This window comes from Chitinophaga sp. GbtcB8 (assembly GCF_019091455.1).
Taxonomy (GTDB): domain Bacteria; phylum Bacteroidota; class Bacteroidia; order Chitinophagales; family Chitinophagaceae; genus Chitinophaga.
Genome location: NZ_JAGXJN010000013.1, coordinates 115344 through 160481, shown reverse-complemented (window position 1 = coordinate 160481; position 45138 = coordinate 115344). Strand labels below are relative to the sequence as shown.

At 46.7% G+C, this 45138-nt stretch carries 39 protein-coding genes and 1 pseudogene (1 of these 40 cut by a window edge); 11 read left to right on the top strand and 29 right to left on the bottom strand.

What is annotated here, in order from left to right:
- Positions 1–765: pseudogene (locus KVT36_RS14170) on the top strand (glycine dehydrogenase (aminomethyl-transferring)); the annotation flags it as partial.
- 210 nt (positions 766–975) lie between these two features.
- Positions 976–1491 (top strand): hypothetical protein, encoded by a 516-nt coding sequence (locus KVT36_RS14165; RefSeq protein ID WP_217604154.1) that lies wholly within the window; start codon positions 976–978, stop codon positions 1489–1491.
- 72 nt (positions 1492–1563) lie between these two features.
- Here the strand turns inward: KVT36_RS14165 and wecB are convergent, their stop codons facing one another.
- The 3 genes from wecB to KVT36_RS14150 are packed head-to-tail and all read right to left on the bottom strand — an operon-like array spanning position 1564 to position 4358.
- Positions 1564–2679: a non-hydrolyzing UDP-N-acetylglucosamine 2-epimerase gene (gene wecB / locus KVT36_RS14160; RefSeq protein ID WP_217604153.1), complete on the bottom strand. Its 1116-nt coding sequence runs from the start codon at positions 2677–2679 to the stop codon at positions 1564–1566.
- Between the two features lie 18 nt (positions 2680–2697).
- Complete coding sequence (locus KVT36_RS14155) at positions 2698–3585, bottom strand: glycosyltransferase (RefSeq protein WP_217604152.1); 888 nt, start codon at positions 3583–3585, stop codon at positions 2698–2700.
- Positions 3586–3614: 29 nt separating this feature from the next.
- Positions 3615–4358, bottom strand: a complete 744-nt coding sequence (locus tag KVT36_RS14150) for a galactosyltransferase-related protein (protein WP_217604151.1) — start codon at positions 4356–4358, stop codon at positions 3615–3617.
- A gap of 787 nt (positions 4359–5145) precedes the next feature.
- Between KVT36_RS14150 and KVT36_RS14145 the strand changes: the two genes are divergently transcribed.
- The 3 genes from KVT36_RS14145 (at position 5146) to KVT36_RS14135 (ending at position 8537) form a co-directional block, all read left to right on the top strand.
- Entirely contained in the window at positions 5146–5817 is a 672-nt protein-coding gene (locus KVT36_RS14145; protein WP_217604150.1) for a response regulator transcription factor, read from the top strand.
- A gap of 164 nt (positions 5818–5981) precedes the next feature.
- The gene (locus KVT36_RS14140; protein ID WP_217604149.1) at positions 5982–7763 is read left to right on the top strand and encodes an HAD-IIIC family phosphatase; all 1782 of its coding nucleotides are present in this window, start codon (positions 5982–5984) and stop codon (positions 7761–7763) included.
- 48 nt (positions 7764–7811) lie between these two features.
- Positions 7812–8537, top strand: coding sequence for a polysaccharide deacetylase family protein (locus KVT36_RS14135; protein ID WP_217604148.1), 726 nt, complete (start codon positions 7812–7814; stop codon positions 8535–8537).
- Here the strand turns inward: KVT36_RS14135 and KVT36_RS14130 are convergent.
- Complete coding sequence (locus KVT36_RS14130; RefSeq protein ID WP_217604147.1) at positions 8471–8833, bottom strand: MmcQ/YjbR family DNA-binding protein; 363 nt, start codon at positions 8831–8833, stop codon at positions 8471–8473. The two genes, KVT36_RS14135 and KVT36_RS14130, sit on opposite strands and share 67 nt — an antisense overlap.
- Before the next feature lie 121 nt (positions 8834–8954).
- On the opposite strand from KVT36_RS14130, the gene KVT36_RS14125 reads away from it, so the two are divergent.
- Positions 8955–10847 carry a CocE/NonD family hydrolase gene (locus KVT36_RS14125; protein ID WP_217604146.1) on the top strand — a complete coding sequence of 631 codons (1893 nt, stop codon included), beginning with the start codon at positions 8955–8957 and terminating at the stop codon, positions 10845–10847.
- A 73-nt stretch (positions 10848–10920) separates the two neighbouring features.
- On the opposite strand, the gene KVT36_RS14120 is transcribed toward KVT36_RS14125, so the two are convergent.
- Entirely contained in the window at positions 10921–11718 is a 798-nt protein-coding gene (locus KVT36_RS14120) for a DUF4239 domain-containing protein (RefSeq protein ID WP_217604145.1), read from the bottom strand.
- A 215-nt stretch (positions 11719–11933) separates the two neighbouring features.
- Here KVT36_RS14120 and KVT36_RS14115 point away from each other — a divergent pair, with 215 nt between their 5' ends.
- Positions 11934–12653, top strand: a complete 720-nt coding sequence (locus KVT36_RS14115; RefSeq protein ID WP_217604144.1) for an FKBP-type peptidyl-prolyl cis-trans isomerase — start codon at positions 11934–11936, stop codon at positions 12651–12653.
- 82 nt (positions 12654–12735) lie between these two features.
- Here KVT36_RS14115 and KVT36_RS14110 read toward each other — a convergent pair whose 3' ends face one another.
- The 8 genes from KVT36_RS14110 to KVT36_RS14075 form a co-directional block, all read right to left on the bottom strand.
- Positions 12736–13728 (bottom strand): chorismate synthase, encoded by a 993-nt coding sequence (locus tag KVT36_RS14110; RefSeq protein ID WP_217604143.1) that lies wholly within the window; start codon positions 13726–13728, stop codon positions 12736–12738.
- 79 nt (positions 13729–13807) lie between these two features.
- Complete coding sequence (gene aroA / locus KVT36_RS14105; protein ID WP_217604142.1) at positions 13808–15085, bottom strand: 3-phosphoshikimate 1-carboxyvinyltransferase; 1278 nt, start codon at positions 15083–15085, stop codon at positions 13808–13810.
- Positions 15086–15129: 44 nt separating this feature from the next.
- Positions 15130–16155 carry a 3-dehydroquinate synthase gene (aroB, locus tag KVT36_RS14100; RefSeq protein WP_217604141.1) on the bottom strand — a complete coding sequence of 342 codons (1026 nt, stop codon included), beginning with the start codon at positions 16153–16155 and terminating at the stop codon, positions 15130–15132.
- 85 nt (positions 16156–16240) lie between these two features.
- The gene (locus tag KVT36_RS14095; protein ID WP_089913743.1) at positions 16241–17338 is read right to left on the bottom strand and encodes a chorismate mutase; all 1098 of its coding nucleotides are present in this window, start codon (positions 17336–17338) and stop codon (positions 16241–16243) included.
- Between the two features lie 147 nt (positions 17339–17485).
- Positions 17486–18328, bottom strand: a complete 843-nt coding sequence (locus tag KVT36_RS14090) for a prephenate dehydrogenase (RefSeq protein WP_217604140.1) — start codon at positions 18326–18328, stop codon at positions 17486–17488.
- Between the two features lie 3 nt (positions 18329–18331).
- Entirely contained in the window at positions 18332–19498 is a 1167-nt protein-coding gene (locus KVT36_RS14085; protein WP_217604139.1) for a pyridoxal phosphate-dependent aminotransferase, read from the bottom strand.
- 3 nt (positions 19499–19501) lie between these two features.
- Complete coding sequence (locus KVT36_RS14080) at positions 19502–20326, bottom strand: prephenate dehydratase (RefSeq protein WP_217604138.1); 825 nt, start codon at positions 20324–20326, stop codon at positions 19502–19504.
- A gap of 972 nt (positions 20327–21298) precedes the next feature.
- Positions 21299–21523: a hypothetical protein gene (locus KVT36_RS14075; RefSeq protein ID WP_217604137.1), complete on the bottom strand. Its 225-nt coding sequence runs from the start codon at positions 21521–21523 to the stop codon at positions 21299–21301.
- A gap of 129 nt (positions 21524–21652) precedes the next feature.
- Between KVT36_RS14075 and KVT36_RS14070 the strand changes: the two genes are divergently transcribed.
- Positions 21653–22225 (top strand): sigma-70 family RNA polymerase sigma factor, encoded by a 573-nt coding sequence (locus tag KVT36_RS14070; protein WP_217604136.1) that lies wholly within the window; start codon positions 21653–21655, stop codon positions 22223–22225.
- 38 nt (positions 22226–22263) lie between these two features.
- Positions 22264–23355, top strand: coding sequence for a serine protease (locus KVT36_RS14065; protein ID WP_217604135.1), 1092 nt, complete (start codon positions 22264–22266; stop codon positions 23353–23355).
- A gap of 177 nt (positions 23356–23532) precedes the next feature.
- Here the strand turns inward: KVT36_RS14065 and KVT36_RS14060 are convergent, their stop codons facing one another.
- The 3 genes from KVT36_RS14060 to KVT36_RS14050 all read right to left on the bottom strand — a co-directional run bounded on the left by KVT36_RS14060 (position 23533) and on the right by KVT36_RS14050 (position 25598).
- Complete coding sequence (locus KVT36_RS14060; protein WP_217604134.1) at positions 23533–24261, bottom strand: carboxypeptidase-like regulatory domain-containing protein; 729 nt, start codon at positions 24259–24261, stop codon at positions 23533–23535.
- 149 nt (positions 24262–24410) lie between these two features.
- Positions 24411–24590: a CsbD family protein gene (locus KVT36_RS14055; RefSeq protein ID WP_089913767.1), complete on the bottom strand. Its 180-nt coding sequence runs from the start codon at positions 24588–24590 to the stop codon at positions 24411–24413.
- 54 nt (positions 24591–24644) lie between these two features.
- A complete protein-coding gene (locus tag KVT36_RS14050) occupies positions 24645–25598 on the bottom strand; it encodes an aldose 1-epimerase (protein ID WP_217604133.1) in 954 nt (317 codons plus the stop codon).
- Positions 25599–25671: 73 nt separating this feature from the next.
- Here KVT36_RS14050 and KVT36_RS14045 point away from each other — a divergent pair, with 73 nt between their 5' ends.
- A complete protein-coding gene (locus KVT36_RS14045; protein WP_217604132.1) occupies positions 25672–26178 on the top strand; it encodes a DinB family protein in 507 nt (168 codons plus the stop codon).
- Here the strand turns inward: KVT36_RS14045 and KVT36_RS14040 are convergent.
- From KVT36_RS14040 to KVT36_RS13980, 13 genes are all read right to left on the bottom strand, one after another.
- Positions 26173–27165, bottom strand: coding sequence for an MBL fold metallo-hydrolase (locus KVT36_RS14040; RefSeq protein WP_217604131.1), 993 nt, complete (start codon positions 27163–27165; stop codon positions 26173–26175). The genes KVT36_RS14045 and KVT36_RS14040 overlap by 6 nt on opposite strands.
- 10 nt (positions 27166–27175) lie before the next feature.
- Positions 27176–28639: a xylulokinase gene (locus tag KVT36_RS14035; protein WP_217604130.1), complete on the bottom strand. Its 1464-nt coding sequence runs from the start codon at positions 28637–28639 to the stop codon at positions 27176–27178.
- A 100-nt stretch (positions 28640–28739) separates the two neighbouring features.
- Positions 28740–30350 carry a sodium/sugar symporter gene (locus KVT36_RS14030; protein ID WP_217604129.1) on the bottom strand — a complete coding sequence of 537 codons (1611 nt, stop codon included), beginning with the start codon at positions 30348–30350 and terminating at the stop codon, positions 28740–28742.
- A 186-nt stretch (positions 30351–30536) separates the two neighbouring features.
- A complete protein-coding gene (locus KVT36_RS14025; protein ID WP_217604128.1) occupies positions 30537–31682 on the bottom strand; it encodes an FAD-binding oxidoreductase in 1146 nt (381 codons plus the stop codon).
- A 21-nt stretch (positions 31683–31703) separates the two neighbouring features.
- On the bottom strand, positions 31704–32645 hold the full coding sequence (locus tag KVT36_RS14020; RefSeq protein WP_217604127.1) for an NADP-dependent oxidoreductase: 942 nt from the start codon (positions 32643–32645) through the stop codon (positions 31704–31706).
- A gap of 224 nt (positions 32646–32869) precedes the next feature.
- Positions 32870–34126, bottom strand: coding sequence for a threonine ammonia-lyase (gene ilvA / locus KVT36_RS14015; RefSeq protein ID WP_217604126.1), 1257 nt, complete (start codon positions 34124–34126; stop codon positions 32870–32872).
- 97 nt (positions 34127–34223) lie between these two features.
- Complete coding sequence (gene ilvC / locus KVT36_RS14010; protein WP_217604125.1) at positions 34224–35270, bottom strand: ketol-acid reductoisomerase; 1047 nt, start codon at positions 35268–35270, stop codon at positions 34224–34226.
- 52 nt (positions 35271–35322) lie between these two features.
- Positions 35323–35874 carry an acetolactate synthase small subunit gene (gene ilvN / locus KVT36_RS14005; RefSeq protein WP_217604124.1) on the bottom strand — a complete coding sequence of 184 codons (552 nt, stop codon included), beginning with the start codon at positions 35872–35874 and terminating at the stop codon, positions 35323–35325.
- Between the two features lie 44 nt (positions 35875–35918).
- Positions 35919–37679 carry a biosynthetic-type acetolactate synthase large subunit gene (gene ilvB / locus KVT36_RS14000; protein WP_368670025.1) on the bottom strand — a complete coding sequence of 587 codons (1761 nt, stop codon included), beginning with the start codon at positions 37677–37679 and terminating at the stop codon, positions 35919–35921.
- Complete coding sequence (gene ilvD / locus KVT36_RS13995) at positions 37645–39324, bottom strand: dihydroxy-acid dehydratase (RefSeq protein WP_217604123.1); 1680 nt, start codon at positions 39322–39324, stop codon at positions 37645–37647. Before ilvD ends, ilvB begins: the two co-directional genes overlap by 35 nt.
- Before the next feature lie 261 nt (positions 39325–39585).
- The gene (locus KVT36_RS13990) at positions 39586–40488 is read right to left on the bottom strand and encodes a branched-chain amino acid transaminase (RefSeq protein WP_217604122.1); all 903 of its coding nucleotides are present in this window, start codon (positions 40486–40488) and stop codon (positions 39586–39588) included.
- 403 nt (positions 40489–40891) lie between these two features.
- Positions 40892–41983, bottom strand: coding sequence for a phosphotransferase enzyme family protein (locus tag KVT36_RS13985; RefSeq protein WP_217604121.1), 1092 nt, complete (start codon positions 41981–41983; stop codon positions 40892–40894).
- On the bottom strand, positions 41974–42876 hold the full coding sequence (locus tag KVT36_RS13980) for a sugar phosphate nucleotidyltransferase (protein ID WP_217604120.1): 903 nt from the start codon (positions 42874–42876) through the stop codon (positions 41974–41976). Before KVT36_RS13980 ends, KVT36_RS13985 begins: the two co-directional genes overlap by 10 nt.
- Before the next feature lie 435 nt (positions 42877–43311).
- Between KVT36_RS13980 and KVT36_RS13975 the strand changes: the two genes are divergently transcribed.
- On the top strand, positions 43312–45138 hold the 5' portion of the coding sequence (locus tag KVT36_RS13975) for a family 20 glycosylhydrolase (RefSeq protein ID WP_217604119.1). The gene runs 438 nt beyond the window's last position; the window shows 1827 of its 2265 coding nt (coding positions 1–1827); it begins with the start codon at positions 43312–43314; the stop codon falls past the right edge of the window.

Below are 45138 nucleotides of genomic sequence, written 5' to 3'. Positions count from 1 at the left end.
CACAAAACCTTCGCCAGTCCGCATGGCGGTGGTGGTCCCGGCATGGGCCCCATTTGCGTAGGCGAGCACCTGGCAGCTTTCCTGCCCGGCCACGTATCGCTGAATAAAGGCACCGCACAGGCAGTATCTGCAGCCCCTTATGGCTCTGCAAGTATTTTGCTTATCTCTTATGCCTACATCCGTTTGCTGGGCACAGCAGGCGTAAAACAGGCATCTGAATACGCCATCCTTAATGCCAACTACATGAAGGCAAGGCTGGAAAAAGCATATGACATCCTGTATAACGGTAAGAATGGCACCTGCGCGCACGAGTTTATTGTGGACCTGCGTCCCTTTAAAACCAGCGCCGGTATTGAAGCGGAAGATGTGGCCAAACGCCTTATGGACTATGGTTTCCACGCCCCTACCCTCAGCTTCCCTGTAGCCGGTACAATCATGATAGAGCCTACGGAAAGTGAAGATAAAGCTGAGCTGGACCGCTTCTGCGATGCCATGCTGGCCATCCGGGAAGAGATCCGTGCAGTAGAAGAAGGCAAGGCCGACAAACAGCATAACATACTTAAAAATGCACCGCATACGCAGTTTGTGATTACTGCTGATGAATGGACATTTGCATATAGCCGCCAGCAGGCCGCTTATCCGCTGGAATATGTGAAGGCCAATAAATTCTGGCCTTCCATTAGCCGGGTAAATAACACCTATGGCGACCGTAACCTCATTTGCACCTGCGAGCCGGTAAGCGCTTACGCAGAAGCAGAAGCCTAGCTCAATTACGGAATTACGAAAGATTGCCGCGGTCCCTGGATCGCGGCAATCTTTTTTTTAGCATACAAGTACCTCATAACTAATCAAAAGAGACACAATTAGCCCTAATCCCCACCGGATCAATATCCGGTAGTTATAGATTATATATATTAAATTCTAACAATTAATCGTTATTGATTATATTAGTAACAGAAAAACCTTATTTTATCTATGCAGGATTTCTCTTTTATGACCACAGAAGAGCATTTTCTACTACAGGATGCCCTCAAAAAGAACAAAAAACAGGTAACTAAGTTCGTACTGATTGGCCTTGGATTAATGATTGTAGCCGCTGTAGTACCGCAAGTTTATCTTTACACGCACAGCACAGCAGACGAGGCGGATCAATCACTGTTTTCCTATACCAATGGCTGGTTCTGGCTTTGGATGTTATCTTTTATTGTAGTATTAGTATTTGCACTGATCAAGGTAACAGAGGTGCGTTATTTCACTATTAAACGCGATCTGATGGCTTTACAGAAAGGTACCATGCAGGCGCCGCTGGAAGCCGTGTACCATGAGAACGACGACACACAAACCAACTTCATGGTAATGCTGCCCAATTCAAAAAGAAAAAGGCTGTTCTACTGGACCCGCGGCGCTTTGAGCGATTACCGCGCAGGCAATGAGGTGGAGATCAGCTATGCCCGGTATTCAAGGGTAATACTGGCCATCAATAAAGTTTAGAAAAAATAAAAGGGTGAGAAAAGAAGCATAACTGTGCTTCTCTTTTCACCCTTTATCAGTGTATTAAAGACCTTATACTATTCCCGATAATATTTCCATGATCTGCCGGGCGCTGGTTCCATTTCCATAAGGATTTATTGCGTTTACCATTTGCTGATATATAATATCATCTTCCAGCAGGGTGCTTACTGCCCGCTCTATTTTCTCACGGCTTGTACCTACTAAGGTGGCTGTACCAGCCGCAATGCCTTCTGTTCTTTCTGTTACGTCCCGCATTACCAGCACCGGTTTTTTTAAGGCAGGCCCCTCTTCCTGCAAGCCGCCGGAATCAGTAAGCACCAGGTAGCAATGTTGCATGAGCCATAACAGGTACGGATACTCCAGCGGTGCGATCAGGTGAATATTTTCATGGTTTTCCAGTATGCGCCTTACCGGCTCCTGCACCTGGGGATTTAAATGTACGGGGTAAACAATTTCAACACAGGATGCATATTTTTCCGCCACTGCTTTAACCGCCATACACATCTCCTCCAGAGGTTTTCCAAAACTTTCGCGCCGGTGGCCGGTAATAAGAATGATCTTTTTGCGCAGGTCCAGGAAATTAAAATATTCGGCATACTGATCTTTACCTTTCATTTGTTCCAGTGTCAGAAAAACAGCATCTATTACCGTATTGCCGGTTACATAAACATGCTCCGTGATATGCTCTTTCAGCAGATTATTGCGGGCGTTGGACGTAGGCGCAAAATGAAAATCTGCTATAATACCGGCCATTTTACGGTTCACTTCTTCCGGGAAAGTAGAATACTTATTGCCACTCCGCAATCCGGCCTCTATATGCGCTATCTTGATCTTTTTGTAAAATGCAGCTAATGCGCCCGTGAAAGCAGAGGTAGTATCCCCATGTATCATCACCAAGTCTGGCTGCTCCTTTTCAAGCAGGGCTGCCATTTTTATAAGCCCATCGGCAGTTATGTCAAATAATGTTTGATTGGGTTTCATTAAAGCCAGATTTTCATGTGGCTTTACTTCAAAGAAAGTAAGTACCTGGTCCAACATTTCTTTATGCTGCCCGGTAACGCATACCCTTAGCTCCCATAAATGTGGATGCTTTTCGCATTCTTTTATCAATGGGATCATTTTAATTGCTTCGGGCCGGGTTCCAAATAAAAAGAGTATTTTCTTCATGGCATTTGGTAAAACAGGTTAATAAATTGCCTGTGATTGTAAGATGAGTGCATTAATATCTACTGATTCATCAGTTATGAACTGCTTAAAATTTTCCAGGAAGAGCTTTGTTTCAGCAGTCTGAAATTTCTGATGGAAATAGGTACAGTTCATATATCCCTGTTCTATTTTCTGTTCCATATTCTTTTCATGCGGGAAATGAATAGATGCTGCTTTCCGGCAAAGATGTATGTTCACCCCTCTTTGCCAAAGTCGTATGGCTACATCATTATCCTCACATCCCCATCTTCCGTCATATTGCTCATCAAAGCAGCCTATACTAACCAGGTTTCTCCGGCTTACTGATACGTTACAGGTCCAGAATAAGATCCAGGGGGCCGGGAGTGTTTCTATCCTGTCGTTATAGCGCTTGTAATGCCGTTCCCTGATATCAAGTCCAATCCCGGCTGATCTTAACCGCTCAATTGTTTGCGCAGGATTTGCCGGGTTTATTGTATCCTGTACGGAGGTATCGCCGGATTGATCGAACCCATATACATAACCAATGGCTGCCACCTGCGATCCCAGCTCACTATGGATAGCTATATGCGCATTTACACAATCTTCACTGAGAATTACGCCTGCGTCCACAAAAAGGCAGATAGCTCCTTCTGCATTAATTATTCCCAGGTTCCTGGCTGAAGCCGGCCGGTAGCCTTTATCTTCCTGGTACACATATTTTATGTTCAGTTGTTCCTTATATCTTTCCACTACTTCTTTAGTATTATCAGACGATCCATCGTCAGCAACGATCACTTCAAAAATATTTTTGTGCGTATTTTGGATCAGGAGAGAATCAAGCGTATAGGTTAATAACTGGCTGCGGTTATACGTGGGTACGATAACAGAAATGGGGTATTTATCCATAACGTTCATGTGTTAATTGCTGATGATTATTATTTGCTTTCTTTCATCATTTTGCGCTGTGCTCTTTTTTCATAATACAGGGAATCATTTTTCCTGGTGAGCGCCAGATCATTCCATCCTGCTGTCTCTTCATGATTCAAATGAAGATAGATAAGGTCCGGGCATCTGACGAGATACCTGGTCCCTCCCAGGTATCTTTCAATAAGGTCTTTATCCTCTGCCCCCCAGCCTTCAAACCTTTCATCCCAGGCGCCTGCTTTTATCAGCCGCTCCCTGTTAAAAAGCGGAATAACCCCATACCGGTGCCCTTCTACCAGCTGCTCCCGTAAAAAACTTTCACAACATTCTTCCTTTACACAAATAGCCGCCTGCAGTCTCTCCTCTTCAATTTCCTCTACGTTTATATATTCCTTCTCACAGTTCAACCGGTACCCCGATACCAGTAGTACATCAGATTCTTCAGCCAGCAGCAAATGTTTTTTAAATGAGAGATCAATAGGTATCAGGTCAACATCATATGAACTTACCAGTTTTCCAACACTATAACCCAGGCCAATATTTAATAGCCTTGCTTTGTTAAAAATTCCATCCTCCTGTACATGAACATATTTTATATTTTTTCCAGGATCCTTTACTATTGAAGGTCTGGGACTGGATTCAATCAGTACCAGTTCAATACCAGGGTTTATATGAACAGTTTTTGTGAACCACTCCAGCAGGCATTTTAAATGCAAAGGGCGGTTGCGGTAAGCTACCAGTAATGATAATGTCATATGTGTAGGATTAGGTTTTAAATTGTCTATCATTTGGAGGAGATCTTGTGAGCCGCTGCCATTTTTCAGCAACGTATGCCTATTGCCGGATACCCGGTGATGAAGTCGTTTATCTTATTATTTTCTAAGGGAAAGATATCAGAGAAGACAAAACAGCATTTACAAACAGTACTTAAAGGGGATCTGTTTCCAGGAATAAGGACCGCCTACTAAGAAGCCCGGACAAAGCTTGCGCTTATGTGAGTAACAGGGCTGCTATCATCACACTATAAATTGCGGTAAATCATTTTCGTTCTGATCAAGGATCACACAAACAAAATAATTTAAAAAAACAGAAACTGGATATAGCAGTCTTTCGAAATTTTACTTCGGGTTTTACTAAAAGTATTCAGAATTAGCTAATCATCCGCCTGCCGCTTTTTCGGAAGAGCTGGTCACAAACGGTTGCGCGGCCCAGTAACATTATAAAATATCAAAATACCAACCTTCCATTCCGCGTGTATTTGCTCTTTTTTATTAGAGAAATATTTTGTATGTTTAAAAAGCTTTTTGGTTAACATGTTCTTTCTGTATTGGATGAAAACTGATATAAAACTTATGCTTACTCACATGAAATCTAAGATCATTTTGGCACCACCCTGGACACAACTATTCATTCACCCAATTTACATTTAGAAAAAATACCACCTCAAAATAATGCATTGACTTACGGTGTTAGACCCATTAGCCCTTCAAATTTGTCACTCCACCTTTTCCAACGTGTGAAAACCCATTCAATATTTATTTTATGATAGAAGAAGCAATCAAATTAGCTATCATTGATGAATTCACCTTATATAGAAAATTATTAAAAGGCTACCTTTCAGAACAAGAGAACATTAGTATCACTACGCATACCTCCGACCCTTTTGAACTATTAAACAGACTCAAACACTTTCCGACCGACATCCTGTTATCCGACATTCTCATTGCCAATGTTAACATCATTGATGTATTAAAAACAATACAGACCCGGTATCCGGAGATCAGGATCATAATATTATCCACCTGCACTGACCCCAAGGTGATCAGCAACCTTTTGGATCTTGGCATTCATGGTTATATCTCTAAATCAGATGAACCGGAAGAGCTGCATCAGGCCATCATGACAGTGGCCGGCAACAGGATCTACCGCAATAAGCTGTTTACAGAAGCATTATACTATAATAAGCAGTATAGTATAAAGCTTGGCATAAATGGCTTCCCTGCTTCCCTGAATGAACGGGAAAAAAAGATACTGCAGTTATTGTGGGAAGAAAAAAGCAATAAGGAAATAGCTGACCAGCTCTTTCTAAGTGTCCGGTCCATTGAAAAGATCCGGCAGGACATGAAAGACAAGCTGGGCCTTAAATCTACGGTAGGGCTATTAAAATATGGAATTACGAACAGAATAATAGAATCTGCAAATTTGACGGTATAACACAGCCGGTATATAAAGATTTTGCAACCGCTTTAGTAAAAACCGCAACAAGATTAGTACAACTACGATTCTTTTCCCACTTTTTAGAAATTAACTTGTTACTGGCAATATCCCATATTGCCTGCGTTAACCACACAGGCACATACTATTCTAAAACAAAAGCTATGTTCCAGCTAAAATGGGCCAATAAAGACTTATGGTCCTCCGACAGTATTTCAGCAATTGAGCCATCCAGGATTGATAAAAGAAATATTACCCGGGTGCTGAAAATGGATTGGGAAGAACATTGTGTGGAATGTGCAATTCCTGAATGTTATCAAAATTGCCCGCTTTATGAACAGCGCAAGGACGGAGCCTGTGCCAGGTTTGTATATGGTATAATACCCAACAGGAAATTCAGCGGGCATTATAATTTTGGAGCCGATGTTACTTTCAGAAGATGGGGTAAGATAGAAGCCTGTTTACAGGATGCCTATCCTGTAAGAACCATCTCCCTTTTTAATACAATGATCAATTACAGCCTGTCAGGAAAGATCAGGAAATGGTTAGGAAGAAAAGAGAAGACCGTTCATACGGATGTAGCCGGCCTTTTTGATGAATTTGTAATAGAATGTTACTCCGTTAATGAAGAACCTTATAAATTAATTTGTGAGTATTTTACAGAAAACAACCGGGTAAGGAATACCAAATACAGGAACGTTCTTAATATACATAAAGGGTTTAATCACTTTAACATTCCATTCCACCTTTTAAATGTAACCGCTATGGAAGGGTACATTTATTTGTATCCTGAAAACAGCGATATAGAAAAACGCCTGATCTTTACATGGCTTGATCTTGTGAAATACAGGCAGCCGTATGTACCGGTAAAAGAAACAGCTCCAAAAGTAAATACCACAAAAGTAAAATGTGTTGCATGGGACCTGGATAATACATTCTGGAACGGAACTTTTATAGAGCAGGAAACAGTAGCAGTAAAGGAGGAAGCAATTAACCTGGTAAAAAAGCTGGATGAAAGAGGAATAGTACAGACGATCCTAAGCAAGAACGATTTTGAACCCTGCTGGGAAAAGCTCAAAAACCTGGAGATGGACAAATACTTTTTGGTACCTGCCATAAACTGGGACCAGAAAAGCAAGAACCTTAGCAAAATTGTTGAAAAGCTGAATATTGGGCTCGATACCATTGCCGTTATAGATGACTCCCCATTTGAAAGATCAGAAATAGTGAATGCTTTACCCCAGGTAAGGGTTTATTCTGAAAAAGAGATCGGCAATATTCTCAGCTACGAAGAATTTAATGTTTTGATAAGTGAAGAGAGTAAAGACAGAAGGAATAAATACCAGAAAGAGGCTCAGCGCATTGAAACCAGGGAAAAATTTGCCGGTTCCTATGAAGACTTTCTCATTAGCTGCAATATGGTGGTAGAAGCTTTTGTGCCTGATACAGAACAGGAAATTGAAAGATGTTTTGAGCTGATCCAACGCAGTAACCAGTTAAACCTGTCCACGATCCGGTATTCCAGGCCCCAGTTTAGCTCATTGCTTGCAGATAAACAGGTGCTTCCAATTGGCATCCGTTGTGAGGATAAATTTGGCGATTATGGGTTAATAGGGTTTTCCAGCATCAATATTTCCAATAACATTCCTGTAATGGAAAATCTTGTGCTGTCCTGCAGAATAGCACAAAAAAGGGTTGAGCATACTTATATGAAATCTATTACAGCGCTTCTTCATAATAATGGATATAAAGAGCTTTGTGTTAAACTAACCCTCACTGCTAAAAACGGCCCTTTGTGCAAAGTTTTTTCCGAACTTCCTTTTACCGTTAAAGAAGCAGGGCAGGATAATAAGCTGCTAAGCATTCAAACAGACGCGTTAATGAACACCCATCCTATCATGAAATTTACGCTCAAAGATTCCGTTCACAATTTTAAATTCCGGTAAGCTACCGTACAGAAAGTACCTGGTGTTGTACATCATAAACTAAAAAGTATGTTTTCCGATCAGCAGTTCACAGGGCAGGCCCTGCCAGATAAAACAATATGCCTCACATTTGATGACGGACCCGGTGAAAGTAAGGATAACGGTCCCGGGCCTAAAACGGTTCAGCTGGCCCAATACCTATGGGAACAGGGCATTTGCGCTACTTTTTTCATGGTTGGGAAGTTTATAGATAAATACCCTTCCATTCCGCAGGAAGTATCCCGCTTGGGGCATATTATCGGAAACCACACCTACAGCCATCAGCAGCCTTTACCGGATCAGCTCACAAAAGGTGAAGATATTATCTCAGAAATAGAGACTACAGACCAATTAATAAAACAATACTGCACGGATAATACCATCTATTTCAGGGCACCCTGGGGAATATGGTCAGCAGCAGTTGCAGCCCATCTGAATGAAAAAATAAACAACGGCTTATTGCATATAGGCCCGGTTAACTGGGATATTGACAGCAATGACTGGGCCTACTGGAGAGATGGCGGAAGTGCGGAGGATTGTGCGCAGGAATGCCTGGATAAGATCGAGGAACTAAAGGGAGGTATCCTGTTAATGCATGACTCTACTGCAGATATAGACCACATAAGAGAAAATAACCACACATTAGAAACCATAAAGATCCTGGTCCCTCAGCTCAAAGCCCTGGGTTATCAATTTGCAGGGCTCGACAAGTTTTCTCTTACCTTCTTAGGCAGGCTGGCCACTACCAGGTTATAAGAATCCCTGATCCACTCATACAGCAGCTTGTCTGAAATACCCGCGCCATGGGTAACTACGGTATTCCAGTGTTTTTTGTTCATATGGTAGCCAGGTGTTACGCCATCATAACGCTCCCGCAGCTCTACGGCATTTTCAGGATCGCACTTCAGGTTCACACTTTCAAATGCATTAATATCCGTTAAAGCAAACAGCTTTCCCATTACCTTATACACCAGGGTATCCGGGCCAAACGGAAATTCTTCTGTTACACCTTTCAGGCTAAGACAATATTCGCGGAACTGTTCAATATGCATGCTACTAATTTACGATTTTAGAGCTGATGGAAAAATATATCCACCCATCAATTAATAGGAAAACCAAAGGTCAAAAATTGTAAATTCAGCGCTTCGATCAAAATCTAAACCTATTACACTTATGAGCAGACAGTTGTGGCTGGCCTTTGCCATCCTCCTTTTATTTCCGGCTTTTGCAAAAGCTATCAATGAAGACTCCCTGTGGGTGTATGAACATTATACCAAGAAAGAAGTGTACATCCCCATGCGGGACGGTAAACGCCTGTTCGCTTCCGTTTATCTTCCGAAAGATAACAGTGAAAAACACCCGGTGCTTATGACCCGCACGCCTTACAGCTGCGCTCCTTATGGAGAGGATAAGTTCAAGCCCTTTTGGCGCAGTTATGTGCTGCAGTATATGAAAGAGGGTTATATTTTCGTAATAGAAGATGTAAGAGGCCGCTGGATGAGTGAAGGCACGTTTATGGATGTACGCCCTTTTAATCCCAACAAAAAAGGTAAAAATGATATTGATGAAGCCAGCGATACCTATGACACCATAGACTGGCTGGTAAAGAACCTTGCAAATAATAACGGTAAGGTAGGTGTGTTCGGCATCTCTTACCCCGGCTTTTATAGTACCATGGCAGCTTTGAGCGGCCACCCCGCCTTAAAGGCGGTGAGCCCGCAGGCGCCGGTAACCGACTGGTTCCAGGGCGATGACTTTCATCATAACGGCGCCTTTTTTGTAATGGACGGGTTCTCTTTTTACACTTCCTTTGGTAAACCGCGCCCCCAGCCCACTACCGTAGGGCCCACCGATTTTGATTATTACACGCATGACAACTATAAATTCTATTTAGAGAGCGGCTCCCTTAAGAACCTGGCCCGCCTGATGGGCGATAGCATTGCTTTCTGGAAAGACCTGTACACACATCCTAACCTGGATGAATGGTGGAAAGCCCGTAATATACGCACCCATCTCAAAAACGTACAGCCGGCCATGTTAGAAGTAGGTGGTGTATTTGATGCAGAAGATTGTTTTGGCGCCTGGAACACTTATAAAACCATTGAAAAACAAAGCGCCGGCACTAACAACCGTATTGTAATGGGGCCCTGGTACCACGGGCAATGGGCATCTAAAGACGGCACGCATTTAGGTAATGTGCGGTTTGACAGCAATACCGCCGAATGGTACCAGCAGCACGTGGAGATCCCCTTCTTTGATTATTACCTGAAAGACAAAGGCGCTGAGCCAAAGATTGCAGAAGCCACCATTTTTTTCACCGGTGAAAATCAATGGAAGCAATTACCGCAATGGCCGCCGGCCGGTATGCAGGCCCAACCCATTTTCCTGCAGGCCAATGGGAAGCTGGCTTTCACCAAACCCGCCGGCGCCAATAGTTTTAGTGAATACGTAAGCGATCCTGCTAAACCAGTGCCTTATACAGCGGATGTACATTTTTCCCGCACCATTAATTACATGACGGACGATCAGCGTTTTGCCGCACGCCGCCCGGATGTGCTGGTATTTAAAACAGATCCTTTAACAGCAGATGTAACCCTGGCCGGCCCGCTGCTGGCAGACCTGGTAATAAGCACCACTGGTACAGATGCGGACCTTGTAGTAAAGCTGATCGATGTATTTCCGGATGATTTTAAATACGAAGAATCAGCAGCAAGCGAACATCGCCGGGTGCCCTCTTCCACCTATCCCATGGGCGGTTACCAGATGCTGGTACGTGGAGAAGTTATGCGGGGCAAGTTCCGCAACAGCTTTGAAAAACCGGAACCTTTTGAACCGGGTAAACCTACTCCGGTAAAATTCAGCATGCCGGATGTAGCGCATACTTTTAAGAAAGGACATAAGATCATGGTGCAGGTGCAAAGCAGCTGGTTCCCGCTGGTAGACCGTAACCCGCAAAAGTTTACAAACATTTACACCTGTGATGATAAAGATTTTCAGAAGGCTACCATCCGTATTTACCATGATGCGGAACATGCCTCCAGCGTGCAGCTGCCGGTGGTGAAATGAATAATTAAGAATGAATAATTAATAGAAAAGCGCTGGTGTAGCCAATAACACCAGCGCTTTTTTCATGTTATGATCACAAGCCGTGTTTTGCCCAATTAAGTATTTCCATATACCCGGTAGGCTGCACATTCAGGTAGCCGGAAAAAGGATAATCCAGGATAATGATCAGGTATATCACAATGCCAATAAAAGCCCCCAGCAGGGCACTCATAAAAATATGCAGCCTGAGGTTCTCTATGTTCAGCATCATAGCAAACACCATTACAATAAAACCGCCGATCAGTAACGGGATCCACATTTCCAGCGGTATGCCGGTACCTGCATCCAGCTGGCGTAAGCTGCGGTGGGTAGCCAGCTCATTTAAGTGACGGAAGATCTCTGCAGAACGGGTGGTTAATGCCGGTGTTTGCGGGTTCATTTGCTCAACAACCCGGAACAGTTCATCAAAGGCTTTTTTACTGCTGGCCGGCGGCGGCTCCAGGCGGGCCATGGCAGGATATTCATCCTGTACTACAGCTTCCATAAATTGCAGGTACACCTGTTTTACCTGGCTGGATTCCAGCGTATCCGGGTAATATTCAATATCGCGGTACAGGCCTTTAGCTACGCTGAACTCCATGTTGGCATGCTGGGCGGCATCATTAAAGCCATCCCACACCAAAAAGACCACAAAGGCCAGTAAAAGGCTGTATAAACCGCCGGCACAGGAAAATATATTGCCGGTAACTTCATTGTGCGATTGCAATATGCGCATACGTACATATTTGCGGAAAAGATAAGTGCTGCCGCCGCCGGTAACAGCAAAGAAAACGATCATGAGTACCAGCAATAAAAGCGGTGGAACGCTTAGCAGGGTATAGGACAATTGCATACGATGGTTAGATTAAGAGGGATAAAATAATTAATGATCAATTTGGCTATTTCGAGACCCGCAATTTACAAAAAAAGGAATACCTGCACTTTTTTTTACCGCCGCACGTTATAGGTACGGAAGCGGTACCGCATGTAGCTATACGGCCACTACCGCAGGCTTATTCATTATTAATTATGCATTATTCATTATCTTACTGCCTATATTTTAAAATTATGATCAGAAAATTCCTATTCCTGGGGGCGCTGGGCCTGGTAAGCTTCCAGGGCTTTGCGCAAACAACCGCAAAGGCAAAACCCAAACCTAAAATGGCAACAGCCGCACCTGCTGCCTTAAAAACCAAACTGGATTCTGTGAGTTATGCTATTGGACAGGATATTGGCAACAGCCTGAAAGCACAGGGCCTGGATAACCTGAATACGGCTATGCTGATAAAGGCTATACAGGATGCCACCAGGAATCAAAAGCCATTATTAACAAAAGAACAATGTGATATGAGTATCAGTGATTATTTACAGAAACTGAAAGGCGAGAAATCAGCCAAGAATAAAGAAGCCGGCGAGCAATTCCTGGCTGCTAATAAAACCAAACCCGGCGTAGTAACCCTGCCCGATGGTTTGCAATACCAGATCTTAAAAGAAGGTACCGGCCCTAAGCCTACGGCTGCTGATAAGGTAAAAACACATTACCACGGCACCCTGATAGACGGTACTGTATTTGACAGCTCTGTGGAAAGAGGACAGCCGGTGAGCTTCCCCGTAGGCGGTGTAATTAAAGGCTGGACAGAAGCCCTCCAGCTGATGCCCGTAGGCTCTAAATGGCGCTTATTCATTCCCGCCGATCTGGCCTATGGCGACCGCCAGGCAGGCCCTAAAATTGGCCCCGGCAGCACGTTGATATTTGATGTAGAGCTGCTGGAGATAGAACAGAATTAATGTGCAGATATGCTAAATGCAAATGTGCAGATGAGTTGAATAACTTATCTGCACATTTTATTTAAGGGTAATGCATTGCATATTAAAAGATCCGCTTCACCCGCTGTTCCAGCAGCATCAGATCTGCCAGTACCATAGCGGTTACGGATTCCAGCACTACGGGTACGCGCAAGGCAATACACAGGTCATGACGGCCTTTTACGCTAAAGGTTTCTACTTCCCCGCTTTTAATATTTAAGGTATGCTGCTCTTTAGGTGTGCTGCTGGTAGGTTTTACCGCTACGCGGAATACCAGGGGATTACCATTGGTAATACCGCCTACTATGCCCCCGGCATGATTGGTGGCCGTTTTGCCGGTAGCATCTAAAATGGGATCATTATGTTCCAGGCCTTTCATGCGGGCAGCGGCAAAGCCGGCGCCAAACTCAATACCTTTAATAGCCGGTATAGAAAAAGCTGCATGTGCAATGCAGGATTCTACAGAGTCAAAAAAGGGCTCACCCAGGCCAATAGGCAGGCCATCCACCACACACTCCACAATACCGCCCACTGAATCTTTGGCGGCAATGGCAGCTTCCAGACCTTCTTCCGGATCAGCATACCCGCCTACTTCTTTTAAAGCAGCTGTTACCGTAATGTTGCTGCCTAAGATCTTTTTAGCAATAACACCGGCCGCTACCAGGTTCAGGGTTAAACGGCCACTGAAATGCCCGCCACCGCGGTAATCTTCAAAACCACCGAATTTCTGCGTAGCTACAAAATCGGCATGGCCCGGGCGGGGAAACTCGCGCAGCTTTTCATAATCTGCGCTGCGGGTATTATTGTTCTCAAATAAAATGGTAATGGGTGCGCCGGTAGTGCGGTCATTGAACACACCGGATTTAATGAATGGCAGGTCTTCCTCTTTCCGTGGTGTAGTGCCCCGGGCGCCGCCTTTGCGCCGCTCCAGGTCCGGCAAAAAATCTTCCTGTTGTAAGGGAATACCTGCCGGTACTCCATCAATATTTACGCCCACACTGGCGCCATGTGATTCGCCAAAAACATTTACCCGGAATATTCGTCCAAAACCATTCATTACAATCTGATTTATAAGCGTAGAAAATAAAGACAATCCAATTCACCAGCTATATGCCCCAGTCAACGCCCCTTAATTATTAATTTTTAATTTTTAATTCTTCATTCCTCACAGAGGCGCCGATCTTCTGCAAATGTTCAAAAAATTCAGGATAGGATTTGTTAATCGCTTCTGCATTTTCAATGCTTACCGGTTTATCGGCTGTTAAAGCAGCTACCGCACAGGCCATAGCAATACGGTGATCGTTATGGGAATGTACGTGCGCACCTTTAATACCGGTACCGCCATACACCAGCATATCATCGCCCTGCAGGTCAATACGGATGCCCATTTTGCCAAACTCCTGCTGCAGGGTTATACCACGGTCGCTTTCTTTATGCGCTAAACGGCTTACGCCTTTTATTTTCGTAGTGCCCTTACAGTTAGCAGCCAAAGCTACCAGCGGCGGAAACAGGTCCGGGCAATCTGTGGCATCAAATTCAAATGCTTCCAGCTTACCTTTTTCTACTATGATGGTAAAAACACCTGGCAGCATGTGTGCGCCTGCTTTTTCCAGCGCTTCCAGGATGGCTTTATCTGATTGTGCAGACTGTGTGTTCAGGTGGTGTACTTCTGCCTTACCGGCTACTGCTGCGGCTACCAGCAAAAAGGCGGCGCCGCTCCAATCCCCCTCTACGGTATATTCACCGGCGCGGTAAGCTTGTTTCTTTCCAAAATGAAAAGTTTCAAAGTTGTGCTGCTCCACCTTTACACCAAACTGCTCCATCAGCTGCAGCGTAAGTGCAATGTAAGGTTTGCTTTTCAGGTCTGTTACAGTAATGGTGGCATCTTCTGCTACTGCGCCAAAGGCCATTAACAGGCCGGTGAGGAACTGTGAGCTGAGTGAGCCATCGATCGTAATATCCTTGGGCTGTAAGGGGCCTTTGATGTGTAAAGGCAGCTTACCCTGGCGGGTGCTGCATTCCACGCCCAGCTGTGGCAGCACGGCTTCAAAGAAGTCCATAGGCCGCGTGGTGAGGCTGCCATGCCCTTCAATGGTAATGGCAATATCTGCCAGCGCTGCAATGGGTGTGAACATGCGGATGCCTAAACCGGATTCCCCGCAGTTAATGCTATCATAAAAAGGTTTTACGCCATTGCTGGTGATCTCTATATCTTCTGCTTCGCGCTTTATTTTGGCGCCCAGGTTTTCGGCTACTTCCAGTGCTGCCAGGCAATCATTGCTTAAGCCGGGGTTATGGATAACCGTTTTCCCCTTGCTTAGCAAAGCCGCTGCCACAGCGCGCTGCATAGCGCTTTTTGACGGGTTGGCAGTAACGGTGCCTTTTATTTCACCTGGTGATACGATGACTTGCATATTTTTCCTTTTTGATGGCGGAAGCAACAGCGGCTGCTTCCTGTTTACAGTTCTTGCAACAATTGTTTCAGCTGCTCAATAGGTACCGGTTTTGTTACGGCTTTGCCAAGGGATTCCAGCAGCACAAAGTGGATCACATCTTTCTCGCGTTTTTTATCCAGCTTAAAAATGTCAAATACTTTATCCTTGTCGGAGGTAAGCGTTACCGGCAGCTGGTAGTCGTTCACTAAGCGCATCAGGCGGTTGGTTTCCTCTGCCGGCAGGCCGCTCAGCTTTTCCGATATTTTGGCAGCAGCTATCATTCCAATAGCTACTGCTTTTCCATGAGCTATGTTCTCAATCTTTTCCACGGCATGCCCCAGCGTATGGCCGAAGTTAAGGAAGCGGCGTATCCCTGTTTCAAACTCATCTTCCTGCACCACTTTGGTTTTCAGCTCCACAGAACGTTCTACCAGGTGTTCAAGAATATCCACATTACGCTCTAAGGCTTTATCACGGTTCTCTTCCAGGAAGTTGAACAGGTCTGCATCCAGTATGCAGGCATACTTAATGATCTCTGCAAAACCGTTATGCCACTCCTCATCCGGCATGGTGGCCGGCAAAGTGTAATCAAACAAAATGAATTGCGGCTGGTTAATAGTGCCCAGCAGGTTCTTGTGATGGCCATGGCTAATGCCATTCTTACCACCCAAAGAAGCATCTACCTGCGCTAACAGCGTAGAGGGCACAAAACCAAACGGAATACCCCGCATGTAAATGCTGGCGGCAAAACCGGTAAGGTCAGTGAGCATTCCCCCGCCAATACCTACCAGCATAGTTTTGCGATCGGCTTCCAGCTCTATAAGCCCGTTCACGATCTGCTGCACTACCTCCATGCTTTTGTTCTCTTCCCCATCGGGTATCACCAGCTTTTTCCAGCCGGGTAACCGTTGTCCATGAAATTGATCTACGTTTTCGTCCATCACCAAAATGGTCCTGGACATATCCACATAATTACCCAGTTGTGTAAGTTGCTCACCCAGGTAATAGGTGGTAGTGCTTTGCTGGAATTGGTATTTGAGTGTTTTCATATGTTTGGTTGAGTGGAAAGCAGAAAGCCAAAAGCAGAAAGCTGATCGCATTATGCTTTAAGCTTTATGCTTTAAGCTTTGCGCTTTACGCCTTGTGATCGTCATTCATTACACGGTTCTGACGGTTAATGGATTCCAGGTGCACGGCATCAAAGTATTTCAGGATGAAATCTTTGGTAAGGCCCAGCTTATCTCCCTTTTTGATGCTGCGGTCCAGGATCTCATTCCAGCGGTTGGTTTGCAGGATGGTGATGTTGTTCTCTTTCTTGTACATCCCTATTTTCTCTGCTACCTTCATACGGTTGCCTAACAGCAGCATGATCTCATCATCTATCTGGTTGATCTGCGCACGCAGTTTTTCCAGGGCGGTATTGAAATCCTTCTGGTCAGTACGCTCATGACGCCATACAATACCATCCAGTATTTCAGCCAGTCTTTCCGGTGTTACCTGCTGTTTGGCATCGCTCCATGCATTATCAGGATCCACGTGTGTTTCCAGCATCAGGCCATCGTAATCCAGGTCCACTGCTTCCTGCGCAATTTCCTGCAGAATATCGCGGCGGCCGCCAATGTGGCTGGGATCACAGATCATGGGCAAACCGGGCATACGGCGTTTCAGCTCAATAGGCAGGTGCCACATGGGTGCATTACGGTATTCAGTATTGCCATAGCTGGAGAATCCACGGTGTATTAAACCCACTTTGGTAATACCTGCTTTCTGGATACGTTCTACTGCACCAATCCACAGCTCCAGGTCAGGGTTAATGGGATTTTTGATCAACACTGTAGTATCCACGCCTTTCAGGGCATCCGCTACTTCCTGCACAGAGAAAGGATTTACAGTAGTACGGGCGCCTACCCACAGAATGTCTACCCCGAAATGCAGCGCATCTTCCACCTGTTTACCGGTAGCTACTTCTATAGCAACCGGCATGCCGGTTAGTTCCTTGGCTTTTTGTAACCAGGGCAAACCCTTGGTGCCAATACCTTCAAAAGAACCGGGACGGGTACGCGGTTTCCAGATACCGGCGCGTAATACATCTACTTTACCGGTTTTAGCCAGCGCCAACGCAGTGGCCAGCGTTTGTTCTTCTGTTTCTGCGCTGCAGGGCCCTGAAATGATCAACGGCTTTTTGTCAGATGACGGGTCAGCGAATTTCGTTTTTGCTAAGATCTGTTCCATGTGTGTGTTTTTGGCTAAACGCTGAAGGCTTAATGCTGAACGCTGTTTGTGTTATTTGCCAAGCCTTTGCGCTTACGGATTTTTTAATTTTTGTTTATGTTAGTGCCACTTGCTTTTGCGTGAAGCGTTCAGCATGCAGCGTTTTGCTTATTTTAAAATCTTCCTGATCTTATTTGATTTCTGGATCAGCTTATAAAAGGCATCGTAATCTTCTTCTTCCAGCAGCTGTTTCATTTGCTGCAGCTGGTGAATATGTTCATCCAGCACATCCAGCACATTATTACGGTTATGTTTGAAGATGGGCACCCACATATCCGGTGAGCTTTTTGCCAAACGTACGGTTGATTCAAAACCACCGCTGGCCAGCTCAAATATGCGCCCCTGCTCTTTTTCCTTCTTTAACACCGTAAGCGCCAAAGCAAAGGATGTGATGTGAGAGATATGGGATACATAGGCCGTATGCAGGTCATGCTCCTCAGCATTCATATACACCAGGCGCATTTGTAAAGCATCTACCAGCGCTTCTATTATTTCCAGCGCATCTTCATCGCTGTTCTTTACATCACATAACACCATAGTGCGGTTAGTGAACAAATTAGGTATAGCTGCTTCCGGCCCTGAATACTCCGTGCCGGCCATGGGATGGGCCGCTACAAAACGACCTCTGTTGGGATGACCGGCAACGAGCTCTAAGATTTTTTTCTTGGTAGATCCCACATCCATGATCACATGTTGTGGCTTTACTTTATCCAGCATGGCGGGCAGCAGCTGCATTAATGCATCTACCGGTATGGCCAGTATAATTAACTGCGCCTGCTCCATAGCTTCTTCCAGGGTGGCCGCTGCATCAATAAGCTTTAAGTCCAGCGCTTTTTTTATGTTCTGCTCCTGCTGGTCCACGCCAATTACCCGGCTGGCCATACCTTTCTCCTTCAGGCTAATTGCCAGTGACCCTCCGATTAATCCTACACCTATTATAGCTACGACCATGTTTTACTTTTTTACTTTTTCTTTGATCCGGTCAATGGCTTCCTGGAACACGGCTTCGTCTTTGCAAAGGCTTACGCGGATGTAATTGTTGCCGTTACTGCCAAAGATGCCGCCGGGAGTGATGAATACGTGTGCCTTTTGCAGTATTTCATCTGTAATGGTATAACCGTCTTTTACACCAGCCGGTATCTTAGCCCATACAAACAGGCCTACCTGTTTGGTATCAAAAGTGCAGCCCAGCAGCTCCAGCAGCTCAAATACTTTTTTGCGGCGGCCCCGGTAAATAGTGTTCAGCTCATTATACCAGTCCTGCCCCAGCTCCAGCGCCTTCACAGCAGCCATTTGCACGGGCTGGAACATACCGGAATCCATATTACTTTTAAAACGCAGCACTTCATTGATCCAGGCGGCTTTACCTACCAGCATGCCTACACGCCAGCCGGCCATGTTGGATGATTTGCTGAGTGAGTTCAGCTCCAGCACCACATCCCTGGCACCTTCTACCTGCAGCAGGCTTTCCGGTTTATCGTTCAGGATAAAGCTGTACGGGTTATCATGGCAAATGAGGATGTTATGCTTTTTCGCAAACGCTATTAATGCTTTTGCAAAGTTCGTATTAGTAACTGCGCCGGTAGGCATATGCGGGTAGTTCACCCACATCAGCTTTACCTTGCTCAGGTCTTTTTTGGATAAGGCATCCAGGTCAGGCAGCCAGTTATTTTTTTCTTCAAGGTCATAATCCACCACGGTAGCGCCACTCAGCTGCACAGCAGAACGGTAGGTGGGGTAGCCGGGGTTAGGCACCAGGGCTTCGTCCCCTTCCTGCAGGTAGGTCATGCAAATGTGCATGATACCTTCTTTGGAACCTATCAGCGGCAGCACCTCGGTATCTGCATCCAGGCTTACGCCGTAAAACCGGTTATACCAGTCAGCCATAGCTGCGCGCAGGGCAGGTATGCCTTTGTAACCCTGGTAAGCATGGGTATTGGGCTTTTGCGCATACTCATTCAGCGCAGCAATTACAGAAGCATGCGGCGGCAGATCCGGGCTGCCAATGCCCAGGTTAATAACGCTGGCGCCGGCCTTGTTCATCTCGTCTATTTCGCGCAGCTTTTTTGAAAAGTAATACTCTTCTGTATGCTGTAATCTTTTGGCTACCTGTATGTTCATAAATTAATGCGTTATTCCTTTTTTATAAACACCTAATACCTTCAGGTGTTCGGTTAATGGCGTAATGTGTTCCAGGCCTTCGTTAAAGAGCTCCAGGCTTTCAAATTCCATATCCGCGTGAAAGTAGTAGGTCCACTCTTTGGCCGGTATAGGAAAAGACTGCAACTTGGACAGGTTAATGCCGGCATCTGCAATTTTAGTAAGCACCCTGGCCAGGCTTCCCCTGTCATGGGAGGTTTGGAAGTATACCGATGCTTTATTGGCATCCGGCGCCGGCGCGGTGCCATTGCGGGAAATAGCCAGGAAACGGGTATAGTTATTTTTAGCAGTATGAATGTTGGGAGCAATAATGTCCAGCCCAAACAGGTCGGCAGCCAGCTTACCTGCAATGGCAGCGGTGCTTTTCAGCTTTTTCTGTGCTACATGTTTGGCGCTGAGGGCTGTATCTTCTGTTTCTACCAGCTTAATGTGCGGGTACTTTTCCAGGAAATCCATGCATTGCAGCAATGCCATAGGGTGGGAATGTACTTCGCGTATATCCTCCAGCGTTTGGCCAGGCAATACCATCAGCTGTTGTTTGATCTGCAGGTATACTTCACCGTTAATGTGCAGGCCGGAGTTCTTCAGCAGGCTGTAATTGGGTAAAATACTGCCTGCAATAGAGTTCTCAATGGCCATTACACCGGCATCAACCCCGGGTTGTTGTTTTACTTTTCTTACCAGCTCCGCAAAGGAAGCGCAGCACTCCACCGTTGTTTGTTTACCGTAATAACTCTGTGCCGCTATCTGGTGAAAAGATCCTTCAAAACCCTGTATTGCTATATTCATCGCTGTATAATTGCTGTTGTTATGTTGTTTTATATATGGCCATAAAAAAGGGCCCCGGAGGAGCCGGGACCCTTTTTTTGTAACTGGTTTATATTTTTTTAGTTATTACAAAAGAGTCCCGGCCTTCTCCACGTAAAAGAAGAAAAAGAAAAAGTAGTAAAAGTAAAAACCGGAACGACGCTGTAACATTGCTATTATTTTAAATAAGAAAGGCCTCCATTTTCAGGAGGCCCTTTTGCTAGTTTCTTTTATATTTTGATACTTACAAACGACCTCCTATTTCCGGAACCAGAAATAATAAAAACCATAAAAGTATCCAAAGGTCGCAGTGCGTATCATATTGTATGATTGTTTGCCCGACAAAAATACACCGTGCTTTTTATTATCCAAGCACCGGTACTAAAAATTACATTTTATTCAATAAAAGAGAGCAAAAGGCAGTTTTCATTCAAAAAAACAAGCAGAAAAGGTCATGGTTTAGGAGGAAATAGCTTTTATAAGTGCGTAGAAAACAGATAGTTGTATTAGCAATTATTTTTGAATAGTCCATAGTCGATGGTCCATAGTCCATTGCCTACTGCAAGTAGGTAGGTCGTAAATGGAAAGGCAGGTTTCCAGCTGCCTTATTCTGTAATACTTAAATTAAATTGTGCTACGGCTATGGACTATGAGCCATCGACCATTGCCTACTACATGGAGGCTGTTAGTAAATGGGAAGGCATGCTTTCCAGCTGCCGGCCCTATTACGTAGTAGTTACAATGCGCCAATGCTATCGACCCGGACCAGGGCGCCGTACCAAATAAAAAAGCAGGCCTCCATCCGCCTGCCATATCCGGTATAACCTATAAATGCGCTACAGTCCATGGACTATGGACCATCGACCATGGACTGTAGACCAATGGTCTACAAAAAAAAACCGTCCCGCGATTAGCGGAACGGCTTTTTTATAGAAACCTTTTTTGCTTACTTAATTATTTCATTTTGCTAGTGTCAGCAGCAACTGAATCAACAGCTTGTTTAGCTGAGTCAGCAACAGCGTTAACAGCAGAATCAGCAGAAGCAGCAGTAGAATCGATAGATTCAGTTGCAGCGTTTGCAGTAGAATCAGCAGTTTCAGAACCAGTACCGGAACCGCAAGCTGTTACAAATAAACCGAAAGCCAGTGCTAAGAAGCTAATTTTCAGAATGTTTTTCATCGTACAATGATTTTAAGGTTTTGGAAATATTTCTTCTTTATACCCGGTTTGGAAAAAGGTAACCCATCTTTTAAGAAAAATTTTTTTTGCTACTTTGGGTTACCAAAAGCACATAATAGTATTAAATAAGTGAGTGACCATCTAAACATAACAAGGGACAGAGAATTACTGCAAGGATTGGCCCGTAGTGACGATAAATCGCTGGAAATCATTTATTTGGAGAATTTTCCGGTGATCCTGAGAATGGTGCAGCAGAATAACGGGTCGGACGATGACGCCAAAGATCTTTTCCAGGAGGCAATGATCATATTATATGAAAAGGTGCAGCAGGGCGATTTTGACCTGTACAGCAAACTAAAAACCTTTTTATATGCCGTATGCCGGCGCCTGTGGCTGAAAAAATTACAGGGTAATACCTGGGTCGGGCTTTCCGACAACCTGGAGGAAACCCTGCCGCTGGAAGAGACCATGGAGGAACATGAAAAAAGGGACGAGCAGTTCCGCATCATGCAAAGATCCATGGGTAACCTGGGAGAGCCCTGCAAAACCTTGTTAGCTGATTACTACCTGCATAAACGATCCATGCAGGACATTGCAGAAAAATTTGGCTATACCAACGCGGAAAACGCCAAGAACCAGAAGTATAAATGCCTCATGCGGCTTAAAAAGCTGTTCTTTGATCAATATAACGATACCAAGTAACCAATTAATACTACCTCTAAAATTATAAAGGAGCGGTGATGAAAGATCAGATACAATTATTACAGGAAATAGAAAGCTACCTGGAAGGACAGCTCAGCGATGCCGAAAGGGCATCTTTTGAGGCACGCCGCCAGGCCGATCCTGTGCTGAACGCACAGGTAGAGGAACAGCAGCTATTCCTGCAAACTTTACAACAATACGGCCGCCGCACAGAGCTGCAGCAGCAAATGGACCGTATCCACAAACATATAGCCACCCCACAGCCTGCTAACGTAGTGCCTATACGTAAAAGCACCTCATACCCGCGCAGGCGTATGATCACCAACCTGGCCGCAGCAGCCTGTATAGCGCTGGTAACCTCCCTGAGCACCATTGCCATTATGCAAAGAGCCGCCAAACAAAAAACTACCGCCCAGTATGAGGATGTAAGAAGGGTGCTGAATAATATTCAACGCTCCCAGAATGCGCTGATCAATAATATGAACAGCACCAGCAAAAAGGCACCGGCTAACCCGGGCACTTACGGCGGTACCGGTTTTGCCATCTCTACCAACGGTTATATTATTACCAACTACCACGTAGTACAGGGCGCCGATTCATTATATGTACAGAACAACAAAGGCGAGGCTTATAAAGCCACCAGCATTTTTGAAGATATATCCAGCGACCTGGCCATTCTTAAAATAGCCGACAGCACTTTTAAGAGCCAGCCCCTGCCCTACCAGCTGAAACCGCAGCCGGTGAACCTGGGTGAAGAAGTATTTACCATGGGCTACCCACGGGATGAAATTGTATATGGTAAAGGTTACATCAGCGCACAAACAGGTTTTAACGGGGATACGGTAGCCTACCAGGTATCCATCCCGGTGAATCCCGGTAACAGCGGCGCCCCGCTGATGGATAGCGAAGGCAATATAGTAGGTATTATTACCGGCAAACAAACTACCTCAGACGGAATTGCCTTTGCAGTGAAATCAGCCCACCTGAAACGCCTGCTGGATGAAATGCCAAAGGAAAAGCTGCCCCGCCGGGAATGGACCCGCAAAAGCGCTCACCTGGAAAGCATGAGCCGTATAGACCAGATCAAGAAGCTGGAAGATTTTGTGTATATGGTGAAGGTGTATAATTGATGTGCAGATGTGCAAAAATGCAGATGTGCAGATGTGCAGATGAGTTAAATAAGTGATCAAATTAATAATTGGCCTTAGATTTAAATACAAAGGCTACACTCATAAAACAGTGTAGCCTTTTTCTATTAAAATATTTCTTCCATTATCTGCACATCTGCATATTTGCACATCTGCACATCATTTCTTCCATCCCCTATACTTATCCGTGATCCAGTAGATCAGGTCTTCCTGGCGCATCATACGCATGGCATCATAACCGGGGTAATTATCGTGCATGAAATGTTGCAGGGAATCGCCTTTAAGGCCGGTGACCTGGCTAACCAGCAGCGGTGTATAACGGGAATCTATATACTTTTCTTCCTCTGCTTTTGCATATATTTCCTTGAACTTTCTTTTTTGTTTTTCCTTACGGGAATAACGGGTAAAGGGACTAAAGGTAAGCCCAAAACCTTGCGGGGTATTACCGCCAGCCAGGGGTTTATTTGCTTTATCCAGTATAAACCCGTATTGCTCGCGGCGGGCTATGGAATCCGCCTGGTAAGGTGTGTATTTGGCGGTTACTTCTACGCTGCGCAACATCTTGTTCTCTACCTCCAGCTGTATATTCTGGGTAACCGTAGCGTTAGTAGATGCTTCTACCACCAAACTATCTGTTCTGTAACCAATAAAAGTAAAAAGGATCAGGTCATGGGGTTTAACGTTTATGCGGTAAAAGCCGCCCTGGTCTGTAGTAGCTCTTTTGCCCGTGGTTTTGTTGATAATGGAGGCATAAGGTAATACCAGGTTGTTATCCTTATCCGTTAACTGACCGGTAAGGGTGATCTGGGACTGGGCCTGTACCTGCTGCACCGCCAGCAGCATAACACTACAAAGTAATAATGCGCTGAGGTATTTGGTTGTATACATAATTTATTGGTTTCAGAAAGGTCATATTAAGAGGCAAGTATATGCTAAACAAAGTAAGTAACAAGTTGTTAAAAAAAATAAAAAATCCTCCCGGGTACAGGAGGATTTTTTATTGACCGGGAGAATAAATCCCTTAAATAAGGCCGGTACTAGCGTAACAGGTCTATCACTTCTTCACGGGTTTTACCCAGCTTCTTCTGCAGGTTGCCTATTAAGCGGTCTTCCTGGCCTTCTTCATATAACAGGTCATCGTCTGTAAGATCTGCATATTGCTGTTTTAAACGGCCTTTAATATCATTCCATGTTCCTTTGATCTGTAACGTATCCATAACATTCTGATTTATGTGAACAATTAGGTTATACAGGGAATGAAAATCCAAAGACTATGCCAGCCGTACCTGGATGCGGGTAGTAAAGGTTTGCTCCCCGCCCGGCGGCAGCTGCTGCAAATGCATGCCATTATTAAAGGTATTGGGTGGAGCACTGAGATTTTCTATGGCAATACTGCGGCGGTGCGGCGGTATGTATACCTGCAGAACAGGGTAATTAGGATCCGGGTAAAAGTCAATGGCTATGCGCCGCTGCGGATCAAATAAGGTACATAACGGGCCGGGTTGTGTGAAATGCAGCAGAAAGGAATTATCCAGCTGCACATCTTTCAGCAGTTGAGGCTGCAAATAATCTTTACAGGGCAATAATTGACCGGTGGGCACCAGCTGCTCATTAAATTCCACTATTTGTTGCGATGCAAACTGTAGCTCCAATGCATCTACCGGGGTGCCTGTAGTAAAATAAGGATGCCAGCCGTCCATAACAGGTATGGCCGTGCCTGCATGATTAATGAGTGTAGTGCCAATGGATAAAGTGTAGTTAGGCTGCAGGCTGTACCGCACCCGGCAGTCATATGCAAAGGGATAACCGGTATCCGTGCCTTTATAGCTATACTGCAGTACCAGCGCGGCTTCCCGCTCATTGGTAATAGTTTCCAATACGGTAAACGCCGCATCATATAACAAACCATGAATGGCGTGGCCGGAAGGCGCTAAGCGGCTGAGCTGGTAAGCCTGATCCTGCCATTTGTATTGCCCGTATGGAATGCGGCAGGCATAAGGGCTGAGCTTTACGCCTTTGAAACTTTTGGTAAGCTGTTGCTGCTGCTCTTCCAGGTTTTTATAATTATCTATTATGTTCAGGGGCTGCCCGTTATGCGGAATGGTAAAGGCATGCAGGGCGGCGCCCAGGGAAGGTATTATTTCTACCTGTGTATTATTCCCGGTATCCTGCAGGGCAAAAATGTCAAAACCATTTTGCTGAAAAGTGTGAATATGAAATGCCATGTAATTCAAAATGTAGCCGAATTTACCCAAACTGGTACATATCTTTATATATTGTTAAAAATTTGCTGAGTCTATGTCCGAAACAAAACCTGAAGTTTGGTTACGCGGCCCGGTAGAAGGGGTACCGGCGTTATTACAACCGGTAGCGCATGCTTTGTTACAGGCGCAGGAAGAGATACATGTGTTATTACAGGATTTCCCTGCTGATAAGCTGTGGGAGCGGCCTGCGGGTGTGGCATCTGCAGGTTTTCACCTGCAGCACCTTACCGGCGTGCTGGACCGCCTGTTTACCTACGCCAACGGGCAAACGCTTTCCAAACAACAGCTGCAATACTTAATAGTAGAAGGCGCTGCCAATGAAAATATAACAGCCGCACATTTACTGCATGCATTTGATATGCAGGTAACCCATGTGCTCAGCATCTTAAAAAATACAGATGAAAAAACTTTAACGGAAGCAAGAACGGTTGGGCGCAGCCAGCTGCCCTCTACCCTGCTGGGCTTAATGTTCCATGCGGCAGAGCATACTATGCGGCATACCGGTCAGCTGCTGGTAACGGTAAGGGTTATACTATCATAAATAAACAGGTTCGCCCAGCGCGGGTATTAACATGGCTGCTGCAAGCCCGTTGACCTGAGCCGCCTGCTGCAGGTGCTGCACCGGGTAATACAAGGGTTCATCAGACAGGTCAAAGGTGCCATAGTGCATGGGAATAAGCCGTGCAGCCTGCAGGTCTTTAAAAGCCTGTAAGGCATCTGTTGGGGATTGATGATTTACATGCATGAACCATTCCGGCTCATAAGCGCCAATGCCTAATAACGCATAACTGAATGGGCCAAAGGTTTGCGAAGCCAGCTTGTAATGCCCGTTATAACCACTATCCCCGCCAAAGTAAATACTGGCTTGCCCACTCCTGATCACAAAGCCACCCCATAAACGTTTGTTGGTATCAAATGCGCCCCGCTTAGCCCAGTGCCGGGTAGGTACAAAATATACAGCCGGGCAGCTTTCATTGGTCTGGTATTGCTGGTACCAGCCGGCGGTTTGCATACGTACATTTTGCCCCCATGCTTTTAGCAAGGTATCCATATGTAAACCGGTAAGCACCTGTATTTGCGGGTTATTGGCGAATACTGTTCCCAAACTTTGTTTATCACAATGGTCCCTGTGGTCATGGGACAAAAGCAGGTAATGAATACCTTTTAACAGCTGCGGATCAAGCGGGAAGAGAGACACCCGTTTGTTGAACAGAATGTTGCCAAAAACCGGATCTGTAAGAAAAACAGTTTTATGTAAACGGATGTAGAACGTGCAATGCCCTAGCCATACTATGCAATCCTGCTCATTATTGAGCCAGGAAAGATCCGTGCTGATATTGGGTTGGTAGCGGGTACGTTTCTCCTGCTTAAAAGGATTTTTTTGCAGCTGCCATTTAAGCACTTCCCACAGCGTTGTTATGTAGGGGTGCTCTATGTTACGGAACCTGCCGCGATCATCTACCGGCGTGCCCTGCCAGTCTGGCGAGGGCGGTATTGTATTTAAAAGCGGGTTGCTCAGGTAAGGCATGTTACTAAAATTACTGCATTCCCTGCAGCCATTCCGCATAAATTTCCTGGTACTGTGCCTGGCCTGCATCCGGCTCTACGGTTGCAATACATTCCATTCCTTTAAACGCATCTTTCAGGGAATAACAACCTGCGCCTACACCGGCTGCACGGGCAGCACCCTGCGCGCCATCTGTATTATACAGCTCTATTACTACGTTTAATGTGTTGGCAAATACCTGGCGGAACAAAGGGCTCAGGAACATATTGGCATGGCCGGCCCTTACCCGCTGAATGTTCATTTGCATCTGCGTCATAATATCAACTCCATAACGCAGCGCAAACACAATACCTTCCTGTGCGGCACGCAGCAGGTGCTCTTTATGGTGAATATTAAACTGCAGGTTCTTAACAGACGCACCGCTATCAGCATTGGCCAGGATACGTTCTGCACCATTACCAAAAGGATAGATACGCAAGCCGTCTGCACCTACAGGGGCTTTGCCGGCCAGGATATTCATCTCGTTATACGGCAGGTTGCCGGTCATGCTTCTGAGCCAGCTGTTTAAAATGCCGGTACCGTTCAGGCACATGAGCACGCCATTACGTATATCCGTTTCCGTATTATTCACATGCACAAAAGTATTCACACGGCTTTGCTCATCATACGCGATCTGGTCATGCACCGCGTACACTACACCGGATGTACCGGCCGTGGTAGCGGCTTCCCCGGGTTGTAACACATTCAGGGAAAATGCATTGTTGGGCTGATCTCCGGCGCGGTAAGTAACGGGTATGCCGGGCGCCAGACCCAGTAATCTGGCTGCTGCTTCCGTAAGCTTGCCCTGCAAACCAAACGTGGGTACAATTTTGGACAACAGGGAGCGGTCTATTTTATAATAGTCCAGCAGTGACTGTGCTATACCATTCCCGGCAAAATCCCAGAAAATACCTTCTGAAAGTCCGGATACGGTGGTACAGGCTTCACCGGTGAGGCGCATAGCTATGAAATCACCGGGCAGCATGATCTTGTGAATACGCTCATACAGCTCAGGCTCGTTTTCCTGCACCCAGTGCAGCTTGGAGGCCGTGAAGTTACCGGGTGAGTTCAGCAGATGTTCCAGGCAATACTCCTGCCCCAGCTGTGCAAATGCTTTGTTACCAATATTCACAGCACGGCTGTCGCACCAGATAATGGAAGGGCGCAGTACCTGCTGTTCTTTATCCACACATACCAAACCATGCATCTGGTAAGCAATACCAATACCGGCTACGGTATGGCCATCAAACGGCTGCTGCTTTTGCAGCAAATGGGTAGCATGCTGCACCTCCTGCCACCAGCGTTCGGGGTCCTGCTCGGCCCAACCGGCCTGTGGCGCCTGCATAGGCATTTCCTGCGCCGGGCTGGTGGCGGTAGCTACACAAACACCGCTGTCAGCATCCAGCAAAGCGGCTTTTACAGAAGAGGAACCTATATCGTAACCAAGTAAATACATGCGTGAGAATTAAGAAGTATGAAGAAAGAAGTAGGATGTATGAAACAGCGCGGCGGCCAGATCTTACATCCTACTTGCTAATATCAGTTTATAATAACTATTACCAGAATACGGTGTATAAGGCGGCCAGGATACCACATACCAGGATAGCGCCTACAGCAAATGTACCGGATGTTTTGAACATGGAACCATCTACTTCCAACCCTTTCGGATTGTTCTTGCTCTTAGGATCCAGTAAGGTCATTACCACCATAATGGCCACGATCACTACAAAGATCCAGCCCATACGATCCAGGAAAGGCATTGCCGGCATGGTGAATTTAATAACGATAGATAAGGGAATGGACAACAACGCACCGGTTAATGCCGCGGCTGAAGTAGTCCGCTTCCAGAAGAAGCCCAGTATGAAGATGGCAAATACACCTGGTGAAATGAATCCGGTATACTCCTGGATATACTGGAAGCCCTGATCCAGGTTGCTGAGCTGCGGCGCTACCACCACGCCAATAATGCAGGCTACGATGATGGCTATACGCCCTACATTCACCAGCTGCTGCTCCGTTGCATCTTTTTTGAAATAATGACGATAAATATCCAGCGTAAAAATGGTGCTGATACTATTGGCCTTACCAGCCAGGGAAGCCACAATAGCAGCAGTTAAGGCGGCAAATGATAAACCTTTCAAACCTACGGGCAGCAAATTCAATAATACGGGATAGGCATGGTCCGGTTTAATAACGCCGGTTGCATCTGTCATTTCTGACTGGAACACACCGTTCTTATATAACACGTAAGCTGCAATACCGGGCAGCACTACGATCACGGGCATTAATAATTTCAGGAAAGCGGCAAACAGGATGCCTCCGCGGGCGGTTTTCAGATCCGCACCCAATGCGCGCTGTGTAATGTATTGGTTACAGCCCCAGTAGTTCAGGTTCACGATCCACATACCACCGATCAATACGGCAATACCGGGCAATTCATTATAGTGCGGGTTAGATTTGTCGAAGATCATGTGAAAATGTTCGGGCGCCAGCTTACGCAGCATGCCTACACCAGCCATCACCCCACTGCCGCCAAAATGGTCAGCTACCAGGTTCAGCGCCAGGTAAGTAGTGGCCAGGCCTCCCAGGATCAGGAAAAATACCTGGATCACATCCGTATCCCCGATCACCTTCATACCGCCCAGTGTAATGAACACGGCAAAAATGGCGAGGCCCCAAACGCAGGTGGTGAAGCTGAAACCGGAAATGGTTTGCACTGCCAGCGCGCCCAGGTACAGGATGGATGTAAGGTTCACGAAGATGTACAGCAAGAGCCAGAACACCGCCATTACGGTAGCCACCCGGTTATCATACCGCTGGGAAAGGAATTGCGGCATGGTGTAGATCTTATTTTTAAGATACACCGGTATAAAAAAGATGGCAACGATCACCAGTGTGGCGGCGGCCATCCATTCATAGGTAGATATTGCGAGGCCCATGGCAAAACCGGAGCCGGACATACCAATAAATTGTTCTGCGGAAATATTAGACGCGATCAATGATGCACCAATGGCCCACCAGGTCAGTGATCCCTCTGCCAGGAAGAAATCTTTTGTATCAGCGGTGCTCTTCTTTTTCTTTCTATAGATATAAAATCCATAACCGGCTACGATAAAAAAGTACACCAGGAACACGGCGTAATCGAGGAACTGTAAACTCTTTTGCATAAATGGTTTAACGTGGTAATTGAATAATTCTTATCCATATACCGGGTTGGTGATCGATAAAAAAGCGGATGAATATAGGAAAGAAAGCTGAAAGCGCAAAGCATAAAGCTGAAAGCTTGGAAATTGATACGTATTGCCTGAATGCTGAGATGATTTGAGTACCCCTTTGCTTTGCGCTTTCTGCTTTCAGCTTTCTGCTCCCTCTATCATCATTTGCGCCAGCTGCTGTGCTACCTCGCTGCCAATAGCTACTCCCATACCGCCCATGCGTACGCCCAGGAAAACGCGGCTGCTAAAGGGTTTAAGCAGGGGTTGCTTGCTGGCGCCAAAGGCCATGATACCGGTCCAGCGGCCGGCAATAGTAAAGGAGCGGCCCGGGAGGATAATGGTGCGCAGCTTTTCTTCCAGCACCTGTTGTATATGATCATTCAGCTCAAAGGCCGTGGTAGTTTCCCCGGTAAGGTCCAGGTTGCGGCCGCCGCCAAATAATACCCGGCCTTCCAGCTCGCGGAAATAAAAATATCCCTCATCCATATGAAAAATACCTTTAAAGGGCAGGCCGGGAACCGGGTCTGTAATAAGCACCTGCCCACGGCCGGGCTGCAGGTCCAACTGGGGCAGCAGGGCCTGGGTAAAGGCATTGGTGCAAATGGCGAGCTTGCCGGTATGGAACACAATTTCTTCCTGTGGGTTGGTCTGCTGCGTTATAACGTGAACGCCTGTGGGTGTTTCTTCCATACGCACTGCGGTGCAGCCGGTTTTTATCTCCACCCCTTTGGCAATAGCCAGGTCTATAAGGGTGCGCATCATATGGCCGGTATGCAGCTCCCCTTCATAATTGTTTTGTACCAATGCTTGTGTAAAGCTGCTATCAAATCCAAAAGAAGCCATCTTTTCATTCACCAGGGTAAAAGCATTACCGCCTAATACGGGCTGCAGCAGGTCATTTACCGCATCCAGTTGTTCCAGCGCCGGTAATTCCCGGGTGCTGATCAATTCGTAGCTGCCCTGTTCCCGGTAATGAATATGCTCATCGCCCAGGCGCTGGCGCAGCATGTGCAGGCCTTTGCGGCGCATGGCTACCAAAGCAGTAACCTCCGCAGGGGAAAGGGTTTGCAGATCGGCTAATATTTCCGTGAGGCTGCCAATGCATGCAAAACCGGCATTTTTAGTACTGGCGCCGGTTGGCAGCAATGCCCGTTCCAGCACCAGCACACTGGCCTGCGGCTGCTGCTCCTTAATGCTGATAGCAGCAGACAGGCCCACTATACCGCTGCCTAATACAATGTAGTGATAGTGGAGAAGGCTTTGTTTTTCCCAGTAGCTTAACATAAAAAAGTCGATGGTCCAAATTTAAGGTATCAACACCACCTTACCATTAATATGGTGGGTTTCCAGTGCCTGGTGGGCTTTGGCTACTTCGCGCAGGGGAAAACTGGCATCCACCTTTATCTGCAGCTTACCGCTGGCCATGAGGGCTGCTACCTGCTCCATACGCTGTCCGCTGGGCCGTACACTCATCCACACTACCCGCACGCCTTTTTCTTTGGCTTTGGCCAGCACTGCCGGATCATTTTTAAACATAGAGGGTAATGACACCATTATGCCGCCGGGTTTAAGCACCTCCAGGGAGCGCAGGGCGGTTTCCCCGCCCATTGCATCCAGCACCACATCTACGGGTGTTATGTTCTTTTCAAAGTGCTGGTCGTGGTAATCAATGCTTTCATTTACGCCCAGCTCTTTCAGGTAAGCATGATTTTGTACGGAGGCAGTGCCAATGACATATGTTTCCGTATTACGCGCCAGCTGCACGGCGATATGCCCTACCCCGCCTGCTGCAGCATGTATAAGAATGCGCTGGCCGGGTTGCAGCTGTGCATGATCATACAGGGCTTCCCAGGCAGTGAGGGTTGCCAGGGGTGCAGCACCGGCTATATCATCTGTAATATTATCAGGCACGCGGGCAAACTCCTGCTCCTCTACTATGGCAAATTGTGCATAGGCATTTGCAGGATTGGGGAAGTGGCTGAGGCCAAATACCCGGTCGCCGGGGCTGAACTTGTGGGCACCCTGACCGGTATCTACGATCTGGCCGGCAATGTCCCAGCCCAGTATGGCGGGTAGTGTAAAGTATTGTGCCTGTCCTTTGCCGGCGCGTGTTTTATAATCTACAGGGTTAATACCGGCGGCTTTTACTTTTACCAGCAGCTGGCCTGCAGCCGGCCGTGGTATGGGGATCTCTGTTATCTCAAAAGTGTTGGCGTCGCCAAACTGTGGTAATGTAGCTGCTTGCATGATTCCGTTTTTTTTATGCTGAATGCGGAACACTTAATGCAGAACGCTGCCTGCGTTCTATGTTAAGCGTGTGCTTTAATTATCGCTCAATTATTCTGCCATTTTGCTAATAACGCACATTAGCGCTGGTTACGTATACCGTTGAGCATAAAGCTAAAAGCAGAAAGCACAAAGCGCTGGGATTATCCACTGCTTTGTGCTTTCTGCTTTATGCTTTCAGCTTCTTACACCAGGTACCCGAACAGGTTATCGTCTTCGTTCAGTGCGGTATAATGCAGGTTATACTTGCGGAAGTTGGCTATCAGCGTATCATAATCCTCACGGTTCTTCAGCTCTATGCCTACCAGCGCGGGACCGGTTTCCTTATTATGTTTCTGTATAAATTCAAAGCGGGTAATATCGTCGTTAGGGCCCAGTATGTTGTTCAGGAAATCCCTGAGCGCTCCGGGCCTTTGGGCAAAACGTACAATAAAGTAGTGTTTAAGCCCTTCATACAGGAGGGAACGTTCTTTTATTTCCTGCATGCGGTCTATATCATTATTGCTGCCGCTTACAATACATACTACGCGTTTGCCTTTTATTTCAGCGGCAAAATCATCCAGCACGGCCATGGATAAGGCACCGGCTGGTTCTACCACAATAGCGTCCTCATTATACAGCTGCAGGATGGTGGAGCATACTTTACCTTCTGCTACCAGGTGCATTTTGTCCAACACCTCTTTGCAGATCTCAAAAGGCAGGTTGCCTACCCTTTTTACGGCAGCGCCGTCTACAAAGCGGTCAATTTCGGTGAGGGTAACAGGGGCGCCGTTTTCCAGCGCGCGTAACATTGATGGCGCGCCTTTGGGCTCTACCCCTACAATGGTTGTTCCGGGACTGTATGTTTTAAAATAAGTGCCTACCCCGGCTGCCAGTCCGCCGCCGCCAATGGGTATAAACAGGTAATCCACCTGCGGCTGATCTTCCAGGATCTCTACTGCTACGGTGCCCTGCCCTTCAATGATCAGGGGATCATCAAAAGGAGGTATGAACGTCATGCCATGTAGTTTGGTAAAGGCCTGCGCTTCAAATGCACAATCATCAAACGTATCGCCTACCAGCTGAATGCGGATGTGATCACCGCCAAACATTTTCACCTGGTTCACCTTTTGTTTGGGTGTGATGATGGGCATAAACACTACGCCCCGGATACCTAATAATTTACAGGAGTAAGCAAAACCCTGCGCGTGGTTACCGGCACTGGCGCAGGTTACGCCATTAGCCAGCTGCTCAGGTTTTAAACTGCTGATGAGGTTATAAGCGCCCCGCAGCTTATAGGAGCGCACGATCTGCATGTCCTCCCGCTTCAGGTATACTTCACAGCCATAACGCCGGGATAAAGTGGCGCTATAGGTAAGCGGCGTGCGGTTCACTACGGACGCCAATCTTTCCGAAGCACTCAGAATATTTAATGGTTGGACAGGGGCCGATACTTCAGACATCTCAATTACAATTTCAGATCTACGATCTTAGATCTACGATCCCGGATCCACACAAGGCAGATCCGAAACCGTAGATCTAAAATCGTAAATATTATTACTAGGCGTTGTTCGGACGCAGCTTACGTACGGCTGCACCGGCCTGCCACATTTCACTTTCACGCAGTTCTTTCAGCTCTTCGTTCAGCTTTTCGCGGTAGTCCGGAGTGCTGTTGGAGGCAATAGAACGGGCGGCTTCTTTACCGGCTGCTACGCTGGCATACAGCTCTTCAAACACCGGCTGGGTAGCTGCTTTAAACTTCTTCCACCAATCCAGCGCACCGCGTTGGGCAGTAGTAGAACAGTTAGCATACATCCAGTCCATACCATTCTCTGCTACCAGCGGCATCAGGGATTGGGTCAGCTCTTCTACGGTTTCGTTGAAAGCTTCTGAAGGAGAGTGGCCGTTTTTGCGCAGCACTTCGTACTGGGCGGCAAAAATACCCTGGATGCAACCCATCAGCGTACCACGTTCGCCGGTAAGATCGCTGAATACTTCTTTCTTAAAATCTGTCTGGAACAGGTAACCGGAGCCTACGCCAATACCCAGTGCAATCACGCGATCGCGGGCTTTGCCGGTGGCATCCTGGAAAATAGCGAAGCTGGAGTTCAGCCCCTGGCCTGCCAGGAATAACCTGCGCAGGGAGGTACCGGAACCTTTAGGCGCTACCAGTATTACATCCACATCTGCAGGGGGAATGATGTTTGTTTGCTCTTTGTAGGTGATGCCAAAACCATGGGAAAAATACAATGCCTTACCGGGGGTGAGGTATTGCTTTAATGTAGGCCACAGGGTGATCTGGCCGGCATCAGACAGCAGGAACTGGATGATGGTGCCCTTCTGTGCAGCTTCTTCGATCTCAAACAGCGTTTTACCGGGTACCCAGCCATCAGCAACGGCTTTATCCCAGGTTTTAGAATCTTTACGCTGACCAATGATCACATTAAAACCATTGTCTTTAAGGTTCAATGCCTGGCCGGGGCCCTGCACGCCGTAACCGATAATAGCGATCGTTTCATTTTTCAGAACTTCTCTCGCTTTTTCCATGGGGAATTCTTCTCTGGTTACTACGTCTTCCAGTACCCCGCCAAAATTGATGGTTGCCATTGTTATTTCCGATTTTAGATTTTAGATTTATTAACGATGCGTTGTGAACAGCTTAGCTGTTTGTGGTTTTAAAGTTATCTGCGTCCTTACCAGCCAGCTCTTTCAGGTGATCGTGGAAACGGCGGCTCCATTTTACAATGGCTACCCGGCCGCTTTTGGAATACTCGATCAGCCCATAAGGTTCCAGCTTCTTAAGCATATCTATCAGCTCCTGCTGATGCCCTGTTTTTTCTATCACAAAATAATCGGCAGTGATAGTGAGGATACGGGCGTGGTTATCGCGGATCAGCTGCTCAATATTACCATTTTGCAGTGATTTGGTAGATATTTTATACAAGGCCAGCTCCTGGTATACCACCTCATCCTCTTCATGTACAAAGGCACGGTGTATCTCTATGAGCTTTTCTATCTGTCCCACTACCTTGTCCAGCTTTTCGCGTTCAGACAGTACGGTGATGATGAACTTATATACACCGGGTATTTCCGTTTCAGCCGTGGTAAGGCTGGTGATGTTGATGCCGCGGCGGGTGAAGATAACGGTGATACGGTTAGTGATACCGATACGATCCTCCGTATATACCGTTACTGTATATTCTTTTTGCATGATGGTCTTAATGTGTTGGTGAAAAAGTGATGGATGAACCGGTACTACTCCAGGCGGATATCTGCAATAGATGCGCCGGAAGGTACCATCGGGAATACGTTGTCTTCCTGTTCCACCACTACTTCCAGCAGGTAAGCGCCTTTATGGTTCAGCATTTCATCTACCGCAGCACTAATATCAGCACGGTCTGTTACCTTTCTGCCGGGAATGTAAAACCCTTTGGCTATCTGCACAAAATCAGGGTTGATCATTTCCGTGGAAGAATAACGCTTATCAAAGAACAGCTGCTGCCACTGGCGTACCATGCCCAGGAAGTTGTTGTTCAGGATCACGATCTTCACCCCTATTTCTGACTGGTAAATGGTGCCCAGCTCCTGTAAGGTCATCTGGAAACAACCATCGCCAATAATAGCTACCACCTCTTTTTCCGGTGCGCCCATTTTGGCGCCCATAGAGGCCGGCAGGGCAAAACCCATAGTACCCATACCACCGGAGGTGATGTTGGTATTAGGATCTTTAAAGCCGTAGTAACGGGAAGCCACCATCTGGTGCTGGCCTACATCTGTTACCAGTACGGCATGGCCGCCGGTTTTTTCAGAGATGTGGCGAATTACTTCCGCCATTTTCAGCTGCCCTTCTGTGGGATATAATTCTTTCCTGGTTACTTTTTCTTCTTCCTTTTTATCTGCCTCACGGAAGCTTTGCAGCCACTCATCGTGCTTTTGTGCTTTTACTTTCGGCAGCAGGGCGGTTAATGCGGCCTTTGCATCGGCATGCACAGCTACATCTGCTTTAATGATCTTGTTGATCTCTGCGGCATCAATTTCTATATGCAGCACTTTGGCCTGTGTGGCATAACTATTAACGTCGCCGGTTATACGGTCATCAAAGCGCATACCTACGGCTATCAATACATCACACTCATTGGTGTTAATGTTAGGCCCGTAGTTACCGTGCATACCCAGGTAACCTACATACAGGGGATGATCTACCGGTACGGCAGAGAGGCCCAGTAAAGTAGATGCAATAGGGATCTGCGCTTTTTCTGCCAGGGCTATCAGCTCTTTTTCCGCATTGGCAATTAACACGCCATGCCCGCACAGGATGTAAGGACGTTTAGCGCTGTTAATAAGTGCGGCGGCTTCCTCTACCTGCTCGTTCTGCAATTCAGGCACGGGGCGGTAGCTGCGGATGTAATCGCATTTTTTATACTGGAAATCGAACTTGGCAAATTGTGCATTCTTGGTAATATCTACCAGCACCGGGCCGGGGCGGCCGTTAGCGGCTATATAAAATGCTTTTGCAATGGCGCCGGGAATATCTTCCGCGCGTGTTACCTGGATATTCCATTTTGTGATAGGCATGGTAATACCTATTACATCAGTTTCCTGGAAAGCATCTGTACCCAGTAAGGCGGCTCCTACCTGCCCGGTAATACATACCATTGGGGTAGAATCCATATGTGCATCTGCAAGGCCGGTGACCAGATTGGTTGCGCCTGGTCCTGAAGTGGCAAACACCACACCTACTTTACCTGATGTACGCGCAAACCCCTGCGCAGCATGGGTAGCGCCCTGTTCGTGCCGGACCAGTATATGATGTACCTGGTCCTGGAAATCGTACAGCGCATCATAGATAGGCATGATAGCACCTCCAGGATAACCGAAAATGGTTTCCACTCCTTCTGCAATAAGGGAGCGGATCACCGCTTCTGCACCGGTAATGTTCAGTGCAGGCGCTGGTGAGGCTGTAACCCGTTTATCAGACGGTTCAGTCTTCATCGGTAACACATCCTTCTGTTGCATTTTTTACAAGTTTTGCGTATTTAAATAATATCCCGTTAGTGGCTTTTAAAGCGGGTTGTTTCCACTGGGCCCTGCGGGCTGCCAGCTCTTCATCGCTTACCTCAACATGTATCTTGTTGCTAACGGCGTCTATTTCTATTATATCATCGTCTTTTACCAGGGCTATGGTGCCGCCTTCAAAGGCTTCGGGCGTAATGTGCCCTACCACAAAGCCATGGGTGCCGCCGGAGAAGCGGCCATCGGTGATCAGCGCCACGCTTTTACCCAAACCAGTGCCCATAATGGCGGAGGTGGGTTTCAGCATTTCCGGCATACCGGGTGCGCCTTTGGGGCCTACCTGGCGTATCACGACCACATCACCAGATTTTACACGTCCGCTCTGGATACCGGCTATCAGCTCAAACTCCCCATCAAATACTCGGGCCGGACCGCGGAAACGTTCGCCTTCCTTACCGGTGATCTTGGCTACAGAGCCTTGCTCCGCCAGGTTGCCATACAACATCTGTATGTGGCCTGTGGCTTTCAGCGGTTTATCCAGCGGGAAAATAATGTGCTGTTTTTCAAAGTCAATATCCGGTACACTTTCCAGGTTCTCTGCTATTGTTTTACCGGTTACGGTGAGGCAATGTCCGTGCAGGCGTCCCTGTTTTAACAGGTATTTCATTACCAATGGTACCCCGCCAATGTTGTGCTGGTCTTCCATCATGTATTTACCACTGGGTTTCAGATCGGCTATCAGCGGCGTTCTATCGCTGATGGCCTGGAAATCCTGCAGGGTAATAATAAGGCCTACGGAGCGGGCAATGGCTATCAGGTGCAGCACTGCGTTGGTGCTGCCGCCCAGCGCTATAATAACTGTGATAGCATTTTCAAATGCTTCACGCGTCATAATATCGCGGGGTTTAATATCCTGTTCCAGTAATAAACGTATATACTTGCCTGCTGCTAAACATTCCTCATGTTTTTCCTTGCTAAGCGCAGGGTTGGAGGAGCTGTAGGGCAGGCTCATACCCAGCGCTTCTGCTGCGCTGGACATTGTGTTAGCAGTGTACATACCACCACAGGCGCCGGCGCCCGGGCAGGAGTTTTTTACAATGCCCTTAAAGTCAGCTTCTTCCAGCTGGCCGGCCATTTTCTGACCCAGGGCTTCAAAAGCTGAAATAATGTTCAGGTCCTGGCCTTTGTATTTACCGGGGGCAATAGTGCCGCCGTACACCATAATAGCCGGGCGGTTCAAACGGCCCATGGCCATCAGTGAGCCGGGCATGTTCTTATCACAACCGGGTACAGTGATCAGCGCATCATAATACTGTGCGCCGCAAACGGTTTCAATGGAATCTGCTATCAGATCGCGGCTTACCAGCGAGTAGCGCATACCTTCCGTACCATTGCTGATACCATCGCTTACGCCTATAGTATGAAAAGTAAGGCCTACCAGGTTCTGCGCCCATACGCCCTGTTTTACTTCCTTTGCAAGGTCGTTCAGGTGCATGTTACAGGTATTCCCATCATATCCCATGCTTACCACACCTACCTGCGCTTTTTTCAGATCTTCTTCTGTTAAGCCTATCCCGTACAGCATGGCTTGTGCAGCCGGTTGCGTAGGGTCTTGCGTGATCGTTTTACTATATTTATTCAGTTCCATTGCCGTTGAATTACCAAGTTTCCAGTTTTACAAGAAAAAATAAGCCCGTATCCCGCTCCAGAGCGGAACTTAAGAGGCTACAAAATAGTTAGTATTCGTGGGAGGCGCCAAACCAACAATTACAGGTTAGCCGGTCTTCAAATCTGTGGTTTTATGGCTCAAACCCTTTACTGTAGTGAAAATCGTATAGGCGAAATTCCGGATTCCAAAGAAATACCGGGATGTGGATTACGGGAATCCACATCCCGGATCCGGTATATATTACGCTACTTTAGCTTCGCGTTTGAACTCTTTTTCCAGCACCCGGGCTTTGTAGGCCTGCTGTAACACTTTACCCAGTGATTCGGAGAAGGGTTTGGAGAAGGTTTGTCCGTCCAGGGAATCCCAGCCGATAACTTCTGCTGCGGTACCGCAATAGAACACGCTTTCTGCCTGTTTCAGCTCTTCCAGGGTGAATAATTTTTCTTCCAGGGGAATGCCCAGCTCATGGCACAGCTCAATTACTGTGGCGCGGGTAATACCTGGCAGAATGTGGCCTTTGGGAGGCGTATAGAGCTTTCCGTTCTTTTCAAAGAATATGTTAGCGCCGGGGCCTTCTGCTACATTACCGTTCATATCCAGCAGTAATGCTTCGTCATAGCCTTTTTCCTTGGCTTCCTGGGAGGCCAGGATGGAGTTGATATATAAACCGGCTGATTTGGATTCGATCTGGAATGCTTTGGGGTTGGGACGTTGGTAAGTGGAGGTCATTACGCGCAGCAGCTTTTCGCCCAGGTACGCTCCCCACTCCCACGCACATATGAGAATATGTGATTCGCTGGCAGCTTTCAGGGTCATGTTCGGCGGACAGAAAACCAGCGGGCGGATGTAAGCTTCCTCCATGTTGTTTAATTCCAGCACTTTGTAACAGGCCTTGATCAGCTCTTCGTTATTGTACTTGTAAGGAATGTGTATCAGCTCACAGGAACGCTTGAACCGGTCAAAGTGTTCTTCGGCTTTGAATATTTTCACTTCCCCCTTTTCTGTTTTGTAGGCGCGGATGCCTTCAAAAACTGCATAACCGTAGTGCAGGGACTGACCATACAGGTCTATTTTAGCCTCAGCGGCTTTTGCGTACTCACCGTCAAAGTAAAGAATGGTGTTCTCGTTGTAGTAGCTGTACATATGATTTTGAATTATACTTCCTAATTGATTTGTTTGACTGTTCTGTTTGTTTTAGGCAAAAAAAAAGCCTTCCTCTTTGCGGAGGAAGGCGATCTATATCTTAGCAGTGATTATACACGTCAACCTATCCTCCATACTGGTGGCTTATAATGACAACGACAATCACGACCAGCGTAATAGCCCAGTTGAGCTGCGGTACTATGTGATTGAGTTTATTATTGTCTTTATTTACCCACATGGAGGGACATATTTATTTTACTGTGACTACAAATGTATTAGAGTACGCACGAAAAAACAATATCAATTAAAAATTTTGATGTTTCGCAACTAAGGAGCCTGTTTTTGAAGATATTGAAATTTTTACTTCGTTCTTTAGATGATTTCTATCAAAATAGTAAGAATATTATATATCCTTTCTTGCTTTTCCAAGGCAGGTGCTGATAATTTCCTGTAAAACGCCCTCTTTTTCCAGTAACCGTTCCAGTAAGGTAAGCTGGTTGATGGCCCGGTTATAGTTATGCTGCGGGTATTTGATGGGGTAATACACATCCCCGTTCAGATAATCCGTTAAAAAGCGGAGGCCCTGCATATAGATCATAAAGGGGCCTGCATAGAACAGGTGTTCCTTCTCTACTTCTGTGAGCACATCACCTATTTCTGATAAATAACCATCCATTAAGGCATGATAATACTCCTGGCGGATGCGGATGCGGCTAATATCCGGCTCCTCTTCAGATACAGGGCATACATAGGTGCGCACCATATCGCCCAGGTCAGAAATGATCTTACCGGGCATCAGGGTATCCAGGTCGCACACACACAGTCCTTTGTAGGTGCCCTTTTGCAGCAATACATTATTGATCTTGGTATCGTGGTGCATGAGGCGGTCCGGGAACTGCGGGTTACCGGTTAAACGCTCATAGGTAGCGGCAATATCTTTATGCTGCAGAAAGGCCTTTATAAGGTCCTCTGCTGTTGTTTTACGCTCTGCACCTGCATTTTGCACGGCTTCTTCAAAAGCGTTGTAGCGTAAGGTTAAGTTATGGAAGTTGGGGATGGTAGCCTTAAAATCCTGCATATCAATACCATCCAGGTAACGGGCCAGGCGGCCAAACTGCTGTGCTGCCTGGAAGGCCTGGGCCGGATCATCGGCCTGGTCTACTGTCAGGGAGCCGGCAATAAAGGGTATTACACGCCAGTATTCGTCATTGAACACAAACAGGTCCTGCCCGTCTACCGTGGGCACCGGCGTTATAAACAGGTACTCCGGGTGGTGCAGGGACAGGTAATTGGCGGCCATGCGCTGGTTAAGCGCTATGGCCGCCGGTTCCTTAAATACGGCTGTATTAATACGTTGCAGTATCAGCTGGCTCTCGTTCCGGGTTTCTACCAGGAAGGTATTGTTAATATGACCGCTGCCGAATTTTTTGATCTCTGTTCCGGCGCCATCTATATTGAAAGCTTGCAGGATACTGTCATGCGGTCTTATTTCCATAAGTTGTTGGGATATTCTCCTTGAGCTACCAGTGCATTCAGGCTTTCCTGTACGCCGGGAGCATCTTCTTTATAGGTTACACCAAACCATTTAGAGCTGGTAGGAATAACGTTCACCACACCCAGCTTGTTCTGTATAAAGTGATCCACTACAATGGGAATGAAGAACTCTGACTTAGGGTTGCTGATGTTCTTATCCAGGAAGGCTTTGAACTGTTTTTCACTCAGGTCAAATACGGAGGGATGGAAACCCCAGAAGTTCATAGATACCGGGGTATCAGGAGACAGCGGGTGTTTGGAACCATCTGCTTCTTCATACACGATCTGGCCGCCTTCAGGATAGATCTTGGTGCGTTCGTTGATGGCAGACAGGTTGCCATTAGCATCTGCAGCGCATACGCCGCGGGATACGGATCCATGCTCACTCACGGTTTTACCCAGCTCATACCCTACTACTGCATAGGTATCTGCTGCGCATTTGTTATTTAAGAAGTCGGCTGCTTTCTGAAAAGCATCGCGGCCGTAGAAGTCATCTGCATTAATTACGGCAAAAGGCTCGTTAATGGCGTTCTTAGCGCATAATACGGCATGTGCGGTACCCCAGGGTTTAGCACGGTCTGCCGGTACTTCATGGCCTTGTGTAAAGGCATTCATTTCCTGGAATACGTAATCAGTAGCTACCTTGCCTTTCAGCTTGGGCTCAAAAATGTCTTTGAAATCTTTTTCAAAGTCTTTACGAATGATAAATACGATCTTACCAAAACCAGCACGGATGGCGTCAAAAATAGAATAGTCCACGATGGTTTCACCGCTGGGACCAAACTGCTGGATCTGTTTTAAGCTACCGTACCGGCTTGCCATGCCTGCTGCCAGGATCAATAAAGTAGGTTTCATTTTCTACTGATTAGTTTTTAATTTTCAAATCTTGAACCATAAATATCAGCGTTAAATTTAGTCATTAAAAGTATTTTACGCGTTCTTTTTTAGCAGAAAGGGGAAAGCAGAAAGCACAAAGCGTAAGGCGGATAGCTGAAAGCATAAAGCGGAAAGCTTCCTGCTTTGGGGATTGGGCTTTATACTTTATGCTTATATGAATAAATAGTGAATTCTAGCAGAAAGCTAAAAGCGGAAAGCAGAAAGCTGACTGCGTTGGGCTGGGGCCTGGAGGTATGATAGTAAATTTTTAGCGGAAAGCTTACTGCCTGGAAGTTTGGAGCTTTATGCTTTATGCTTTATGCTTTATGCTTCAAATAGTAAATTTTAACGGAAGCGCAGGACAAAGCTTTATGCTTTATCCTTTCTGCTTTATGCTTTTATAAACAAACAAATATGAAGAAACTTTTAGTGTTTTCCTGGGCTTTGCTGTGGTGCGTAATAACCAGCGCACAGCAAACGCCGGCCGTGCACCTGGTGCCGCAGCCTAAATCCGTTCAAACTACAGCGGGTACTTTTAGCTTTTCCAAAGTAACCCGCATCCTTTACGGGGATGATGAGGCTAAAAAAGTGGCCGACCTGCTGAACGTTTTTTTAAAGGCCAACAACGGCATTACCCTGCCCATGAATAAGGCCATGGCCAAAACGGCTACCGGCATGATCTCTATTGTGCCGGATAATACCCTGCCGGAAGAAGGTTATGTACTGTGGGTAACCAGTAAAATGGTGCAGCTGCGCGGCAATGGCGCCGGCCTGTTCTATGGCCTGCAAACCTTACAGCAGCTGATGCAGGTTGAGGGCGATGCAGTGACCATACCGAACGTAAAGATCACAGATGCACCACGTTTTGCCTATCGCGGGCTGATGCTGGATGCAGGCCGCTGGTTTTTTCCCCCAGACTATGTAAAACACTTTATTGATGTAATGGCGCAGTACAAGTTTAACCGCTTTCACTGGCACCTCACGGAAGACCAGGGCTGGCATATAGAAATAAAACGCTACCCGCGCCTGCAGGAAATATCCTCTAAACGTGCAGAAACCATTGTAGGCCATGCTGCCCGCAGCAATACCTATGATGGTAAGCCCCATGGCGGTTATTACACACAGGATGAAGTAAGGGATATTGTAAAATATGCGGCAGAGCGGCATATTACCATCATCCCTGAAATAGAAATGCCCGGCCATTCGGAAGCTGCGCTGGCAGCCTATCCTAACCTGGGCTGCACTGGCGGGCCGTATAAAGTATCCGGCAAATGGGGTGTGAATAAAGAGGTGTATTGCGCGGGTAACGACTCCGTATATACGTTCCTGGAAAATGTATTAACAGAGGTAATGGACCTGTTTCCCGGCCAGTACATTCATATTGGCGGCGATGAATGCCCCAAGGACCGCTGGAAGGAATGCCCCAAGTGCCAGAAACGCATGAAAGAACTAGGCTTAAAGGACGAACACGCCCTGCAAAGCTATTTTATACAGCGCATGGAAAAGTTCATTAACAGCAAAGGACGCCGTATTATTGGCTGGGACGAGATCCTGGAAGGCGGCCTGGCACCCAATGCCACTGTAATGAGCTGGCGGGGCGAGGCAGGCGGTATTGCTGCGGCCAAAGAAAAACATGATGTGATCATGACGCCCAATACTTACCTGTACCTGGATTATTACCAGGGTAACCCGGCTACTGAACCGCTGAACATTGGCGGCTTTTTGCCCCTGCAAACCGTATATAACTATGAGCCCCTGCCCCCTACCCTTACGGATAACGAGCAGGGATATATTAAAGGCGTGCAGGCCAACTTATGGACAGAGTACCTGCCTACCGGACAATTGGTGGATTATATGTTATGGCCCCGCGCCCTGGCAGTTGCAGAGATCACCTGGTCGCCGGCAGCTGAAAAGAACTATGATAATTTCTTAGAACGCCTGCCCGCACAGCTGGCCCATATGGACAAAACCGGCGTGTCCTTCCGCATACCGGAACCTGCAGGTTTGGAAAATAACGTAACAGCATCTTCCAAAACCAGTATTACCCTGCGGCCTTTAGTAGCAGGCGCTAAGATCTATTATACTACTGATGGCAGCGAGCCTACAGAAAGCAGCACGCTTTATAAAGAAACCATCAGCCTGCCTGTGCACAAAACGCCTACTGTGCTGAAATGCATTGTGGTAACGCCTTCCGGCCGTAAGAGCAGCGTATACAGCGCTACTTACCTGCGTAAAGATTAT

Coding starts and splice junctions, on each gene's coding strand:
- ilvA (WP_217604126.1), bottom strand. CDS start 34,126: ATGTCTGAAGTATCGGCCCCTGTCCAACCATTAAATATTCTGAGTGCT.
- KVT36_RS14155 (WP_217604152.1), bottom strand. CDS start 3,585: ATGGATAAATACCCCATTTCTGTTATCGTACCCACGTATAACCGCAGC.
- KVT36_RS14110 (WP_217604143.1), bottom strand. CDS start 13,728: ATGAATGGTTTTGGACGAATATTCCGGGTAAATGTTTTTGGCGAATCA.
- aroB (WP_217604141.1), bottom strand. CDS start 16,155: ATGAAAACACTCAAATACCAATTCCAGCAAAGCACTACCACCTATTAC.
- KVT36_RS14065 (WP_217604135.1), top strand. CDS start 22,264: ATGAAAGATCAGATACAATTATTACAGGAAATAGAAAGCTACCTGGAA.
- KVT36_RS14115 (WP_217604144.1), top strand. CDS start 11,934: ATGATCAGAAAATTCCTATTCCTGGGGGCGCTGGGCCTGGTAAGCTTC.
- KVT36_RS14165 (WP_217604154.1), top strand. CDS start 976: ATGCAGGATTTCTCTTTTATGACCACAGAAGAGCATTTTCTACTACAG.
- KVT36_RS14040 (WP_217604131.1), bottom strand. CDS start 27,165: ATGCCTTACCTGAGCAACCCGCTTTTAAATACAATACCGCCCTCGCCA.
- KVT36_RS14120 (WP_217604145.1), bottom strand. CDS start 11,718: ATGCAATTGTCCTATACCCTGCTAAGCGTTCCACCGCTTTTATTGCTG.
- KVT36_RS14085 (WP_217604139.1), bottom strand. CDS start 19,498: ATGAACATACAGGTAGCCAAAAGATTACAGCATACAGAAGAGTATTAC.
- ilvC (WP_217604125.1), bottom strand. CDS start 35,270: ATGGCAACCATCAATTTTGGCGGGGTACTGGAAGACGTAGTAACCAGA.
- wecB (WP_217604153.1), bottom strand. CDS start 2,679: ATGAAGAAAATACTCTTTTTATTTGGAACCCGGCCCGAAGCAATTAAA.
- ilvB (WP_368670025.1), bottom strand. CDS start 37,679: ATGCAACAGAAGGATGTGTTACCGATGAAGACTGAACCGTCTGATAAA.
- KVT36_RS14135 (WP_217604148.1), top strand. CDS start 7,812: ATGTTTTCCGATCAGCAGTTCACAGGGCAGGCCCTGCCAGATAAAACA.
- KVT36_RS13990 (WP_217604122.1), bottom strand. CDS start 40,488: ATGTACAGCTACTACAACGAGAACACCATTCTTTACTTTGACGGTGAG.
- KVT36_RS14150 (WP_217604151.1), bottom strand. CDS start 4,358: ATGACATTATCATTACTGGTAGCTTACCGCAACCGCCCTTTGCATTTA.
- KVT36_RS14125 (WP_217604146.1), top strand. CDS start 8,955: ATGAGCAGACAGTTGTGGCTGGCCTTTGCCATCCTCCTTTTATTTCCG.
- KVT36_RS13980 (WP_217604120.1), bottom strand. CDS start 42,876: ATGAAACCTACTTTATTGATCCTGGCAGCAGGCATGGCAAGCCGGTAC.
- KVT36_RS13985 (WP_217604121.1), bottom strand. CDS start 41,983: ATGGAAATAAGACCGCATGACAGTATCCTGCAAGCTTTCAATATAGAT.
- KVT36_RS14050 (WP_217604133.1), bottom strand. CDS start 25,598: ATGGCATTTCATATTCACACTTTTCAGCAAAATGGTTTTGACATTTTT.
- KVT36_RS14035 (WP_217604130.1), bottom strand. CDS start 28,639: ATGTATTTACTTGGTTACGATATAGGTTCCTCTTCTGTAAAAGCCGCT.
- KVT36_RS14095 (WP_089913743.1), bottom strand. CDS start 17,338: ATGGAACAGATCTTAGCAAAAACGAAATTCGCTGACCCGTCATCTGAC.
- KVT36_RS14045 (WP_217604132.1), top strand. CDS start 25,672: ATGTCCGAAACAAAACCTGAAGTTTGGTTACGCGGCCCGGTAGAAGGG.
- KVT36_RS14020 (WP_217604127.1), bottom strand. CDS start 32,645: ATGCAAGCAGCTACATTACCACAGTTTGGCGACGCCAACACTTTTGAG.
- KVT36_RS14030 (WP_217604129.1), bottom strand. CDS start 30,350: ATGCAAAAGAGTTTACAGTTCCTCGATTACGCCGTGTTCCTGGTGTAC.
- aroA (WP_217604142.1), bottom strand. CDS start 15,085: ATGCAAGTCATCGTATCACCAGGTGAAATAAAAGGCACCGTTACTGCC.
- KVT36_RS14145 (WP_217604150.1), top strand. CDS start 5,146: ATGATAGAAGAAGCAATCAAATTAGCTATCATTGATGAATTCACCTTA.
- ilvD (WP_217604123.1), bottom strand. CDS start 39,324: ATGGAACTGAATAAATATAGTAAAACGATCACGCAAGACCCTACGCAA.
- ilvN (WP_217604124.1), bottom strand. CDS start 35,874: ATGCAAAAAGAATATACAGTAACGGTATATACGGAGGATCGTATCGGT.
- KVT36_RS14055 (WP_089913767.1), bottom strand. CDS start 24,590: ATGGATACGTTACAGATCAAAGGAACATGGAATGATATTAAAGGCCGT.
- KVT36_RS14075 (WP_217604137.1), bottom strand. CDS start 21,523: ATGAAAAACATTCTGAAAATTAGCTTCTTAGCACTGGCTTTCGGTTTA.
- KVT36_RS14025 (WP_217604128.1), bottom strand. CDS start 31,682: ATGTTAAGCTACTGGGAAAAACAAAGCCTTCTCCACTATCACTACATT.
- KVT36_RS14060 (WP_217604134.1), bottom strand. CDS start 24,261: ATGTATACAACCAAATACCTCAGCGCATTATTACTTTGTAGTGTTATG.
- KVT36_RS14080 (WP_217604138.1), bottom strand. CDS start 20,326: ATGAATATAGCAATACAGGGTTTTGAAGGATCTTTTCACCAGATAGCG.
- KVT36_RS14130 (WP_217604147.1), bottom strand. CDS start 8,833: ATGCATATTGAACAGTTCCGCGAATATTGTCTTAGCCTGAAAGGTGTA.
- KVT36_RS14140 (WP_217604149.1), top strand. CDS start 5,982: ATGTTCCAGCTAAAATGGGCCAATAAAGACTTATGGTCCTCCGACAGT.
- KVT36_RS14090 (WP_217604140.1), bottom strand. CDS start 18,328: ATGGTCGTAGCTATAATAGGTGTAGGATTAATCGGAGGGTCACTGGCA.